Below are 49818 nucleotides of genomic sequence, written 5' to 3'. Positions count from 1 at the left end.
CCGACGACCTCCACCTGCTGGAGGTGTCGGTAGCCGACGGCCACGCCGCCCTGATGTTTGGCGTGTTCCCGACCGGTGTCGAGGACGGCCCGCCGTCCGTTCGGGCGTCGTCGCCGACGTGGACGAGGTCGGCAAGCGCCACGTCGAGTGCGTCGGCGGTCGACTGGAAAATGGTCGGATGCGGCTTCCGCCAGCCGCAGTCGACGCTGGTGACGACGGCGTCGAACGCGTGGCCGCTCTGATTCTCGATGGCCGCTCGCTCCAGCGTTCGCTCGACCAATCCAGGGACACTGCAGTTCGAACAGACAGCGACCGGGCCACGCTGTGCTGCGGCGTCCAGCGCTTCGATGGCTCCCTCGCGGACCGTCACCGGGCTGTCGAAGGCATCGAGGACGACCTCGGTCGCCGTCTCCTCGGCAACCTCGACTCCGCGGCTGGCAAGCGCCAGTCGAACGTGTTCGTCCAGCGGCGCTTCCCGGCCGCGGTCGTACTCGCGGTGGGCCGAGCGATAGGCGTCCTCCCAGTCGTCCGGCACCCGAACCGACCGGGCCGAAAGCGTCTCCGCAATGGCGTCCCACGGCTCTGACGGCCGGTCTGCCGCTACGAGCGTCCCGAACAGGTCGAACGAGAGTGCCACATCTGTGTGGTTAGTGCAAGCTCACTTGAACTGTGGGGGTAGACGTGGGAACTGCTGTGGGAGTCGGGCTGCTGTCGAGGAGTTCCGGGCGCTGGAGGACTCGTTTCTTCGGACGAGCCCAGCGATGGACCTGGCCTGCGGCATTCCAAACCGTTTATACCCAAACAGGGGTAATCCGGCGGTATGGCAAGAGAGCAGACCGAAGTTCGAGAGCTCGACGAGGGAAGCTACGTCATGATCGAAGACACGCCGTGTAAGATTAACTCCTACAGCACGGCCAAGCCGGGCAAGCACGGCAGCGCCAAGGCCCGAATCGACGCCAAGGGCGTTTTCGACGGCAAGAAGCGCTCGCTGTCCCAGCCCGTCGACGCGAAGGTCTGGGTCCCGATTGTCAACCGAAAGCAGGGGCAGGTCGTTTCCACGGACGGCAACGACGCACAGGTGATGGACCTCGACACCTACGACACGTTCACGATGCGGGTCCCCGAGGACATCGACCTCCAGCCTGACGACGAAATCGAGTACCTCCAGTACGAGGAACAGCGCAAGATCACACGCTCGTAACGATGTTGCCCGGTGCGGGGGCCGACCGCGGGGCGGCCGACTACGCGCTCGTGGGCGCACCACTCGACGCGTCGACGTCGTTTCGCCCCGGGACACGGTTCGGCCCACGCCGCATCCGCCAGTTCGGCCAGCAGTTCGACGATTACGACCACCGCACCGACCAGCACTTCACTGACTGTTCCGTCTACGACCACGGCGATATCGGCCCCACGGCCGACGTTGCCGAGTACCTCACTTTCCTCCAGGGCACTCTCTCGGATTTCGAGAGCGAGGGGGCCGTCCCGCTCGTCGTCGGCGGCGAACACACCGTCTCTGTGGCCGGCGTGCGTGCGCTCGATCCAGACGTGTTCGTCTGTCTGGACGCGCATCTCGACCTGCGCGAATCCTACGCCGGCGACGAGTACTCCCACGCGACGGTGACCCACCACGCGCTCTCGGTGGCTGACGAAGCGATTGTGCTGGGCGCACGCACTGGCTCGGAAGCCGAATGGGACCGCGCGAACGAACCCGACGTGACCGTCGTCCCGCCCGAGGACGTGGCCGACTGGTCGCCTGCGTTCGACGACGAGCGGGTGTACCTCTCAGTCGACATCGACGCCGCCGACCCCGGGTTCGCGCCGGGCACCGGGACGCCGGAACCGTTCGGCCTCGACCCGCGGGAGATGCACACCGTGGTCCGAGCCGTCGCACCGCAGACCGTCGGCTTCGACGTAGTCGAGGTCAACGACCGCGACGACGGTCAGACGGCGACGCTAGCCGCGAAACTCCTCCGGGCGTTCGTGTTCGCCCACGCGGACCAGCGCTAATCCGAGATGTATCGGGGAATATTCTCGCCGTCGGCTTCAGCAGACAACTCGGTGGATGTCCATCGGCGACGCTCGCCGGACAACCGCGTCGACTGGGTCGGCGACAGCCGAGAGGTTGTCTGAGTCGCCGTCGAGGACCAGTAGCGCGGCCCGGCGGCCGGGTTCGATGACACCGCAGTCGAGGCCGACCGCTTCGGCCCCAGCGGTCGTGGCCATCCGAAGCACCGTCCGCGAGGGGAGGTCGAACGTCTTCGCGGTGTACTCCATCTCACGGAACATGGATGGTGCATTGAGCATCACATTATCAGTCCCGAGTGCCACGTCAGTGTACTCCAGAAGCGTCTCGATCGGCGGTCGGCCGACCTCAAGGACGCGGTTCGCACGGGGACAGACCGCGATAGGGACGTCCTGATCGGCCACCCGTTCGAGGTGTTCTGCTTCGGCATGGACCATGTGGACCAGCAACTCCGGCTCCAGATCCAGCGCCGGGTGTATGTCAGTGGCGTCCGGTTCGCCGGCGTGGATAGCGAACGGGGCCCCGCGCTCCTCGGTGGCGGTCCGCCGGGCGGTGAAATCGTCGTCGTTCGCGCCGCTGGCACCGAACCCGTCGGCCACGTCCAGCACCGCAGTGTCATCGCTCCCGAAGATGAAGGCCTCGATATCGAGTCCCTCGGCGGCCTCGCGTAGTGCCCGTGCCCCGTCGACGCCGAACTCCCGGAAGTCGAGAAACGCCGCGGTGCCGGTTCGCTGCATGAATCGAAGTGTGCGGTGCATCGCGGCAATCAGCGTCTCGTCATCGGCCGCTGCGATCTGCTGGTGTTTCAGGCTGTCCGGTGGCACCACTGCCTCCTCCAAGCCAAGACCGACAGCGGCCTCCTTGGCGACTGAGTCGCCGACGTGCGTGTGGGCGTTCACGAACGCCGGCAAGACAATGCGGTCGTGGTCGCTCTCGCGCTCGGACGTCTCTTCGATGGCCGTTATGTAGCCGTCCTCGACGACAACGCTGCCGTGGACCGGCTCGAACGACCGCCCGGCAAGGACGGTTCCTTCGATAGCCTCCATGTGGGTGCGAGGAAGCGGAGCTATATGTGTCTCATGGAGGCGCAATCTTGCCATGTAGCACTGGCCGCGGTAGACTGATGCGGACGGCGCCGGACAGTTCGGGTATGAGTGGTAGTACCACAGTTTCCGAGGACCGCGCGCTGTCGCCAGACGACTGGTCCCATCCGGCCGAGCGCCGATACGCGGACGCACAGGCCCGTCTTGTGGACCACTACGACCACTCCGTCGAGTCCAGAGTGACCGAGACGGACGCCGCGGGTCGCGTTCACTATCTGGTCGGTGGGAATCAGGACGGCGACCCCGTACTTCTGCTCCACGGTGTCGGAACGCCAGCAGCGACGTGGCTCCCGCTGTTCCCGGCGCTCACCGACGAGTACCGTGTGTACGCTCCCGACCGGCCCGGCCTCGGCCTCTCAGCCGCGCCGAGCTACCGGGACCGGGACCTCCGTTCGTTTCTGGTCGCATACTTGCTGGAACTGCTCGACGACCTCGCTATCGACCGTCCACACGTCGCCGGGAACTCCCACGGCGGCCTGCAGTCGCTTCTGCTCGCAATCGACCACGACTGTGTGGACCGACTGCAACTGATCGGCGCGCCGGGCGGCGTCTCGCGGGACCTCCCGCTCCTGTTTCGCCTGCTGACGGTTCGCGGCCTCAACCGCGTGCTGCTGTGGCTGCTCAGCCGTGGTGACCCAGTCGAGAACGCGAGGCAGTCGATGCAGCGGGTCAACGTCGTTGACGCCGCAGCGATACCGGACGTGTTCTACGAACTGCTCGCCGCCGGCCAGGATCTGCCCGGCCGGCCGGAAAGCCAGCGGTCGCTAGCGACCGCACAGGGCTCGTACGGCCGTGTCCACCCGTTGTTCGACATCAGGGACGAAATCGTTGGAATCGACTGCCCGACGCAGTTCGTCTGGGGGACGGAGGACGCCTTCTATCCGCCTGACGTCGGTCGCCCCGTCGCCGAGAAGATGCCCGACGCCGAGTTCCACGAACTCCCGGGACACGGTCATACGCCGTGGCTGGAACCGGGTGATGAAGTCGCTGGACTGGTCCGTGGATTCTTCGATAGGTGAGAGTTTTCAATATAATACATCGTAAACAACGACTCAGCGTCAGTGCTGTTCGGACCGCCGTGTCCGTCACCACTTGCTCGGCATCCGACACAGCAAGTAGTCTTTTAGTAAACAGGCCATCTCGGTTGGGAGCATGGACCAGCTATCGTCGTGTTACTTCTGTGGCGGCGTGCTCGACGTCTCGCTCTCCGAATATCCGATTATCCCGAAATCGCTGGACCCGGAAGCCGAGAAGCAGGGGACGGTCGTTCTCTGCTCGACCTGCCGAGAGAAGCTCGCAACCATCGTCGAACCGGCCGTCGAGGCGGCGAAGGCGGACGCCCGCGAGACAGCGGAAACGACTGGCGACGCCGGGACCACGGAGCCGCCGGGGCTACTGGATGATTCTGGAACGACGGCAGGCGACGCACAGGCGACCACCGACAGCGTGGTCGAGCCGGCTGATGACGGCTCGCTGCTGGGCGACGACGGCGCGAGCGCGGCGGGACAGGAACAGTCGGCGCAGTCAGCGGCGACGACGGAGGCGACTGCGGAGCCAGATGCGACGAACCCGGCGGCATCGGACACCACGGACGGACAAGCGGCGGAGCCGACCGAGTCGAATGACTCGGCGGCGAACACTGGGAGCGAGGACACCGAACGCGGTACGGACAGCGACGACAGCGCTGACGGCCCCTCGCTGACGAAACTGGAGTACAACAAGGTGATGCGCCTCCTCCAGAACCGCGAGATGCCCGTCGACCGTGCGGAGATACGCGAGGTCGCGGTCAACGCCTACGACATCGACGGGGAGCAGTTCGACGCCATCATCGACGCCGCGGTGGACCGGGACCTCATCGGTCAGGAAAACGGCCAGCTGGTCGAATCGGATGGGTAGCCCGTCGCCGGTAGAGAAAAACATACCACCGGTCATCTCGAAGTCCGCGCCATGAACGCAGGCGACATCGCGACGCGTCTCGACGACAGACTCGACATCGAGGCCTACGCCGACATCGACGCCAGTCCGAACGGTCTGCAGGTCGGGCCGGCGAGCCAGCCGGTCGAGCACGTCGCTTTCGCAGTAGATGCGGCCGTCGAGACCATCGACCGCGCCGCCGACGCGGGCGCTGACCTGCTCGTGACCCACCACGGCATCGTCTGGGGCGAGATGGAGCGCGTGACGGAAACCAACTACCGCCGGGTCGCACCGCTGATCGACAACGACCTCGCGCTGTACGTCGCGCATCTCCCGCTAGACGGCCATCAATCGCTTGGCAACGCCGCCGGCATCGCGGACCTGCTGGACCTCGACAACCGTGCGCCGTTCGGATCGATGGGCGGCGAGCACATCGGCCAGCGTGGCTCCCTCCAAGAACCACAGACGGTCTCCGAACTCGCCGAAACCCTCGAAGGAAATCTGGATACTGGCGGACAGCCAATTCAAGTGCTTGATTTCGGCCCGTCGACTGTCGAGGACGTCGCCATCGTGACCGGTAGCGGCGTCGACTGGCTGCAAGAGGCGGTCGAGACGGACGCCGACGTGCTCATCACCGGCGAGGGGAAACAGCAGGCCTTCCACGAGGCGCGCGAGCAGGGACTCCACGTCATTCTCGCCGGCCACTACGCGACGGAGACGTTCGGCGTTCAGTCGCTCCAGACCGTCGTCGAGGACTGGGGGCTGGAGACGACCTACATCGACTGCCCGACCGGCCTCTAAGGCGATGGCAGATGTCGTTTCGTTCGAGGGCGTTAGCTCGGATGCGGACCTCATCGCTTGGTCGCAACAGTACTGTCGCGGGGTCCGCCGCGAGCAGGGCGTCTCGGTTCGGTTCGACCTCGTCGACTGGGCAGTGTCCCACCGAGCCAAGCGTCGGGCCGCCGCAGTCAAGCGGCCGAAACTGGACGACGCCACCGTCGGCGAGCGGTACGACTGGGACAGCGTCGACGGGAGCGACGGCCGCCCGCTTCGATGTACGGTGTCGCTGACCTGGGACGCCTTTTCGGCCTTCGAGCGGGACGCCTGGGAGGCAACACTGCGCCACGAACTCATTCACGTCGAGCAATATCAGCGCGACGGGACGACCGACCACGGCCGAGCTTTCCGGCAGCGGGCCGACCAGCTTGATACCGACGTCCACTGTCCGGCCTTCTCCGAGCCCAAGCACGTCCTCACCTGCGGGGCGTGTGGCGACCTCGTTGCCCGCCGCTATCAGGACTGCAAGCTCGTCGACCGACGCGAGCAGTACCGGTCTGACTGCTGTGGGGCCTCACTGGAACTGGGCTGACTACAGCAGGAACCTGATGGCCCAGAGGACGCCCATCCCGGTCACCATCGTCGCGAACACGTCTTCAGTCCGCCAGGCGACGCCTGCCGCGAGCGCTCCGGCGACGAACTTGTCCGCGGCGAAACTACTGGCGTCGAGTGTCATGAACGAGGGGAGGACAAGCGCGGCGAGGACGGCGGCGGGGACGAACCGCAACACCCGCTCGACGACCGGCGGAATTTCGTCCAGCCGACCGAACAGCGCGATGAACGAGAGGCGACAGGCGTAGGTCAACACGCCGATGACAGCGACGACACCGGCTATCTCAACCGGGCCGTAATTAGTCGCCATCGGTCCCTCCCGTGGCGGATTCCGTGAGAACGCCAGCCGTGATGCCAACCCCGGCCGCGACGAGCAGTCCGAGATTGAGCGGGAGGCCAGCGCCGACGACGGCGACGGTTCCACCGACGACAGCGGCGATGCCGGTCGCTGCGTCCTCGATTGCAGGGACCAGAATCGCGAGGAAGACCAGCGGGATAGCGAATTCGAGACCCCAGGCGTCCGGGACGCCGGTCCCGAGTAGCGCCCCCGCGATAGTCGTGACCTGCCACACCGCCCAGAGCGTCACGGCGACGCCGAGGTAGTACCACTTCCGGTCCGTCTCACGGTCGGACCGGTAGCTGGCGACCGACAGCGCGTACGCCTGGTCGGTCAACACGTAGGCGAGCACCGCCTTCCACCGACCAGTGAATTCCCGAAAGTACGGGGCAATCGACGCCGAGTACATCAGAAGCCGGAGGTTGATGACGACGGCTGTCGCGACAACGACCGTCAGCGGAGCGTTCTGTCCCAGCAGTTCCAGCGCCGCGAGCTGTGATGCGCCGGCGAAGACGACCACCGACAGCCCGACTGCGGTCGGCAGCCCCAGTCCGGCGTTGACGGTCGCGATGCCGGCAACGAGGCCAAACGGAATAATTCCTAGCAACAGCGGCGCAACATCCCGAACGCCGCGCCTGAACGCAGCAGTATCCATAGCTCCCAATCCAACGCAGGGGCGTCTAAGCCCTCCGTTTCAGCCGCGGTGTGTGACGGCACGTCGATGCATGGGCCGTCCGCGGTGTGTGACGGCACGTCGATGCATGGCCGTCCGCGGGGTGTGACGGCACGTCGACAACGGCCTCTACCCGTCACGGCGAACCACGACGTTGAAACCCGACGCCATTCGACTGCATTGTAATGAGCGACCACACCGACGAGCGGGAGACGTTCCATCACGATCCGATCGGGCACGCGGAAGCCCGGGCCGGAATGACGGTCGGCGAACTGGCTGACAGCTACGGCGAGGCCGGCATCGGCGCGAACGACATCCACGAGGCCGTCGATATCTACAGCGAGATGCTCGATGACGACGTGACGACCTTCTTCGGACTCGCCGGTGCGATGGTCCCGACCGGGATGCGGGCTATCGTCAGCGAACTCATCCGCGACGGCCACATCGATGTGCTCGTCACGACGGGGGCGAACTGCACCCACGACAGCATCGAGGCCATCGGCGGCAAGCACCACCACGGCGAGGTGACACCTGAAGGGCAAACGGAGCGCGAACACGACGAGACGCTTCGTGACGAGGGCGTCGACCGTATCTACAACGTCTATCTCCCCCAGGAGCATTTCGCCCTGTTCGAGAACCATCTCCGGGACGAAGTCTTCTCCACGCTGGAAGACGAGGGCGCGGTTTCGATCCAGCGTATGACGGAGGAACTCGGTCGGGCCAACAGCGAAGTCAACGAGCGTGAGGACGTGCCTGAGGACGCCGGCGTGCTGGCGGCGGCCTACGAGAACGACGTGCCGGTGTACTGCCCGGCCTTCCAGGACTCCGTGCTGGGCCTGCAGGCGTGGATGTACTCTCAGACCAGCGAGTTCACGATCGACGCGCTGGCGGATATGACACAGATCACGGACATCGCGTACGAGGCTGACAGCGCCGGTGCGATGGTTGTCGGCGGCGGCGTCCCGAAGAACTACGTCCTCCAGACGATGCTCGTCTCGCCCGACGCCTACGACTACGCCGTCCAGTTGACGATGGACCCCTCGAACACCGGCGGTCTCTCCGGCGCGACGCTTGATGAGGCCCGCTCGTGGGGGAAACTTGAAAAGGACGCCCGGAATGTCTCGGTGTATGCCGACGCGACGATTACACTCCCACTGGTCGTGGCCGCGGCCCGCGAGCGCCACAGTACGGAAGCGTAATCACTTCGACGGAGGCGGCTACAGACCCGGCCGTTGTGGGACACATCTACTGAGAGACATATATTCCACATATAAACGGTCTTTCACGACCGCTCGGCAGCCGTATATAGCATGTCAGAGTACATCGGTCGACGGACATTTGTCGAAGGGACGGCGGCGACGCTGGCGAGTTCCGGGATTGCGGGGAGCACAGCAGCACAGGAATCCAATGGTGGTGAGTCAGGCACCGATGACGCCACCGACACGGAGGGCGAGGGGATGACCGACGACACGACGCTCATCGCTCACCGCGGGTTTGCCGGCGTCTACCCGGAGAACACGGAACTGGCCGTCGAGGCCGCTTCGTTCGGCGGACCGGGAACGCAGACGGCCCACCGGCGCGCCGACATGGTCGAAGTCGATGTCGTACCGACCGCCGATGGCACGCTCGTCACCTTCCACGACAACGGGCTGGCCGAACGCGACGGCGGCGAGCGCGGGCTGACAGACACCGAGGGCCTCGTTTTCGAGACCGACACGGATACTGTGACCAACGCGACTGTCTTGGGGACCGAAGAAACGGTCCCGACGCTTGAGATCGTCATGGACGCGATTCCACCGAGCGTCGCTGTCAATCTAGAGTTCAAGAACCCCGGGAGCGACGACCTCGCGTTCGCCGAGTCGCTGTCGGACCAGACACTGTCGACGCAGCGAGAACTGTGGCGACCCTACACCGAACGCGCGCTCGACCTCGTCAGCGAGTACGACAACGATATTCTCGTCTCGTCGTTCTACGAAGCTGCGCTTGCGACTGTCCGTGATTACGACGACTCGGTCCCCGTCGCCTTCCTTTTCTGGGATAGCATCGAGGAGGGGCTGGAGGTCACCCGCCGCTACGACTGCGACGCGATGAACGTCCCCCGGCATATGGTTCAGGGAACGCCCTTCTTCAACGACAGCGAGTACATCGACTCCGACCTGAGCGACATCGACCTCGTCGACATCGCTGCCGACGAGGACCGAGCCCTGAACACCTGGACCGTCGGCACGTGGTATCAGGCCCGGGAACTGGTCCAGGCTGGCGTCGACGGACTCATTTCCGACTATCCCACTGTGCTCTCGATTCAGGACTGATGAACGCCGATGCCGAATGTTGAAGGGCCGACCGGCCGACACCAATAGTATGGAAGCACCGACCGGGGACGCAGGAATCTACGCCCGTGAGTCGTCGTATCTCGACCGGTACGTCCAGCTTGGAGAAGCCGGCGACCGGATCATCTCGTTGTCGTTTCCGTCCCAGCCAGAGGCCGACGCTGGCGAGGACCACGCGCTGCTTGACCGCATCGACGAGTATCTTCAGGGGGTCGAAGACGACTTCGCTGATGTGACGGTCGGCCTCACGGTCCCGACGGACCAGCGAATAGTGCTGGAAGCTGTCCAAGAGATTCCGTACGGCGAAGATGCATCCGTCGCGCAGGTCGCGCGGATGACGCCGGACCTGAATGATGACGAAGAGGACGACCTCGCACAGGTCCGGGAGGCACTGGCCGCAAACCCCGTGCCGCTGTTGATTCCGGACCATCGGGTTCGAGACGGGCCAAGCGCCGCGCCGCCGCCTGTCGAGCAAAAGCTCCGGGCTATCGAGGGTCTCTAGGCCCAGAGCCGGTCGACGCCAAGCCCCTCGTGGACAAGTAGTTCGAGGGCGTTGACGAGGTAGTGGGCGACGACGACGGCGAGTAAGCTGTTTGTCGCGATGAACAGGCCAGCGAGCGCCAACCCCAGCGTGCCGGTGACGACGATACCCACCCGGCCCTGTGCGCCGTGGCCCAGCGCGAAGGCGACAGAGGCGACGATAGCCATCGCCCACGCCGGCGCGTTGAGGCCGGCCACGGGGACGCCGATAGCCGCTGCCCGGAAGAGCAGTTCCTCGACGATAGCGATGACCGGCAAGACACCGCCCAGCAGGATGACCCAGCCGCCGGGCGAGTCCGGGGCGAGCAGTTCCCGTAGCGACTCATCGAAGGTGACGCCGAAGCCGTCTGCCAGCGCAGCGGCGCCCTCGTTCCCGACCCAGAAGCCGATTCCAGCGCCGATACCGATTGCCACTGCCGGCAACCCTGTCGAAAGTGCGTCACTGGTGACTCCAAACGCACTGGCGGGGATTTCGAAATAAAACGCGCCGGCGACTAGCAGCACGCCGAACAGCCCCTGTGTGAACGCGACGTTGGCAAGCAACGCCCCTGTCGAGACATCGCTCGGGGCGAGCGTGTCGCGCATCTGTTGTCGCTGGGCCGCCGCCCGTTGCGTTTCGAACCGTGGGATGGTCGGGTCCCTGTCGGCCATTGAGACGCCGTCGACTGTGGATGAGACGCCGCCGTCGGACCGTACGGCTCCCTGCGAGAGCCGTGCGAGACCGAGAAGCGCGGTTAAAAGAAACCCCGTCAGGCCGACGAATGCGGCCCACTCGGGCATTTATTGGGGACTTGGACTGCCGCCCTGCCGGCCGACCTCGTGGTCGAGTGCCTTGCCTGTGATGGACTTGAGGCGGTCGACCAGCGAGTCCTTCTCGGCTTCGCCGGCGAGTGCGACCTCGAGGACCTCTGAGATGTGCGAGACGGGAATGATCTCGATCATGTCCTCGTACTCGTCCTCGATCATCACGTCCTGCGTGTTCGCCTCGGGGATGATGACCGTATCGAGGCCGGACTTGGCGGCCGCCTCGATCTTGTGCGTGACACCGCCGACCGGGAGTACGTCACCCCGGACCGACAGTGAGCCGGTCATGGCGAGGTTCTGCTTGATCGGAACGTCTTCTATCGCGGAGATAACCGCGGTAGCGACTGTGATAGAGGCGGAGTCGCCGTCGACGCCACCTTCACCGGCCTGGACGAACTGGATGTGAACGTCCTTCTCGGAGATGTCCTCGTCAGAGAACTTCTTGATGATCGCCGAGACGTTCTGGACAGCCTCTTCGGCCATCTCCTTGAGCTGTCCCGTGGCGATGACCTGACCGGGGCCCTGTGACGGGCTGACCTCGGCCATCACGGGGAGGACGATACCGCTGTCCTCGCCCATGACGGCGAGCCCGTTGACGCGGCCGACCACGTCGCCCTGGTTGACGGTGAGCTCGTAGTCCTTGCGGCGCTCGATGTAGTTGTCCGCGAGCTGTTGCTCGATGGACCGGGAGCGGCGTTTGGCCTGTAGCACGTCCGCTCGCTCGGTGCGGTCGCGGTCCTCGGCGCGGGCGATGTCGCCGGCGACGCGGACCAGCCCACCGAGGTCACGGAACTTCAGGCTGAGGTGGCCTTTGCGGCCGGCGCGACGCCGGGCCTCCAGGATGAGTTCCTGGACGGCCTCCTCGGTGAAGTGCGGGAGCCGCCCGTCGTTTTCGACCTCTTGCGCGATGAACCGGGCGTACTTCCGGCGCATCTCGGGGTCGTCCTCGATGGTGTCGTCCATGTACACCTCGTACCCGTACCCCTTGATACGGGAGCGCAGCGCGGGGTGCATGTTCTCCATCGCGTCGAGGTTCCCCGCCGCGATCATGATGAAGTCACAGGGAACGGGCTCGGTCTGGACCATCGCGCCCGAGGAGCGCTCGGACTGGCCTGTGATGGAGAACTCGCCCTCCTGGATGGCCGTCATCAGCTTCTGCTGGCTGCGGATGTCGAGCGTGTTGATCTCGTCGACGAACAGCACGCCCTTGTTGGCCTGGTGGATGGCACCGGGTTCGACGCGGTCGTGGCTCGGCGTCTCCATCCCGCCTGACTGGAACGGGTCGTGGCGAACGTCGCCCAGCAGTGCGCCGGCGTGAGCGCCCGTCGCGTCCTCGAACGGCGCAGTCTTCTGGTTGGCGTTGTTGACCAGCAGGTTCGGGATCATCGCGTCGCTACCGCGCGAACCGTAGCGGAACGCGAGATAGATGACACCGGCCGCGAGAATCCCCAGCAGGACTTGCTGGACGAGGATGAGGGCGTAGCCGATGACGATGGCGATGATGATCCACATGAGGAAGGTCCGCATCTGGTTTCGCTTGCGGGCCTCCTCCTTGTGGGCCTCGACGATCTGTTCCCCTTTGCCGCCGGGGACGGTGCGAACTTTCGGCTCGTTGCCGTCGTCGGGATTGTGATAGACGAGAACGTCCTGCAGCTCCTCCCGCGGAAGCAGTTGGGACATCGCTTTCGCCAGCATCGACTTCCCCGTCCCGGGGGAGCCGATCATCATGACGTGGCGGCGCTGTTTGGCCGCCTTCTTGATCACGTCACGGGCGTGGTCCTGCCCGATGACCTGGTCGACGAGTCGGTCTGGCACTTCGATGTCGGCGGTCGACTCGATTTCGAGACCGCCGAGGAGATTCTCCTCGTCTCCGTCCAGTTCGGACTCGCCGTCAACTTGGACATCGCTTCCGAGTGTCGTTTCGGACGTTTCTCCCTCGCCGCCCCATCGCTCCTCGGACGGGTCGGATGGCTCGTCGGCCGAGGGCTCAGAGGCGGGTTCGTCGGGGTCCTGTTTGGCCCCGTTGGTCGACGCCTCTTCCTCCCCAGCGTCGGATGCCTCCCGGTCAGGGTCGGGAGTCGCGTCGGTGTCGGTGTTGTCGCTCATACAAACGTTGCTAACATACTCACGGAAGGCCTGTCGACTGATATACTTTCTCCCCGTGTCGGTTGTTGCAACACCCCGGAAACCGCAGTACAGCGCCCGAATTGGGTGTGCTTGTATTCCGGCGGTACCGCGTCGTCGGGTTTATCAAACCACCACACCCACTGGGGAATATGCGTGGGTTCTACATCGGTCGCTTCCAGCCCTACCACAACGGCCATCACTCGATGGTCGAACGTATCGCCGATGAGGTGGACGAACTCGTCCTGGGCATCGGAAGCGCCGACGATTCACACACCACTCACGACCCCTTCACGGCCGGCGAGCGAATCATGATGATCACGAAGGCCGTCGCGGAGTACGACCTGACGACTTATGTCGTCCCCCTTGAGGACATCAACCGCAACGCCGTCTGGGTGAGCCACGTCGAGAGTATGTGCCCGGACTTCGACGTGGCGTACTCGAACAATCCGCTTGTCGTCCGCTTGTTCGAGGAGGCCGGTATCGAGGTCCGCCAGTCGCCGATGTTCGACCGCGACCGACTGGAGGGCAGCGAGATCCGCCAGCGGATGATCGACGACGAGTCCTGGCGTGACCGGGTCCCGGCATCTGTTGTGGAAGTCATTGAGGAGATCCACGGCATCAAGCGACTCCAGCACGTCTCAGACAGTGACTCGCTCGAACGATACACCGCCAGCGGCGAGTCCGTCACCGAATCCATCGATGACCTCGACGACTGATGATTACGCTCAGCTCTGATTTCGGATCACCGTATCCGGCGGCGATGAAGGGCGTCATCTGTCGGGCGACGGACGCGCGTATCGAGGATATCGCCCACGACTTTCCGCGGCAGGACGTTCGGGCGGCGGCGTTCTGGCTCACGCAGACGCTCCCGTACTTCCCGCCGGCAGTCCACTGTGTCGTCGTCGACCCGGGCGTTGGGACCGACAGAGATGCGCTTGTGATTCGCGCGGGCGAGCACGCACTCGTGGGCCCGGACAACGGCGTTCTCTTACCGGTCGCTCGCGAACTGGCTGAAAACGAGAACGACGCAGCGGACACGTTCGAAGTGTTCACCTGGGCGTACGACGACCCCGCGAGCACGACCTTCCACGGGCGGGACGTGTTCGCGCCCGCCGCAGCGGCCGTCCACGACACCGGCGTCGATACCATTGAAACACGGCCCGAAATTGAGCCGACCGACGACTACGTCGACCTTCGGTTCCCGGCAGCCGCAGTCGAAGGTGACGGAGCGACCGGCGAGGTACTCGTCGTCGATGACTTCGGGAACGCCGTGACGAACATACCCGGTGCGGTACTTGCGGAGCGGTTCGGCGGGGTGGTCTCGGTCGACGGCGTTGAGGCTCCAGTCCGACGGGCCTACGCCGCCGTCGACCAGGGCCAGCGACTCGTCACTGTTGGCAGCCATGGGAACGTCGAACTCGCCGTCAACCGCGGCCGCGGCGACGAAGCGTTCGGTGTCAGTACCGGCGACACAGTTTCCGTATCACTGTGATGACGTGTAACTACGAAGGGTTTTAGGCTCGCCGAAAAATCGGTGCTGTTAAGTCTTTTAGGCCTGCCTAATCGACTGTATGCCACAGAGACGCGACTTGCTGAAGACGGTGGGGATCGCTGCGACGGGACTCCTTGCTGGCTGTCCAAGCCAGGGGTCGTCCGAACCGAACACGGCGTCAGCTGATACCGAAGCAGCGACAGAACAGGTAACGGGTGCGGAAACCGACGAGGGGGACGAAAGCGGCGTCTCGGTCGGGCCGATGACCGCTGTCGCGACTGAGTGGAACGTCTACCGGGCGCGGCTGTACGACGCCGTCGCGCTGGGCCGGGCCGGCGCACCCGGTGCCGGGGCGACTGTCGCCCAGAGCGTTTTCGCCCGCTTCGAGGGGGCGTCGGGCGAGTACGGAGCCCACGAACAGCTAGAAGCCACGTCCGAGTCGGCATACGAGGGGTTCGAGGACGCGCTCGGGTCCGTCCAGTCGTCGCTGTCCGAGGGCGACGTGTCCGGAGCCGCCTCGGCCGCAGACAAAGCGTCGGGCCACCTCCAGACAGCGCAGCAGGCCGCTGCCGGACAGCAGGCCACCAGAGTGCTGGACCTGCTCGTGCTGGGTAGTCGGGCGAGCAATGCCGCCATGGCCGGGACGCTGGGCGCTTTCGAAGCGGCCGCTACCATCGCGGAGGAGACGATGACCGCGTTCGAGGACGCGCTGGTGTACAGCAAAATAGAGACTGCGGACGCGGAGTCCTACGAAGCCTTCGAGAACGCACTGGCTGGCATCGGTTCCGCCGCGGGCAGTGAAGACGCGAGCGGTGTCACCGAACAGGCCCGCGCCGCGCTCGATGCGACTGTCACAGGTGCGTATGCGCTGGTCCAGCAAGAGGCGGTCGCTGGTGCAGGTCACCTCGCGACGATGCAGGCCCGCGGCTGGGACGCGGCCGCACTCGCGTCCGCCGGCGGTCCCGGGCAGGCGTACGCGCACACGGTCACGCTGAACAGCTACCGTGCCCGGATTGCCGATGCGGACTGGCTCGCCGCCAACGACGCGGCCGATGCAGCGTCGACGGCCGTCGAGAACGTCTTCGCTCACTTCGAGGGAGCGAACGCGCACGACGCGCTGGAGGAGGCCGACGGCGAGGCCTACGAAGCCTTCGAGGGCGGACTGGAGGACCTTTCCAGTGCCATCGAGAACGGGAGCGCGGACGGCATCGACAGCGCCGTCGAAACGGTCGATACGAACCTCGTGACTGGTATCGAAGCGCTGGTCGGCGGCGAGGACGCCCGGGCGGCGCTGGAGTCCGCCTTCTTCCGTGCGCGCATTGCGGACGCTCGCGAACTGTATCGCCTCGGCGACGCCGACAGCGCGGCGACTATCGTCTCAGACGTGTTCGCCCGCTTCGAGGAGAACGAACTCGGCTTCCACGAGACGATGGAGCACGAGAGCGAGGACCTCTACCATCGCTTCGAAGAGGAACACCTCGTGGCACTCCAGTCGGCCTACGAGAACGACGACAGCGAAGCCGTGGCGACCCATCACGACGGGGTCCAGCAGGCCTTGCTTGACTTCGAAGCGGCCCTGTCGACGGCTGTCGCCAGCGGAGCGGAGGCGGACTACATGATCGGGCGGGCCTTCGACGCGGCCGGCCTCGCGGCGCTGTCGGAAACCGACCGCGCGGCGACCGTCATCCAGGATACCTTCGCCCACTTCGAGAGCGGCGCGGCGGGCTTCCACGAGGCGCTGGAAGAAGCCGACGAGGAAATCTACGAGAGCTTCGAATCGACGCTTTCCGACGTTCGTGCCGCCGCTCAGGACGGTGGGGATGTCACCAGCGCGGCGACAGCGTTCAACGACGAGGCCATCGCGGCGGCGTATGCCATCGTCGGGAGCGCCGGCGGCAACGGGGAGGCCGCGACAGCCATCGTACAGGACGTCTTCGCGACCTTCGAGGAAGCACGGGTTCACGAGATGCTGGAGGAAGCGGACCACGACGCCTACGAGCACTTCGAGGCTGCGTTGAGCGACTACTCGCAAGGGCTGACGAACGGCGACGGCAACCCGACACGGATGGCGGATGCCACACGAACCGGGCAGTTCGCTGTCGTCGGCGCTGTCGACAGCGCCCCGAGCGGGTCCGGAGGCCACGGTAGCGAGGAGTCCGAGGAGACCGAGACGTCGCTGTCCGGCGGCCCGAACGTCGTCGAGGGCGTTCCCGACGACGCCGACCACGTCGTCGACATGGAAGCAGTGGCGTATGCGCCGGAAGAACTCACTGTCAGCGTCGGCGATAAAGTCGCCTGGGAACACGTCGGCGGCGAACCGCACTCCGTCACTGCTGTGGAGGACGAAATCCCGTCGGACGCGACCTACTGGGCCTCCGGCGGATTCGAGAGCGAGTCGGCCGCACGCGAGGGATGGGAGAACGGGGAAGGGGCAGTGCAGTCCGGCCAGAGTTACGTTCACACGTTCGAGACGGCTGGCGAGCACGGCTACGTCTGTATTCCGCACGAAGCCGCGGGGATGGTTGGCACCGTCATCGTCGAGGAGTAATCGACGCTCTACTTTTTGGCACGCCTAGAAACCGATGGCTTTTTGTATTTTAGGGTAGCCTAAACAATTGTATGCCGGACGAACAGGCCACATCGAGACGGGATATCTGTCGCCGTAGCGAGTCGGGTACTGCCGTCCCTGTCGTCCGCGCAAACGCCGCCCTACAGGAGGTGAGAGTCAGGACGTGACCGGGTATTGACCTGTCAGTCTCGACCATCTTTCGCGGCGACGACCACCGTGGGCATAGCCCGTCGCCGCGCGCCACGAGTTTTTCGTGTCTGTCCCGTGGGCGTCTCGCCCCAAGGACGCCCCATTTCAGGTCCTTTGCTGTGGACCACACCGGAACTATCGGTCCTCCCAGCGGATGGTGTCTGGAGAGTACGAGAACCCATCTCACATCGTCTGTATCAGCACTTTTGTGATGACGCTCAGCCCGGATAGGTCCCGCCGCCAATCACTCCCGTTCATCATACCATTGACGACGATAGCGACGGCGAAGAAGCGATGCCGCCGTCATGCGAACGGTTCGGGGTAGGCGTTTTGAGTCCGCCGGCCCTGGCACTGGATATGAGCGACGAGGAACCAGCGGAGAACATCAGCGGCGGGACCGCTGGCGGCGGCCAGTCAGCCACGTTCGACCCGGAAACGGCTGGGACGCGGGCCGAAGCTATCGTGGACCGCCTCGGCGAAATGTACTGGACGAAGACCTACGGCGGCCGGGACGCCTTCGAGTGCCTGGTCCGGACGATTCTCAGCCAGAACACCTCCGACAAGGCGAGCCAGCCGGCCCACGACGAATTGATGGCGCGGTACGGGAGCGGCGGCGGGGCTGCGAGCGGTGGCGGCACCGATGCTGACCTCGCCCGCGCGCTGGCCGACGCCGACCAGCCCGAACTCGCCGAGACCATCTCCTCAGCCGGGCTCTACAACCAGAAGTCCGAGCGCATCATCGCCCTCGCTCAGCGTATCTGCGAGGAGTACGGCGGTGAGGCCGGGTTCGACGAGTTCGTCCGCGACAGCGACCCCGAGAAGGTGCGGTCAACGCTGCTCGACATGAACGGCGTCGGCCCGAAGACCGCCGACTGCGTCCTGCTGTTCGCGGGCGGTCGCGGCGGTGTGTTCCCCGTCGATACACACGTCCACCGCATCGCCCGCCGGATGGGGCTGGCCCCACCCGATGCCGACCACGAGGCTGTCCGCGAGTATCTGGAACGCGACGTCCCTGGGGAGAAATGCGGCTTCGGACATACCGCGATGATCCAGTTCGGCCGGGAGTACTGTAGCGCCCGGAAGCCGGCCTGTTTGGACGACCCCGACGCCTGCCCGCTGGCGGGCCACTGCGACCAGGTCGGCGTGTATCCGGCCGCTGACGAGGTCACCGACCCATCGGAAACGGTCTAACGCTTCACAGTACCCTGCAATACTATCGTTGGGTGCTGATATCTGCACTCTCCTGTCAAAAATCGTACTGAATCACGTTTCAGGAAGTGCTTTAGTCCCCCGAAAGTGACAACGTCCGTATGTTCGGACCGGTATCCGACCGTGGGTTAGTGCGCCGGTACTACCTGTACCGTGCCACGATTTCGGTCGGATTCATAACTCCCATTTTCACCTTGTTTCTCCTGCGAACACTGACGTTCACACAGGTCGGTGTCCTCTCAGCGGTCTGTTCGGCGCTGTCAGTCGTCGGCGAGATACCAACAGGCTACGTCGGTGACAGGCTCGGGCGGCGTGCGAGCCTCCTTCTCAGCGTGCTGTTCACCGTTACCTCACTCGCAGGCTTCGTTCTCGCTTCGGGGTTTCTCTGGTACGGCTTCCTCTATGCACTGTGGGCGCTGGCGCTGACGTTACGCTCGGGGAGTATGGATGCGTGGCTGTACGATACACTCTCTGAACGACTCGATAGCGGGCAGTTCAGCCATATCCGCGGCCGGGGTGACGCGATGCAGAACTGGACTGCGGCAGTCTCAATGGTTGTCGGTGGCCTGCTGTACGGGCTGGACCCGATCTATCCGTTCGTTGCTGCGGTCGGTTTCAATAGCCTCGGGTCCGTCGCACTGCTTTCATTGCCGAAGAACCGGCAGTACGCAGACCGGGGTGGTGACTCTGACTCCGGCGACCGTCTCGATCCGCTGGAAACCGTCGCCGTCATCCGCACGCATCTGGCTCGACCGCCGCTCCGAGCACTGATACTGTACATCGGACTGTTCTATGCCGTGTTGAGCGTTTCTCACACCTACGTCCAGCCGATGGCGGTCGAGACGCTGGGGCCGTACGTCGCCACTCTCGGCGTAGAGGTCCCTGCTGGTGGTCCGATCGCGGCGGCGCGAGCAGGTGAGGCCGGCGCGGCGCTCGCGCTCGGACTGGGTGTGCTGTACGCCGCCCTGACAGCAGTCTCGTCCGCTGGCGGCTACTACGCCGGCGCAATTGAGGCCCGTCTCGGCGTCCGCAAAGCCGTGATCGTCGTGCCAGCCCTGACGGCTGTCGCGCTCGTGGTACCGCTGTGGATTGCGCTGGTGGCACTACCGACGTTCGCGACAGTCCGAACCGCGAAGCCGCTGGTCCAGCCCATCGCAAACGGGTATATTAACGACCATGTCGAGGCGGTCGGGCGGGCGACGTTGCTCTCAGCGGTCTCGATGTCGTATATGGCTCTCCGGACGCCGCTGGCACTTGCTGCTGGGGTGGCGGCGGATGCAACCACGGCGACCACAGCAGTTGCGGCGCTTGGCGGCCTGTTTCTCGTCGCTGGCGGCGCAGTCTGGCTGTTCGGGGCGATTGCGCCTGAGGCAGTGACTGCGTCCGGTGACAGGGCCAGCAAATCGGCATCATAGAGCCGTCGGCAGTCGGCCGGGCGTTCCGACCGGGTCAGGAGTATATCGCAGTCTCCTCCGAACGACAGCGGACTATCCCGACTACAACGCGGTTCGGTCAGTTTGTAGATTACGCCCGGTGGCCCCAGCGCTCGCCGTCCTCGGCGTAGCGGGCACTCACAATCCGGTTGAACTGGTCGTCGGACAGCGAGATGTCGGCCGCGCCGACGTTCTCGTCGAGCTGGTCGATGGTGCGGGCCCCGACGATGGGGACGCAGGTGATATCCGGCTGTTCGATGAGCCAGCGGAGCGCGACCTGGGCGGGGGTGGCGTCGAGTTCGTCCGCGACGGCGCGGAGTTCGTCGAGGACGTGCCAGCCGCGCTCCGAGAGGTAGAAGTCCTCGAAGCGGTCGGACAGCGAGCCGCGAGCGCCCGCCGGTCCCTCGAAGGCCGTCGGGTCGTCGTCGTCCGTGCGCTCGTACTTGCCCGTGAGGAAGCCGCCGGCCAGCGGCGAGTACGGACAGACAGCGATGTCCTGATCGGCACACACATCGAGGTAGTCTTTCACGTCATCGCGGTAGCCGGCGTGGAAGAGCGGCTGTGTCACCTCGAAGCGTTCGTAGTCCTCGACGTCGCTCTTCCAGAGGGCCTTGGTCAGTTGCCAGGCGGCCATCGTCGACGCGCCGAGGTGGTGGACCTTGCCCGCGCGGACGAGGTCGTCGAGCGTCGACAGCGTCTCCTCGATGTCGCTGTGCTCGTCCCAGCGGTGGATGTAGTAGAGGTCGAGATAGTCCGTGTCGAGGCGGTCCAGCGTCCCCTCGATCTGTGCGCGGATGTGCTTGCGGCCGAGACCAGAGTCGTTGGGGCCGGGCTCGCCGCGACCGTCGAAGGGGAAGTACACCTTCGAGGCGATGACAAAGTCCTCACGGTCGTAGTCGTCGAGCCACTCGCCGATGTATTCCTCGCTGGTCCCGTTGGGGTTGCCGTAGACGTTGGCGGTGTCGATGAAGTTGATGCCCCGCTCCCACGCCGCGTCCAGCAGTTCGTGGGCCTCCTCGCGGTCGGTTTCGACGACGCCGCCGGTCTCCCGGCCGAAGCGCCAGGTGCCGAAACACAGCTGTGAAACCGTCGTTCCGGTCGAACCGAGTCTGGTGTATTCCATACCGGAGCCACGCGGGGCTACCCGAAAAAGGGGTTTGGTCGCGGCGAAGGCTGACCGGTACTCTACGACCGCTTCACGGACGCCGCGACGACCAGCCCGGTCACTAGGAGAAACGCCGTCAGCGAGAGGTTCGGCACGGTCAGGCCGAACACCCGGTACTGTATCTGGGCACAGCTAACCGCCCCGAGACCGCAAGTGGTCTGGCTTACCTGCAGCCAGGAGTGGTAGGCCGCGATGGCGGCCCCCGGCACCGCCAGCGGCAGCGCCGTCCGGACGACACCGGGCCGGTTCTCGACGGCGGCGACGCCGAGGACGACCACCAGCGGATACATGAGGATTCGCTGATACCAGCAGAGCCGACAGGGGGTCAGCCCGAGGCCCAGCGAGAGATAGAGGCTGCCGGCCGTCGCAACGGTGGCGACGGTAGTCGCCGCGGCCAACAGGAACCGGGCTCGGTCGGAATCGGATCGAGAATCGCCCACAGGGAAGCCAGCGTTTGCTGGCGGAAAAAGCGTTCCGAGAGTCGCCCTCTTTCTCGGCTCCCGCTTGACCGGAGCGCCAGCGCTCGCTTTTTCAGGCCTGCCGCCGACAGCCAGCGTATGCCCGACGATTCGGACCCCGAGGCGAACCTCGAACAGTGGAAGTCCGCGATGCAGGAAGAGCACGCTGAGGCCATCGCAAACCCCGACCCCGACGAGTCCCACCAGATAGAGGGCGTGGCACAGGTCACATATCGGGTGACGTTCGACTACGACGCCGACGAGGACGTACTTGACCGGGCCAGCGCCGAGGAGGTCGACGACCTGACCGACCCCGAGCTGCTCTCCTGTGCCTGTGGCGTTCGTGGGATGACGCCCGAGGAAGCCCGGGAGCACATGGCCGCCGCTGTCGAGCAGATGTAAACAGGGACAGCAGGCCCTCTCAGTCGTGGATAGTCACGCCGTCCTGGTCGACCGAGATGTCGAGCAGGCTGGTCACTTCGTAGTCGGTGTCGTCGAGCGCCGACTCGCCCTGTTTGCGGAAGACGACGACGATGTCAGAGATATCTGCCCCGATGTCATCGAGCGCCTCGCAGATGGAGGCCATCGTGCCGCCGGTCGAGAGCAAGTCGTCGACGATGAGCAGGTCGTCGCCCGCCTCGATGTCGTTGATGAACATCTCCGATTCGGAGTAGCCGGTGGTCTTGTGCAGCGGGACCTCGTCGTCGAGGCCGTAGGAGCGCTTGCGGATGACAACAAGCGGAATGTCCGTCTGGAGCGAGAGCGCGGTCGCGATGTGGATACCCATCGCCTCCGGCGCGACTATCTTGTCCACGTCGAGGTCGGCCGCCCGCGTCACACCGACGACGACCTCGCGGAGGAGTTCCGGCTCCAGCATCGGAACGCCGTTGCTGAGTGGGTGGACCAGGTAGGAGTATCCATCCTTGTCGATTATCGGGGCCTCGTGCAGCGACTCGCGGAGCTTCTCCATGCCCCCGTTACCTGAAGCGGGACAATAAACCGTTCGAGGCTGGGCTGCGGTCTGTGCGTTACAGTATCATGTTGTGACTCGGACGGTCCACACAAACGACGAACCGAAAGCGACGGCGTCAGTCCGCCGTCGAGGCCGAACGGTCCTGTTTCGTCTCGAAGGGGCTGTCCTCAATGATGTCCCGGGCGGTGTGCTCGCCGCTGATAAGACACATCGGCATCCCGATACCGGGGGTCGTGTAGGCCCCGGTGTAGTAGAGCCCCTCGAGGCCGGCGCGGTGGCCGGGGCGAAGCGGCCCGGTCTGGAACAGCGTGTGGGCCAGCCCGAGCGCCGTCCCCTGGGGGTCGCCGAAGCGCTCGGCGAACTCGCTCACGCAGGCCGACTCCTCGACGACGATGCGGTCACGGAGGTCCACGCCGGTCTGTTCCGCGAGGTCGTCCAGCACGAACTCCCGGTACTCCTGTCGAATCTCGGGGCCGTCGTTGAGCCCCGGTGCGATGGGGACGAGGACGACGACGGCGTGGTGACCGTCAGGGGCGACCGTCTCGTCGGTCTTCGACGTGACCGAGAGATAGTAGGCGGGGTCGTCGGGCCACGCCGGACGGTCGAATATCTGCTCGAAGTGGTCGTCCCAGTCTGTCGGCAGCACCAGCGAGTGATGCGCCAGCGGACCCACGTCGCCCTCGATGCCGAGATACAGCATGAACGCGGATGGCGCGTAGGTCTGGTCGTCCCAGTGGTCCGGGTCGTGGTCGCGAACGGCGGGGTCGAGCAGATTCTGCTCGGTGTATGCGGGGTTGGCGTTGCTGACGACGATGTCGGAGCCGACGACGCCGTCCTTGGTGGTCAGTTCGAACGCCCCCGCCTCGCCGGCGATGTGCTGGACCTCGGTCCCGGTCTGGACGTCGACGCCGAGTTCGCGAGCCAGCGACCCGAGGCTGTCGACGACGCCGGCGATGCCGCCCTCCGGGTAGAACACGTTCATGTTCAGGTCGACGTGGCTCATGATGCTGTACAGCGCCGGGGTGTTGTGTGGCGCGCCGCCGAGAAACACCAGCGTGTATTCGAGCAGCTGCCGGAGCTTCGGGTGGTCGATGTAGCGGCCCACGTAGTCGTCCATCGAGCCGAACAGCCGCGCCCGCGGCGCGAGCGGGAGGAGGTCGGTGTCGACGTAGTCCCGCAACCGCTCGCGGCCCTCGTAGACGACCCGGTTCATCGCCAGTTCGTAGTTCTGTTCGGCCCGGTCGAGGTACTCGGCTAGCGCATCGCCGGCCCCCTCCTCGTAGGACTCGAACACCTCGCGGGCGTTCTCGCGGTTCGGCCGCATCGTCACGCGATCGCCGTCCTTCCAGAACACCCGGTACTGGGGGTCCAGTCGCTCCAGTTCGTAGTAGTCCGCGGGCTCGCGGTCGAAGTGGCCGAAGAAGCGCTCGAACACGTCGGGCATCAGATACCACGACGGACCGGTGTCGAACCGGAAGCCGTCGCGTTCGAGGACGCCCGCGTGCCCGCCGAGGCGGTCGTGGCGTTCGACCAGTCGCACGTCGGCCCCGGCGTCGGCCAGATAGCACGCGGCCGAGAGGCCGCCGAAGCCGCCGCCGACGACGGTCACCGTCCGGTCGCGAGGGAGGCCATCACGCATAGCAGCCGCTAGCGACTATGACTGAAAAAGGGTTGTCTGGATTCTCAAGACCTCACAACAGACACTGTCATAATTAATCCACTGGGCCGTTCCCAGTTCGCTGGAATCGCTTGTCTCGTTTATTGTGAGTATTTCCCTAGGGCCACGATATGCCCACGACCGGCCTGGGGTCCGTCTGGCAGCGGCATCGGGACACCGACCGCCATCCGTCGCTCTGGCTCTCGCGGGCGAGCCTGCTGGTGCTCGCCGCCACCTTCGGCCTCCTCGGCACCGTCGGCGTCAGGGTCCCGCTCCGGGCCCAGATGGTGGTGTATCTCGTCGGGATGGTCGCGCTCAATCTCCCCCACGGCGGGTACGAGCACTTCGAGAACCTCCGCCGCCGTCGCCCCTCGTTTCGCTGGCGGTACGTCGCGGTGTATCTGGCGGCCATCGGCGGATTCGTCGGCCTGTTCCTCGTGGCGCCAGTCGCCGGCCTCGCGCTGGCGCTGACCGTCGCCATGGCGAAGGGCGGGCTCGGCGGCCTGCAGGTGCTGGAAGCCACGAGCGGCACCGAGCACCTCAAGACCCGGTTCCAGCGCGGGCTGGCGGCGGCCGTCCGCGGCGGCGCGGTGATGCTCGTCCCCATCGTGTTCTGGCCGGAGACGTTCCACGCGTTCAGTGCGCTGATGGTCGGGCTCGTCGAACCTGGGGCGCTCTCGTCGTATGCAGGCTTGTTCGACACGACCCGGCTCGTCATCGGGTCGAGCTACGGGCTCGCACTGACGGCGCATATCCTGCTTGGCTACGTGCGCGGCGGCGGCCGCTCCTGGCTTGTCGATGCCGGAGAGTCGCTGCTGCTTGCGGTATACTTCGCGTTCGTTCCGGTCCTCGTCGCCGTCGGTCTGTACTTCCCGTTCTGGTACTCCGCCCGACAGGTGGCGCGGACGGCATCCGTGGAACAAGAGCCGGTCGGCGACGAGCGCTGGGACCTGCTCGGCGGCGCGGACGCCTCGACCGTCGCACTGCGCGCCTGGGTCGTCCTCGTCGTCGGGGCGCTGGCCACCTTCGGCGTCCTCGCCGCCGTCTACTGGGCGTTCCCGAACCCACTGGGGGCGAGCGACCTGCTCCCCGGCGCGGTGGCGTTTTGGAGCGTGTTCATCAGTATCGTCGCGCTCCCGCACATCATCGTCGGGTCGGTCCTCGACCGTGACCGGGGTATCTGGTACGTGCCGTGACGGCGCAGTATTCGGAGACAGCCACGGCGTCAGTCCACAGATGACTAGGTTTCTGTAGCTGGCGAACGCCTGCGTCGGTATGTCCGAGTTGCGCCCCGTCCCGACGACTGACCGCGAAGCCTGTCAGCGGATGCTCCAGTACGCGTTTGCGCCCGAAACGGGCCCGGTGACGCCGGACCCCGATAGCGACTGGCCGCCGTCGCTGTTCGATCAGCGAGGCCTCTACGACGGTGACGGCCTTCGTGCGGTCTGCAAGCTCTACTATCTCGATACAACCGTTCGCGGCGAAGCGGCGACGGTCGGCGGCCTCGGCGCGGTTGCGACACCGCCCGAACACCGCCGAAAAGGATACGCCGCCGACCTCTGCCGGCACGCCTTACACGAGTACCGCGAGGCCGATGTCGGGTTCGTCACCCTCTGGCCGTTCTCGACGCCGTTCTACCGCCGCCTGGGCTGGAGCACGGCGAACACATATCGCCGCTTCGACCTGCCGCCGTCGGCACTTCCAGACCACGACACCGCCGGACAAATGGTCCGCCTCGACGCCGACGACTGGGAGCGGCTCCGTCAGGTTGAGTCCGCTTCAGCCGCCGGGACGGCGCTCTCGCTCCGCCGCTCAGAAGCGTGGTGGCGCGAGCGGACGCTCGCCGACTGGGACGACGACGGCGTCCCGTACTGCTACGGTTACGAACGCAACGGTGACCTCCGTGGGTACGTCGTGTACACCGTCGCGGACGATGCCGACCGCACGCTCTCGGCCACACAGTTCGCGGCCGCCGACGAGGAGGCCCGCCGCGAGCTGTTCGCGTTCCTCGGGACCCACGGCGCACAGATAGAGCGCGTCACGCTCCAGTTGCCACCCGACGCCGACCTCCTCCATCGCGTCGACGACCCTGGCGCGGTCGACTGTACCGTCGAGCCCGGGCCGATGGTGCGGCTGACCGACATATCTCATCTTGAACGCCTCGACTGGCCCGATGGGGGCCTCGACTGCACGCTCTCGGTCAGCGACCCGCTGCTCGACCGCAATGACGGTCTGTTCGAACTGTCAGTGAGCGGCGGCACTGCGACAGTCGACCCGCGTCCAGCCAGCGATTCGGCGGCCGACGTGAGCATCGACATCGCGACCCTCTCTCAACTGGCCGTCGGGACCCATGGCGTCGACGCCGCCGAACGAGTGGCCGGCCTGGAGATACGCGACGACTCGGTTCGGGACCCGCTCGCTACCGTGTTCCAGTCCGAGCCGGTGTATCTGGGCGAGTTCTTCTGAGAGCGTTCCCCAAGACAGCTCCTCCCAGTCGACGCTCACTGGCGAGCTTGGGGGCGGAACCGCTAAGCGAACTCGCTGGGAAGGGGCCACTGAGTGTCACCACGATGCCACTAGACGAGATGCAGACAATCGGCGTCCTCGGCGGGATGAGTAGCGAGTCGACGCGGACCTACTATCGGCGTATCGACCACAGAATCAACGACGCACTCGGCGGGCACAGTGCAGGCGATATCGTCATCCGGAGCGTCAACTTCGCCGCCATCGAGCAGTGTATCCGTGACCAGGCCTGGGACAGCGTCGCGTCAATCCTCGTCGATGCGGCGCTGGACCTGGAGGCCGCCGGAGCCGACTTCGTAGTGATGGCGACGAACACGATGCACCGGGTCGCGCCCCAACTGGTCGAGGCACTCTCGGTGCCGTTCCTCCACATCGTCGACGTGGCGGCGGAGGCAATCCGTGCTGCGGGCATCGAGACCGTCGGCGTCCTGGGGACGGACGCCGTGATGTCGGGGGCGTTCTACCACGACCGGTTCGCGTCACACGGCATCGAGACGGTCGTCCCCGACCCGAGCGCCCGTGAGGATGTCGACCTGATTATTTTCGATGAGCTGACCGCCGGCGAGGTGCGCCCCGACTCACGAGCGCGGTATCTCGACGTCATCAACGGGCTGGTGGAGGCGGGGGCACAAGGGATTGTCCTCGGCTGTACCGAAATCGAACTCCTCGTCGAACAGTCGGACTGCCCCGACACGCCGCTGTTCGACACGACGGCGCTGCACGTCGAGCGAGCCGTTGACCGAAGCCTGGCGGCCGTCGTGGACTGATTCCCTTGTAGACGGGCGGCACTCCGTGACTGGCCCTGTTCTCGTCACCCGGGTCTGGGACCGGCTCAGTCGGTGGTCGGGGTGTCGCCGTCGTTCGCTCGAATCCGAACCGTCGAGATACGGGTGCCGTCGACGCTTGTCACCTCGAACGCGTGTCCGGCCGCTTCGGCGGTATCACCGACTTCCGGCGCGCGGTCGAGATGACTCAGTACCAGCCCGCCGACGGTTTCGACTGCGTCGCTGTCGAGGTCGACACCGAGCGCCTCGCTGACTGTCGACAGCGGGACGCCGCCGTCGGCGTCGTAGCTCCCGTCGCTTCGCTTGCGGATGGCGTGTTCGCGGCCGTCGACGTCGAACTCGTCGCGCAGGTCGCCGACGACGGCCTCGACCACGTCCTCGATGGTCGCGATGCCTTCGAGCGACCCCCATTCGTCGATGACCGCGGCCATCTGCCGGCGGTCTTGCCGGAACTGCAACAGGAGGTCGTTGATAGCGGTCGTCTCCGGGACGACCGGTATCTCGTGGGCGATATCGCCGGCAGTCGTGTTTTCGTTGCCTTCCTCGCCGGCCCGTAGCACGTCCTTGACGTCGATGAACCCGACGATCTGGTCGCTGTCGTCGGCATCGACCACCGGATAGCGGGTGTGTCCCTCGTCGAAAACGACTGCCCGGATATCCGACAGCGTGGCGTCGGCCGGCACGCTCACGACGTCGGGGCGCGGGACCATGACCTCCCGGACGACCGTATCGTCGAGGTCGAACACGCGCTCTATCATGTCGACCTCCGCCGCGTCGATGTTCCCCTCTTCGCCGGACCGAGCCAGCACCCGGCGTATCTCACGCTCGCCGAGCGTCTCGTCCGTTTCCGAGGCCGGCGGGACGCCGAGCAGTTGCGTAAAGGCGTTCGCCGAGCCGTTGAAGACGACGATACCAGGATAGAACAGGTAGTAAAACAGCTTCATCGGCGGTGCGAGCAACAGTGAGAGCCGCTCGGTCTGGGCAATCGCGAACGCTTCGGCGCGAGTTCGCCGAAGACGACGTGGAGGAACGTGATGATTGTAAACCCAATCGCGAACGCCACGAGGTGGAGGAGGGTCTCCGGCAGTATCGGTGCCAGAACGGGTTCCAGCAGCGCCGCCACGGCGGGCTCACCGACCCACCCCAGCCCCAGCGAGGCGAGCGTAATCCCGAGCTGGGTCACCGCGAGGTAGTTGTCCAAGTCCGCCATCACTGCCTGGAGCGAGCCCGCACCGGCTTTCCCCTCGTCAGCGAGCTGTTCGACAGAGGTGCCGCGAACGCGAACGAAGGCGAACTCCGCGGCGACGAAAAAGCCGTTCAGTCCCACGAGTACCAGCGCCAAGACGAGCTGTGCCGCCGAGAGCGCGAGGTTTACCATCGCAGCCTCCGGACGGCGAGCGGCGGTGTGTTCATACACACCCATCTCCGTCACCGTACTAAAGTGCTGGAATCTCCGCGCCCGTACCGCCGTCGACTCTCTCAGCGGTACGCGGCGCGGACAGTGTCCGCGATGACACCGGGCTCCCGGTAGTGTTTGGTCACCGGGGGGACTTCCCGGTCAAGGTCGAGCATCTCGTAGACGGCGGTCATCGCCGACCGGACCGAGTACTCGACGGTGAACACCACGTCCCGCGGCTGTTCGGCGTACTGTCCGAGGAACGCCAGGTTGTTCGACCCGTCAGGAACGACTTCGGGTCGGTCACCGGGCTCCCGTGGCTGGAAGTGCGCCGTGATGAACGGCATCATCGCCGGGATGCAGGTCACGTCGTCGAGTAGCTCCGGGAGCCGGTCCTCGCACTGCAGGTGGTAACACAGCTCTTGGAGGATCTCCCGGCCGGTACACTCGGACATCGGTTTCTCCACGTAGTTCCCCTCGCGGTCCGGGAACAGCGCGTAGCCCCAGAACACCTTCACGTCGTCCGGCTGGTTCGCGAAGTGGGGCTGTGCGGCGACGACTGTCGACAACAGCCAGTTCGACCCGAGGTAGGTGACGAGCCCGTTGCCCGGTTCCTCGTTCGTGAAGTCGACGATGTGGTCGAACAAGTCGGTGTTGTGCAGGGTGACGGTGAACGACTCCCATTTCGTCTCCGTGACGTTGTCCGCGAACACCGACGGGTTGCCGAACTGTGGGTTGTCCTCGGCGATGGACTTCCACAGCTCCCACGACGCCCCGGTTTCGTTCAGTTCGGGGGCCTCGTCCATCCCGCCGATGGACGAGCCGTCGGTCATCGACCCGTTCGTCACGAACACGAGGTCGGACGGCTCAACTGGGACCGACTCGGTGCCGCTGTCGGTTTCACAGTAGAGCCGCTCGACGGTGCGCCCTGTCCGCGACGGGACGATATCCATATCCGTCACCTCGTGGCCATACTCGAAGGAGACGCCCCTGTCTTCGAGCCAGCGTCGGAGCGGGAGGATCATCGAGTCGTACTGGTTGTACTTCGTCCGGTCGATACCTTCCATGGTGTGCAGGCGCGGGAACTCGTGCAGGAACCGGTACATGTACCGCCGGACTTCGGCGACGCTGTGCCACGGCTGGAACGCGAAGATCGTCGCCCAGACGTACCAGAAGTTCGTCTCTAGGAACGACTCGTCGAACCACTCTTCGATGCGCGTGTCACCGAGTCGCGGTTCGGGCGTGAGGAGCAACCGAGCTATCGACTGTCGATGCTGGCTCGTCAGTCCGTACTCGCCCGCGTCGATCCGTTCGCCCTCGTGCATCAGCCGCGTTTTCGCGTACGAGGGGTGCGCTTCGTTGAACTCGTCCATCACGTCTTTGACCGACCGCGAGTCGTCTTCGAGCGACGGGATGGACTCGAAGAGGTCCCACGTACATTCGTACGCCGGATAGTTGAACATCCTGCCGCCCCGGATCAGGTAGGCCTCGTCCGGGTCGCCAGCGCCGTCCATCGCGCCACCGACGACGTCCAGCTTTTCGTAGACATGGATGTTTTCGCCGGGCATATTGCCGTCCCGTACGAGGAACGCCGCCCCAGCGAGGGAGGCAATACCGCCGCCGACGAAGTGTGCGTCGCGGTCAGTGACGTGTGGGTGCTGGTGGATGGTCATTTTGGGTCACCGTCATGTAGTACTACGCAACTCCCAGCCCTAACCGTTGCCAACATATGTACAGCAGTTTATAAGAGGGGACATCTCGCCGACATAGCCGCGCTCCGGGTAGCCCGCTGTCACTGTTCGGAGCTGGCAATCGTGTGGTCGATCAGCTGGTCCGTTCCACGTCGGAGACGCTCCGAGATCGCGGACGTGGTCGCGTCGAGTTCTGCCGAGAGTTCCGTCAGGTCTGCTCCGCGAGGGACGGCGAAATAGCCCAGTCGGTGGGCTGCCAGCAGCGCCTCTCGTTGCGGGGCGGTGAGTCCGTAGTCATCGCCGCCGTGTTCCGTCTCGCAGAGCCGATGCGGGCGGAACGTGACGCTGCTGGACTGACAGGCGTCCCGGAACGCTTCGAGGTCCGCTCTGTCGGCGAACTGCGTACTCACCTTCCACCCGTGTTCGGTCACGAGCGCACCCATCGGATACGTCTGCCGGTCGACGAGCTGGGTGTACATCTCGACGTAGTCCGTGTCGAGGACGACCCGATAGCGGGACTCGACGATAGCCGAGTCCATGGCGACAAACTCCACGACGGACTCGTCGCCGAGCAACGCCGATTCGAGGGCATCCGGTTCGACGCCTGTCGCGGAGAATACGAGTGCCGGCTCCGCGGTCGTTCCGGAGACGACGGTGTCGACGATCAGCCGGGTGTCCAGTTCGGCAGCGACCGCACACAGCGGCATATCCGCGGACTGCAACTCGAACTCACAGATGACGCTCATATGTGTTGCTCGCCCGACCAAAATAAAGGCGTACTGGGGATTCCCACGCGCCGAAACCGACCGGCGAGGTCGGAGCCGCTCGACGAACATCCACAGGCGGAGCAGGCCGAGGCGGTTCACGCTGTCCCTGCAACGCGGATTGCGACTCCATCACTGCTCGTACTGGGACGCGTTGCGCGTTGTGGTGGATACACGCGGCGAAACGGTACAGGAAAACGCGTGTGCCGAACCGCTCCGAGCGTCAGTCTGTGTTCACGCTGTTGTCGATCAGCGGTGTCGGGATTGCTCGGTTTCGTCGGCAGCGACGTCAAACTCCGACAGGAGCGCCTTGAGCTGCTCGGCCTGCCCGCTCAGCGATTTGATGCTGTCGTTGATCTCCGACATCGAGGCCGCCTGCTCCTCTGCGGCGGCGGACACGCTCTGTACCTCATCGGCAGTGGATTCACTGAGGTCGGCGACTTCCTCGGTCATCGATACCGCTTCTTCAGTACTGGCGGCCTGATCGTCAGTGGTGTCGCTGATCCCCTGGACGCCGGCGTCCGTTTTGTCGGCGTACTCCGACACTTCTGTGAACGCTTCCATGACCTCTTCGACCGCACTGATGCCTGCTTCCATCGACTCCTCAGCGACTCTGGCCTCGTCGACAGTCGTCTCCGTCTGGGACTGGACATCGGTAATGAGTTGCTCTATTTCGGTCGCCGATGCCTGCGTTTCCCCGGCGAGTTCCTTGACTTCGTCGGCCACGACGGCGAACCCTTCGCCGTCTTTGTCGGCACGAGCAGCTTCGATGTTCGCGTTCAGCGCGAGCATATTCGTCTGCTCGGCGATGTCGGCGATCAGCTCGACGATGGTGCTGATTTCCGCCATCTGCTCGTCTAACTGTTCGACGTTCTCGACAGTCGTGTCGATTGCCTCCTGTACTCTGCGTGAACTTTCGAGCGCGTCTCTGGCCGTGTCTTCGCCCTTTCGGGCGACGTCAGCGGTCTGATTCGAGTGCTCCGCAACCGAGTCAGCGGACGCAGCTACCTCTTCGATAGCTGCCGAAAGGTCAGTCATCTCTCCCGAGACTGTGTCCAGCATATCGCGTTGCTCGTCGGCGGCAGCCGCGATCTCCTGAACCGATTCGCTGACCTCGCCGCTCGCACGCTCGGCGTCAGTCGCCCCGACTTCGGCCTCCTCGCTGGCGGCTGTGACAGTCTCCGCGAACTCCTGAATGTCGACGATAGTGCGTTCCCACTGTGCGAGCATATCGTTGAACGACGACGCGATAGCCGCCATCGCCTCGTTGTCGGTCTCGCTTTCGGGGAGACGCCGGGTCAGGTCACCGTCCGCGCACGCTTCCATCACGTCACTGTATACCTCTGCTTGCTGTTCGAGTTCCGCCGCGAGCGTCTCAGCCTCTTCCTTTGCCTGCTCGGCGCGGGCTCGCTCTTCTTCCGCCTCCTCCTGGGCGTCTGTTGCTTGTTCACGGGCAGCCTCGGCTTCGTCGATTTTCGAGACGAGTGCGTCGCGCATACTCCCGATAGACGTGAACAACTGACCGATTTCGTCCCGGCGAGAGCTCGAAACGTCGACATTGTACTCTCCCTGCTCGATGGCAGTAGCGGCCGCAGAGAGCTGTTGCACGGATGTCGCCGTGTTCCGTCCAATCGTTCCACCCACGACGACAACGCCACCGAGCGCGAGCAGGATGAACGCCAGGATATCGGTCCGAATCTGCTCGCTCAGCGCGAACGCGTTCGCCGCAGGCGTGTGCTTGATGACGACCCAGTTTGTGCCGGGGATGGTCGCGTACGCGGCGACGTGGTCGGTGTCAAGCACTGCGTCCTTCGCTGGCGTGTCGGTAAAGGTGCCCTGTTCGGTAGCCGTGCTGATCTCCGGGATGTCGGACTGTGACTGGTTCGGGATGTACGGCTGTCCGACGGCATCGGTGCCGGCGTCGGAGAACAACACCTCAGTCGAACTCGATGTCGGGCGGACCACCTGTGTGAACGTCCCGTCGATACCAGTGCTGAACTGCTTGCTCAGGTCGCTGGCGTCGTACTCGACCACGAGTACGTGTGTGAAGTCGGCGGCGACACTCATCGAACTGACCACTCGCTTGCCGTTCGCGTTCGTGTACGGGTTCGATGAAACCACTGTGTCGCGGCCGATAGACCGAGTCCGGTCGACCCACGGATGTGCGTCCGATGTGACACGCGTTCCGCGGAGCGTTTCGTCAGTACTTGCCACAATCCTTGCCTCCCCCGCTGTGCCGACAGTGGGGTCTGCAAGGTGGACGGCAGCGACGCGGTCGGACTGGAGCTCATCCGCGGCGAGCCGTTCCGTGTAGGCCTGCTGGTCTTCGCGCGTCGCGTTGAAACCGAGCAGCGGATTGTTTGACGCGACGAGCACCGGCCGTTCGTTGCGCTCAATCCACTCGTTCAACAGGCCGGACTCGGCGTTGACCTCCTGTACGAGCTGTTGTGCCGTGTCGTCTTCGAGTGTGGCAGTTGCGTTCCCCTGCACCCAGAACCCGCCGGCCGCGATGAGTACCACGATCACGAGCAACGCAACAGCGAACTTGACGAGGTACGACCGGACTGGCAGCAGCGCAACGGCTTTCGCTCGCTCCAGCGCTGTCGTGTCCGAGGCCGCTGACGCTGTCGCGTCTGCTGATTCGTCGTCACCGTCGCCTGAATGTGCTGTAGATTCTTCCATACTGATTCAGATGAAGCCGTTGGCCGTGAGGTGGTCAACAACCGCCTGCTGGCTGCCGACCTCGGTTGCGTGACTGTTCAGCTCTTGCATCGTTTTCGCGTCCGGAATGGCGTCCGGCATCTTGTTCAGCGCCGACACCACGGCGTCCGTCGCGACGTCCTCGTGAACGACGCCGACCGGGTGGAAAAACGGCCAGAAGTTCCGGTCGTCATCGAGGTACACGATGTCTTCAACGGTTGTGAGCCACGCGCTGGTGCTGTACCCGAAGCTGAGATCGGCGTAGCCTTCGTCGACGGCCGTGCCAGCCGCCTGCGCCGACGCCGCCTCGATGAACTCCTGTTCTGCCTCCCAGCGCTCCACATGCTCGCCCTCAAACCCGTAGTATTCAAGCAAAGCATCGAAGCCGTCGCTACGAGTCCTGAATCCGTCGCCAAACGCCGGTCTAATGTCGTAGTTCCCGTCGTTGACGTAACCGGCGAGGTCACTGATTGTCTCGATACTGGTCCCTTCGATAGCGTCCTCGCGGATGAACACGGCCCATGTGTTCTGCCAGTCCGCGCGGTCGAGAATCCGTATCGGGTGTTCCGACTCCATCTCGGACTTCAGCGCTTCGTACTGCTCGTCAGGTGTCTCGAAGTCGGCTTCGTCGTGCTTGGGCGGGTGCGCAGCCCACAGTGACCCCATGTAATCGTAGTACGCGTGGATGTCGCCGGCCTGATACGCTTCGGCGTGTGCAGCGTTCCCGCCGAAGCCGGTTTCGTCCACAAGACTCACACCCGTGTTGTTGGCGAGCAATTCGTAGGCGATGTACCCGAGGTTCAACTGCTCTGTGTAGCCTTTCGAACTGACAACGACTGACAGCGAGCCGTCGGTCGACCCGGCGGCTTCGCCCCCGCTTTCGGCTGTACTTGATTCCGTCTCTCCGCCAGTCGAACAGCCGACCAGCGTCGCGGTTCCGCCAGTTGCGAGCATCCCGAGTAACCGTCGCCGGCTCCCAGTCCATGGCTCTCCTCTCTCATCTATCATTGCTCAACCTGAGCTAATGATAGTCAAAAAACCGTTGCCGAGAATATCAACATTGATAGCAAAACAATAAAATCGTGTACAATTTAGTCCCTAACTGTTGGGGATCTCCACAGAGGGACTCTCTACAGGAGAGTCATCGCAGTCGCTGTCGTCCCAGATCCAGATCATGTCAGTTGCAACCGAACCGCAGAAATACCCGTGGCAAACGGTCGTCAGCTACAGCTACCAGTTGGGGTAAGAGCCTCGGCACTCAAGACTCACAATCTATCCATAGTGAATGTGTTTACAGCGTCTATAGAGTCCACTCATCCCGTTACTGTTCGTCCAGCATCTGGATGCCGCGCTCCACAACCGCCTCGGTCACGAAAAGACTCGTCTCACGCTGGAGTGCTCGCATACGGGATGCCGCTTCGTCTCTGTCGAGCAATCCGCGACCATACCCGAGCGCGATAACGCCGATAGAACCGCGTACTTCGACGCCCGCGTCGGATGCTGTCTCTCGGGCGGCGAGATCGTCGGTTAGAAGAACAACGCCCCGCTCTATTGCGACCGCAATCGCGGCGCATTCTCCGGCGTCCAGTTCCTCAGTTCCGACTCGGCTTTCGTCGGCTTCGACGAGTTCGTACGAGAGGTCGACCACCCCGTCCGGAACACCACCGGCGTCGACCTCCTCGTAAACCGTCTCCGGGACAAGGAGCGTGTCAAACGTCGAGAGCAGTTCGAGTGAACCGCTTTCGGCGAGGTGAATGAGCGGTCCTGCGTCCGAAACGGCCGCAGGCGTCACGCGTTCAAGCCCCAGTCAACGTCTTCCTCGACGACCTCACGCTCTCGCTCCGCCCGCTCGACTTTCGTCCGCCCGACGTGCTCGATGGCTTCCTCGCGGTCGAGTTCCCCATCGAGGTACTGTGCGAGCACGAGGTCCTCCCACAGGTCTTCGAGCCCGCGTTCGAGTGCCCGCTCGAACACTTCGGACTCCGGAAGGCCGCGGGCCTCCGCGATTTCTCGAACACGGTCGGAAATTTCGGCGGCCATACTATACGTTTGCTCGGCACCGTTCATAAATCCGCGTCTGCCAGTCCGGCGCAGCCCTGACCGGGGCCTATGTCTACTGTGGCCACAACCAGACTGCCCCAGAGACAACTTCTACCGTCAAAAATAGCGGCCTCGGCACTCATAGGGCTCGTCACCACCGGGGAGTCACCCCGGTTCGGCCCCGTGAGTCGTCGTCATCGGCCGGCAGATGCTACCGCCGCTGGCGACAAGACGGTTACTCATCGTGGCCACATAGTGGAACAAACGCTAAACCAACGCGGGCCAACCAGTCGTATATGAACAGACGACGCTTTCTAGCACTTTCCGGGGTGGGTGTCGTCGGCGCAGTCGCTGGGTGCAGTAGCGAGGCGGACAGCGTCGAATCCGTCGACAGCCACCCGGCGGCCGCCGACCTCGACGCCCAGCCCCGCCGCGGCGAACTGGGCGGCCACGTCATCCTGGCGTTCGAAGACCCCTCCTGTCCTACGTGTCGCCGCTTCCACGAGAACACGCTGCCGGACATTCGGGAGAACATCGTGGACGCGGGCAAAGGCGCGTACGTCGTCCGGACCTACCCCGTGATCTATCCCTGGGGTGAGCCAGCGACGCAGGCGCTGGAATCGACGTTCGCCCGCGACAGCGAGGCGTACTGGTCGCTGTTCGATCACTACTTCGCCGAGCAGTCGTCGTTCGACCCGGACAACGTTCTGGCGCGGACGGCGACGTTTCTCACCGAGGAGACCGAGGTAGACGGCGAGGCGGTCGCAAGCGACGCCCGAAACCGTGCCCACGATGACGCCGTTCAGGCCGATATCCAGGCGGCCGAGGACGCCGGATTGGGTGAGACGACGCCGATTATCCTGCTGTTCGAGGACGGCGAGTTCGTGACGAAGGTCAACGGGAGCGTCAGCTACGAACTCATCGCGGAGGCGCTGGGAGAGCACGACGGATGAGCACCGCAGAGGGGCTCCGCCTGCCGACGACGCGCGGGGACTGGCGGCTCATGGGCCGGACGGTCAGGCTCGTGCTCACGCTGCCAGTCTACGCGGCAGTCGCCGTGATCGCCGCAATCGTCTCGCTGACGCTGTTCGTCGTCTCGCTGAACGTCCCGCTGGTGCTGGACCTCGTGGTCGGTGGGTCGCTCCCGCTCGCCAGCCGATTGCGCGTGCTCGGGGAGCTGTACCCGTTCGTCGGCACGTCGTTCAACCCCGCACAGGGCGTCCTGCTGGTCGTCGTCGCCGTCCTCACAGGCGTCGACATCGGGCTGGTGACCTACCACTTCCGCGAACATGGCCTCGACCTCCAGCAGGGCGGCGCGGGCGTCGCGGGTGTCGTCCTCGGAACGCTCGGCGCGGGCTGTGCGGCCTGTGGGTCGGCGGTCCTGCTGGGCCTGCTGTCACTACTCGGCGTCTCGACCTCGCTGCTGTTTCTGCCACTGGATGGGCTGGAATTCGCGCTGCTGGCGCTCGCGGTATTGACCCTCTCTATCTACTGGCTCGCCGAAGGGATGCGCGGCGGCGAGATAAACGGGTGTCCGGTGGATATCTGACTGTCTCGTTGGCAGGTCCTCGTTTCGCCCCGGTTACGGAGTTCCAACCGTTCAAGCGGGAGAAAACGTATAGTGTCGTCAGCCGAACACTCGTGTCGAGAAGGTATGCCCGAGACGGAGTCCCAGGTGACGGCCTCGATGGAGTCCCCCACCGAGTACGAGCACCTCCAGAAAAAGCGGAAAGAGACGGCCGGCACGGTCGAACTGGCCGAAATCGTCGACGTGTGGGTCGGCGAGAGCGAACTCGTCTGTCGGTTCCAGTTCGACTGGGCGACCGACCCGATACAGCGGCGGTACGACCTGAACAGCGACCGCGACATCGCCAAGGTCGAGCGCCTCTGTGAAGCCAACGGCCTGCAGTTCGAGCAGGCAAGTCATCTGGAGGGGTCGCTGGTCGAACTCGAATACACGGGGTCGCAGTGGCTGCCCCGGCCGGAAGCCGCCTACACTGACGGCGAGGGGTCGGCGGTCGAGACGTTCCGCGCGGAGGTACGGCTGCTGGTGCGTGAACTCGCCCAGTCGCCCGCGTTCCTCCGGCGGGGCATCGAGCGCGTCCGGGCGCTCTCGACGACGCAACTGATTATCGGTGTTATTCTCGTCAAGAAAGTTGCCATCATTGCCTTGCTGGCGCACCTCCTGCTGTAGAGTTCCAAACCGTTGGACGGCAGTGTTGGCTGGCGCGACTGGGATACGGGTACCCAATTCGTCTCAGTCACCCGTAGCGGAGCCGGGGCCGGCGGGCGTGTCCACGACGTCGGTCTCGGCGGTCTCGAACTGTGAGAGTTCGTCGTGGAGCGTGTCGGCGTCGTCGGCGAACCGCTCCACCGAGTCGACCATCCCGGCAACGGTCTGGCCCTGCTGATCGACCGTGGTGGCCATCTCACGGGCGTCAGTTGCGGTGTCACCGGCGATATCGTTGATGTCGTCGATTATCCGCACGACTTCCTGCGCGCTGGTCGCCTGCTGGTCGGTCGCCCGGTCGATCTCCTGAATGCCGCCGTTGACATCGACAGTGGCGTCGACCACGTCTTCAAGCGTCGTAATCGTCTCGGAGATAGTGTTGCTTCCGCGGTCGACAGCGTCTTCCATCGTCTCCATGGCGTCGACGGACGTCCCGACCTGGGACCGCAGCGATCCGATGAGGTCCTCCACGTCGGCGGTGGCGGCCTGTGTCTCGGTCGCAAGCTGTTTGATTTCGTCCGCGACGACGGCAAAGCCCGAGCCTGCCTGGCCGGCACGGGCGGCTTCGATGGAGGCGTTCAGCGCGAGCATGTTCGTCTCCTCGGCGATGCCGTCGATGACTTCGACGATCTCGGCCATGTCTTCGGCGATGTCGTCGAGTTGCTGGACCTCGCTCGCGGCGCTCGTCGAGTGGTGTCGGATCTCGTCGACGGCGCTCTGGGCTTCCGACGAGGACTGCTGTGCATCTCGGCCGAGGTCTGCGGCAGTGTTGCTCTGGTCGGCGATCTCGGCCACGGAGGAGGCCATTTCCTCAACGGTTGCCGAGAGGTCGCTGAGTTCGCTCGCCGCGTCGTCTAGCTGCTGGCGCTGGGTTTCTGCTCCGTCCGCGATGTCGGACGCGGTGTCGGCCACGGACTGCGTTTCGTCACGGACCTGCTGACCGTCAGTCAACACGGTTTCGCTCTCGGTTGCGATGTGTGTCGAGGTCGACTGGCCGCTGCCGATGGCAGTCTCGAGGGCAGCCAGCGTCTCGTTGATCGCGGTCCCGACGGCCGCCATGGCGTCACTGATGCTGTCGGTGTCGACGCGTGCGGTCAGGTCGCCGTCGGCCGCCTCGTCGAGCGTCGTCCGGTACTGGGTCGCTTTCAGTTCGAGGTGACTGCTCAGCGCCTCCATCTCACTGCGCTCGGACTCCGCGGTTTCACGGGCCGCTTCGGCTGCTTCGCGCGCTTCCTCGGCGCGTTCCTGGGCTTCGTTTGCCTCCTCGATGTTCCGGCCGAGCGAGGCCGCGGCCCGTTCGAGTTTCGTGTATGCGTCTCCGACCTCGTCGATCCGGTCGACACCGAAGTCGATGTCGTACTGGCCGTTGTCGACTGCCGTCGCCTTTCGGTTGATCTCGATTATCGCGCGGTACATCTCACAGTAGCCCAGAAACCCGGTCACGGCGACGACAAACCCGATGAACACCGCGGCGGCTGTCACGGAGGAAAACAGGACGATAGCCAGCGCCGGTGCGCCCACGATCGACATTGCTGCCAGCAGGAACACACGGACGCTGAACGTCCGACGGAGCGGCGTCGGCAGGTACGGCTCGATTGCCATCGGCACAGTACCGACCGCAAGCATGAGTCGGCCGAGCGGGCCCGTCGCATCATCTGCCGTCGTCATCGAAACCGCCTCGACATCGATTCCAAACAGACTACGGAACTGGACCTTTCGGGGTGCATGTGACACGTTCACTCCCGCCCCATGAAAAATCGCACCCCCGGAGTATCAGCGGTGAGTTTTTCAGTGTCAGTTCGTTGTCGTAATTTCGACCACGTCGCGGTGGTCGAGTTCGGTGTCAGCACCGATCTGTCGCTCGGTGCGCACGTCGTGCGCGTGGAGGAACCCTTCGCCGATGTCGGTGTGCAGGAAGTACGCGAAGTCCTCGGCGGTCGACCCGTCGGGGAGGACGAAACAGTCCTGCAGGAAGGTGCCGTCCTCCTGTGGCTTGCGAGCGCCGGGGAACACCGCGATTGCGCCCAGTTCCTCGAACAGCGCGGTTTCCAGCGCCTGCTGGACGCCAGTGCCGCCGAACTCGGTAACGAACTCCCGGATCTGTTCCAGCCCCGCGGCCTTCTCCTCGGGCAGGTCCGCCGTCACGGTGAAATCTTCGTCGCCGGGCCGGTAGTCGAGTACGCCCTGCTCGTTGCCGTTTTTCAGCGCCTTCTCCGCGTGGGCCGAGACGGGGACGAACGTGAGGTGCTCGTACTCCGGGTCCTCGGTGATCGGTTCCCAGTTCGCCTGAGCCTCCGGGGTGTCCATCTTGTTCGCCGCGATGAGCATCGGCTTGGTCCGGATGCGGATCTCCCGAGCGAGTGCCTCTCTGTCCTCGTCGTCCCAGGTGTCGGGGTCGAGTTCCAGGCCCAGTGCGAGTACGACCTGTTTAATCTCGTCGGCGTTGATCTTGAACGCCGACATCTGCTCGGCGAGGTCGTCTTCGATGGCCTTGTCCTCGCCGTGATAGCCCGAGCGGTAGCGCTCGATACCCTTCTCTAAGATGTCGAGATACCACATATCCAGCTCGTCTTCGAGGAAGTCGATGTCCTCGCGCGGGTCGTGGTCCTCGGTGGGTTCACCCTCCAGATCAGTCTCACCGGTGAAGTCGACGACGTGGACGAGCACATCGGCCTCGTTGAGGTCCGTGAGGAACTGGTTTCCGAGCCCTTTCCCCTCGTGTGCGCCGGGGACGAGGCCGGCCACGTCGACGAGTTTCGTCGGGACGAACCGGACGCCCTCGGTACAGTAGCCGTGATTCGGGGTGCAGGTGTGATCGAATTCCGGGGCCGCGCAGTCGACGCGGACGTACGCCTCGCCCATCGACGGGTCGATTGTCGTGAACGGGTACGCGCCCTCGGGCACGTCGTTCATCGTCGCCGCATTGAAAAACGTGGACTTGCCGACAGAGGGCTTGCCGACGAGTCCGATCTTGTAGCTCATTGCACCGATGAAGCGGTTTCAGCGGCTTAAACGCTGTTACACGAGCTACGAGAGCGTGTGGGTCACACACGTACTGCGGGCTGCGAATGTGAGCCGGCGTTTACAATCGCCGCTCGTACACGTTGACGGGGTGTTCCTGTCCGCCGACCTCGGTCGTCCGCTCGCCGACCTTCTCGAAGTGTGCGCGGTAGAACGCGTTCCCGACCTCGTTCTCGGCCAGCACCTCGTCGCGGATTTTCCGCACGGAGAGCTCGTGCAAGTGCTGTTCCCCGCGATGCAGCAGCTTCGTCCCGATACCTTCCCCCCAGTAGTCCGGGTGGACGTACAGATCAAGGTCGCCGAAGCCGGTCGCGTCCGTCATCCCACAGCTCATGTACGCCACCACGTCGTCGTCGGCCGTCGAGACGAACAGGCCGACCTCTTCGAGTTCGATCATCTGCTCCAATAGCGGCGGCGCATACCCCTCTTTGAGGTGCTCTTCCACGGTTTCTGCTCCGAGGATGTCGTCGTACACGGTATGCCATGTGGTCCTGGCGATCCGCCGTATATCCGCGATGTCCACCGATTCGGCCGGCCGGATGGCTGTCTGGAACGACATATGTGAACATGCACCGCGGAACAATATAGAACTATGGCCTGTTTGACACATCGTGTTCAGATAAGCTGATTCCATGCGAAGCTGAACGATCTGAGCCAATCATCGGCTGTTTCCGCTTCGGCGTTGCTGAAACAGTTTGAGAAACAGACAGTACGTCGTTTTATTTCTCTGAAGACACGTTCAACAGCATTCCGATTTCCATGTTTTTCGTATCTGAAATCGAAGCCATGTCGTTGACACCCAGCTTGTAACGATCTGGAGCCATCGACGAGAAACACGGCGTCGTCGACGTCGTGTTTCTCAGAGAGTTCGGTGAGAAATGCATGGGCGAGAACCTTCGTTGTAGTTGGTCTAAGCTTCGTATGGAGTAATTTGTTCGTTTGTGGATCGACAGCGGCGTACAGCCAATATCTCTCACCGTTGAGTTGGATCACAGTTTCGTCAACCGCAACGTGATCCGGTGACTGTCCATCTTTGGGCTGTAAATCTGCTTTGTGAACCCAATTATAGACAGTTGATCGAGCGCGTTGGACACCGAATACCTCAAGAACTGAGACAGTATTCGAAAGTGATAGTCCAGCCAAATGCAATTGAATACTCAGCTTCATCAGCAGTCGCGGTGTCGCTTCTCGCTCCACAAAATCTAAGTCGATTTGGTCGATACTACCGCCGAGGCCGGCGTTTTTGGGCATAGACACTTCAAAACCGCCGTGCCTCACTCTTCAATCCTTATCTGAACACTACGGGAAGTACTAGGGAATATTTTAAAAATAGATATATTGGAACTGCCAGTAAAAAGAGACTTCCAACTGCCATCCATGGAGTCCAAAGTCCGAATTCGTTTAATGTATTATTTCTTTTAATCCAACTCATAATGAGTGTCAGCGCTATTGAACCACCAACCAAAGCCAGTACAAACTGAGTTCTGGTTGAGAGACCGTGATCAATCATGAATAGCATCTGTTTTATCATAAGCTGTGTTACGTGGGCGTGTTTCGTTGATTTTTAATAGACAATTCCACCAAACCATCATGAGTATCCTATTTTTATCTAGGATATTGATTATACTCCAGTCTGTTTCGTATCCTCAGCTATTCCAGTCCAAGAGGGGCTCACCTCCGCTGAATTGAATCACCAGAACTCATTATTTCTCAAAATGTCTATGAAGTAGCGTAGGATTCAAAGTTAATCGAATCTTCTCGGAAATTCTGGTAAGTGCTCTTCCCCCACGTAATAGATTCGGGATTCTCCGAAATGACCAATCCTCGAATTGTACCGATCTCGTCATGGATGACGATAACCACTTTCTTACTCGGTTCTAAGATGGTGATAAGCCCAATCGGAGGAGTCTCTTGACTGACCCGTATCGAGAAATTATCACTGTTCTGGAGTGTCTCTAACTTCCGATTAAAATTAGATTGGAGATACTCAATGGCGCTAAGTGGCAAAATGAATTCAGCCGCCAATTCGTCGGCAGTCGTCTTCTCAAGATGCAGGTCAATTTGGTTAGGAAAGATCGTTGGCGCGACTCCATAGAGATGTGAGGCTTCAGAGATGGACGACTGCAACTTCTCATATATCTCCTCCACCATGTGATTATTTGTTGATAGAATTTTCGCTCCTTGGAAGAGAGATGGGTGAAGAACTGTGTTGATCGGCTGTGTTGTATCGAATACCTCTCTATTCTGGAGTAAGGATTTTATCGTCTCTGAAAACCGTCGATATTCGTCGAAAATCAGCACTCCAAATGGTGTTAATTGATACTTATCATCTCGTTTCTCTATTAAACCGTACTCCTCCATTGAGTTGAGTCCGCGGTAAATTGTAGACTGTGACCTGTCTAACTCTCGGTTAAGCTCCTTCTGGCTAGCAGATGAGTTTGATAGGAACTCAAAGAAATCAACCCGTTGGTGGACCTCAGGAATGAACTCCTCAATAGAGGGGGATGGAGGGGCCATATTGGGAAGTGATATCCGACTACATTAATTTTATCTTAAAATATATTACATAATTATTTATATTAAAACTCATCTGAGCTGATCACACTCTCAAAAATCACCGTCCATTTGTCAAGCTCATTGGTTAGTTCCCCGTGTGTTGAGGTTCCAACTCCATGACCTGCATTTTCTGTAGTCCTAAGGAGAACTGGACTATCACCTTGGGCCTTTGACTGCATCCTTGCAGCCATTTTCCAAGCGTGACATGGAAGGACACGCGTGTCACCAATTGCAGTACGAAATAGCATTGTAGGATGTTCAGCTTCGTTAATATTATGATACGGCGAATATGATTTCAGGTTCCGATACGCGTCTTTTTCATTCGGATTACCATATTCTGAGACCCATGTTTCTCCGAGCCCAATCTGGTTAAATCGAATCATATCCAACAGGGGAACTTCACAGATAGCGGCACTGAATAGATCCGGCCGCTGCATTACAGTCGCGCCAACAGTAAGCCCGCCATTGCTCTCCCCAGTTATTGCCAACTTCTCAGAGTTTGTATAGTTATTCTCGATAAGATATTCAGCAAAATTGATTGTGTCGTCGAAAGTACGCTGTTTTTGTTCCTGCATTCCTTGCCGGTGCCATGACTCTCCGAATACACCACCGCCGCGAATATTGGGTTGTAGATAGATGCCACCGTTACGAAGGAAGGGAAATATAAAGCGATCAAAGCTCGGTGTCATAGTCACACCGAATCCACCATACACATTAATGAGGGCAGGGTTAGGGGTCTTGAGTTCAATATCCTCTTTATATACGATAAAGAATGGGATCTCAGCGCCGTCATCGGCTGAAAACCAACACTGTTCTACCTCAAACTCTGATTGATAATCCAGCGCCGGCTCGTTTATAACTGTTTTAGAGAGATAGTTGTCGGAGTTAGACTCGGCAGCGGTTTGATTAACCTGAATTTCTATTGTGGATGGTGAGGTCACAAAAGATGTGAGATTGAAGACGAATGCGTTCGGACTCGCTGCTAAGCTATTTGCCATTAGAGTGCAATAGTCTGGTAATTCCACTGGCTGAGCAAAACGCCCTGAGCGGTTGTAAACGGTAAGCCGCGAATTAGCGTTCTTTTGATAGTGTCCGACAACGTGATCGTCTAACACCGAGACATCGCGGAGAATCCGATCACTTTGGAGTATATGTTTACTGCTGGCCTGGAGAGAGGCTTTATCAGGATATGTTTCGGAAGCGGAGAGAGAAAGAAGCTCATAAGTAGACGACTGGACATCTGTAAGTACATAGAATTCGCCCAGATCCGTGTACTTCACCGGTCTAAAGTGGCTTTCACTCTCAACGTAGATCGGATCGAACCCGGATTGGGAAAGATGATATAATTCAGTTCGATTCGTGCCGTCATGTAGTGCAACGATCGCGTTATCAGTTCCTTTTTGCGGGACGATTTGTGGCCATAACCGTTGCGCTATACCATCTACGACGGTGGTAGATTCGTCAGTACTTAGATCGTAGTAATCAATACTCTTTTTCATGAGACCCTCTTCACAGGATTCAGTTTGAAGATAGTAGAATCCGTTTTCTCCCCACGCAAACCCACCAGCGTTTGTCCGGCCACAGTCTGGTTCTACTAGTATAGTCCGCTGTCCGCTATGAACGACGTGAATATCATACTGCTCGCGGCCACCTTGTGATACGCCAAACGCGACGTATTCACCTTGTGGAGAAGGAACAAACCAATCAATCGCACTCAGATCACTATTCAAGTCTTCTGTGGGATCGCAGATCGTAGTCGGTGAGTCAGTGAGGACCTGTCGAAACGTTAAATTTGAGTGGTCTTTACCCTCCCCACGTCGTAGTTGGTAGTATCCGTTTTTGTCGGAGTTATCGTCCCTGGATCCGGAATGTTAGTGGAGAACTCGGGCTGCTCCTTGAGAAACTCGCGAGTATCGGTCGAAAGAACACTATCAGTATAGGAATTTTGTTTCTTCACCCAGTGATGGACTTCTTCGTCCTCGTTTTCGAGCCATTGGTATGGATCAGGGACGACTTCACCATGAAAAACATCGCTCGTGTTAGACCGTTTTGTCTCGGGCGGATTGTCCATAGGTAAATAACGACAGTTTATTTAATTATCCCTGACAGTTATCTCTTCTAGGTGGTCTTCTGACCGAACTTCTTGTAACAGCTCCTCATTTTGGAGGTCACGTTCATTGATCGGAGGCAGGTGCAGGATGTAATAGCCTTTGTCCAGTATTGGGGCCATCTGTTCAAGGTTTGATATTTCGAACTCATGTCGTTGTGATTCGGCAATTGGATAAGTGGCTGTTTGGAGTAAATACCCGGTATGATCTTCCGGATAGAAATTCTGGAGATATTCTTTGAAACGGGTGAATCGACTTTCCTTACTTCGCTTTTCGGTATGGCGATCAGTCTCTACCACGCTGACCTGCCAAATCATTGCTGGAACTTCTGGATTGAGTTCCCACTCTCGAAGCAATAAATCGGTAGCTTCGAACATTTGAACACCGTTTGCCGCAGGGTCAAAAGCAATATCTGAGTATACACAATCGATGGCGGAGATTCCTGGCTGAACTTCAACGTTCAATCCTTGTTCCCGCCCTTGTCGAATGACGCTCCGGCTTGGATTGACGAATATCATCGGATGGCCGTAGAGAGCAAATGTGATCGGTCCATCGACCTCTGTAGCACCCTTAAGTACCTCTTCTGACATCCGGTCATATGTAGCGACTCGATCTTCGCCTTCATTGTACTCACGGTTGAGCATAACTACGTCTTCGGTATAGGTCTCTTTGATATGATTCTCCACCATCGGTTGACCGTCAAGTAGATACACCCGCTCAGAAGCTTGGAGTGCGTTTTCAGCTTCACGAGTTAGTTGAGTGTAGCCCACCATTCCGGTCCCAATGATGTATATATCAATCGGGTTATCCTGTGTGCTTGTAGTCATTGGTAAAAAAATATGAGGCTACTTTCTCAAGCCTCAGACGATGGGAGGACGATACCTGCGATCTGGATACCGTTCGCCCGCTTCTCGACGATCTGATTCAGCTTGTTCTGATTCCCTGACTTCAGTGCTTCAGTCTCCTCTGTAGTCAGATCGTCATACTCCTGGAGGACGCTTTCCGGATCTGATTTGAAACGATGCGCGAAGGTTAGGTCACTCATCGACCGCTCGATGATGTCGACCACTGTTTGGTGCGACATTGCAGATTGACCTGTAACTGGATTGAAGTTATAACTGCCGGAAAATTTCATCCCAGTTGATAGGGGGTCTTTCACTTGATGGTAGTATTTGTAATCTGTGGAAATTATTTCATCCGCTGGTAACGTTCGGTCGAAGTGAGATGTAAAGAGCCACCGCTCTTGCGTAGAGCAACGGATAGACCTGTAGTTACACTGAGCCAGCGATAAGCTGAGAGTGGGCGTTTATTCAACTGGTATTCGGCAGAATGTTCCAAGAGTTAGTTGAGTTGGGCTGCGTCAAGATCGACACGGAATCACTTGCTACCCGCATCGAGTGCTGACTCAAGGAATTTTGGGAGTCTACGTCCCGTCCATAGCGTGGGCATACTTTCACTCACGTTGACGGGGCCGCCACTGAGATGGGTCCGGACTGATGGCCTCCAAGCCTACAGAGAGATGGAGCGTGACCTTCGAACAATCATACACAAGAGAATGCCCATCGCCCGACGGCGTCCGCATATACAAGCAAAAGTGCCTCTTTTCGCTTGTTTCACCGTGGCTACGGAAATTCCAAAGCCTATCCAAGCAGGGCTTGGAACAGGCTGTTCACACCTTTGGCACCGTTCGGTCACTCACTCTGGCTTGCGAATCCGTCGAGTCAACCATTGAATGTCCCGATATTAGGGCCTTCCGTAGCATTATATAAGAGCCTGTCATTCTAAGTATTCTTAAGACCGTCCACCGAATAGGGAACCGCAAACGATGTGCCCCCGCCCAACTGATCCTCCAGAACATGAGCCTGTAGTTTCGGTCACAGGCCTTACAAAACGCTATACAGGAGAATCGGGACGCGTCACAGCCGTTGATAACATTTCCTTCGATATTCAGCCCGGACAAATCGTCGGACTCCTCGGCCCAAACGGTGCTGGCAAAACAACAACCGTCAAAACGGTTCTCGGGCTCATCACCCCCACACATGGCGATATTTCTATTCACGGCATCCCTGTTCATCAGGCCCGTTCACGCACATACAACTATGTGAGTGCTGTCCTTGAAGGCGCACGCAACGTCTATTGGCGATTGAGCGTTCGTGAAAATCTCGCGTTTTTCGCTGGCCTCAACGGCATCGATCCACAGGCATGTGTCGACAGACACGAGGCGATTATCGACACGCTTGGACTTACTGGAAAGGCGGACGAACCGGCGAAAAACCTCTCGCGTGGTATGAAGCAGAAAGTCGCCCTTGGCTGTGCACTCGTCCGCGAAACGCCCGTTCTCTTCCTTGACGAACCGATGCTTGGGCTCGACGTAGAAACGACCCGTGACCTCCAAACCGAATTACAACGCCTCGCCCAAGAGGAGGACAAAACTATCGTGATTACGAGTCACGATATGGACATCATCGAAGCCGTCTGCGACCGCGTGATCGTTCTCAGTGACGGCGACATCGTCGCTGATGATTCTGTCGACAACTTACTTGACGTCTTCCAATCCCAATCATATCGCGTCCAACTGACCGAAAACCCACCAGCACACCTCCGAGAGAAACTCGATACCCGCTTCCGGCTACTCGACTGGCGGACCGACACTGACTCCGTGGAGTTCGAGATCGCGCTCGCAGGCAGTGAAGAGTTCTACGAGTGTGTCGACGTACTGCAGACGGCAGAAGCGACTGTCCGGTCGTTCACTGAAATCGAGCCCAACCTAGAAGATGTCTTCGTTGAACTGACGACAGCTGAATCATTGCCACCAGAGGGGGGAGAATCATGAACCGGCACCTCACCTTGTTTCGAGCAATTGCGAGTAAATCAGTGACGCTCTCGCGTCGATATCTCCTGAATACAGTGGTGGGATTCGGAACGCTGTACGTGTTTTTCGCACTCATTTTTTTCGGCGGGCAGTTTGTGGCAGAAGATTTGATTTCACGGTCAGTAGGACTGCTCGTTGTCGGGTATTTTCTATTCACAATGGCAGTGTCGGCATATGCCGATCTCACACACGACTTGACTGACGAGGCGCAGTGGGGGACGCTGGAGCAGTTGTCGATGTCTCCGTTCGGCTTCACAGAGGTTGTCGCGGTAAAGACCGTAGTTAACCTCTTGGGTACGTTTGCTACCGGCATCGTCCTTCTAGTACTGATGATGGTAACAACAGGGACGTGGCTTTCTGTTGCACCGCTTTCGCTCGTCGTGCTCGGTGTCTTGACGCTGCTTCCCGTGGTCGGCCTCGGGTTCGTCTTCGGTGGGGCGGCGCTCGTCTACAAGCAAATCGAGAAGATGTTCCCGCTGATCCAACTCTCGTTTGCAGCCCTGATTGCCCTGCCAGTCCAAGAGTATGCACTGTTGAAGTTCCTTCCAATGTCGCTAGGGAGTCACTTGTTGCAACGAGTGATGACGGATGGACTCCAATGTGTGGGAACGTTCCGGTATTCGACCTAAGGGGTATTGGTCGGGCAAGGCGGTTGCCTACCTAGCGGTTGGATTATTTGTCTTCCGGGTTGGGACAGCTAAAGCACGCCAAACGGGGTGTTCGTCGGGCACTATTAATCGATGAGAA

The 49818-nt window shown here is 62.0% G+C and carries 47 protein-coding genes and 4 pseudogenes; 24 read left to right on the top strand and 27 right to left on the bottom strand.

What is annotated here, in order from left to right:
* Together GJ630_RS20610 and GJ630_RS11785 are read right to left on the bottom strand one after the other, a co-directional pair.
* A pseudogene (locus tag GJ630_RS20610) lies at positions 1-89 on the bottom strand (DNA-directed RNA polymerase subunit D); the annotation flags it as partial.
* Positions 89-637 (bottom strand): annotated as a pseudogene (locus GJ630_RS11785) (HAD family hydrolase); the annotation flags it as partial. The pseudogenes GJ630_RS20610 and GJ630_RS11785, both read right to left, overlap by 1 nt.
* A 183-nt stretch (positions 638-820) precedes the next feature.
* Here GJ630_RS11785 and GJ630_RS11780 point away from each other — a divergent pair.
* Complete coding sequence (locus GJ630_RS11780; RefSeq protein WP_004515075.1) at positions 821-1201, top strand: translation initiation factor IF-5A; 381 nt, start codon at positions 821-823, stop codon at positions 1199-1201.
* A gap of 2 nt (positions 1202-1203) precedes the next feature.
* Positions 1204-2007: an agmatinase gene (gene speB, locus GJ630_RS11775; RefSeq protein WP_146416985.1), complete on the top strand. Its 804-nt coding sequence runs from the start codon at positions 1204-1206 to the stop codon at positions 2005-2007.
* 36 nt (positions 2008-2043) lie between these two features.
* Here the strand turns inward: speB and GJ630_RS11770 are convergent, their stop codons facing one another.
* On the bottom strand, positions 2044-3069 hold the full coding sequence (locus GJ630_RS11770) for an amidohydrolase family protein (protein ID WP_014041127.1): 1026 nt from the start codon (positions 3067-3069) through the stop codon (positions 2044-2046).
* Positions 3070-3173: 104 nt separating this feature from the next.
* Between GJ630_RS11770 and GJ630_RS11765 the strand changes: the two genes are divergently transcribed.
* From GJ630_RS11765 to GJ630_RS11750, 4 genes are all read left to right on the top strand, one after another.
* Positions 3174-4145, top strand: a complete 972-nt coding sequence (locus GJ630_RS11765) for an alpha/beta fold hydrolase (protein WP_191449939.1) — start codon at positions 3174-3176, stop codon at positions 4143-4145.
* A gap of 133 nt (positions 4146-4278) precedes the next feature.
* Positions 4279-5022 carry a hypothetical protein gene (locus tag GJ630_RS11760; protein ID WP_191449938.1) on the top strand — a complete coding sequence of 248 codons (744 nt, stop codon included), beginning with the start codon at positions 4279-4281 and terminating at the stop codon, positions 5020-5022.
* Between the two features lie 51 nt (positions 5023-5073).
* The gene (locus tag GJ630_RS11755) at positions 5074-5841 is read left to right on the top strand and encodes a Nif3-like dinuclear metal center hexameric protein (RefSeq protein ID WP_146416987.1); all 768 of its coding nucleotides are present in this window, start codon (positions 5074-5076) and stop codon (positions 5839-5841) included.
* Positions 5842-5845: 4 nt separating this feature from the next.
* On the top strand, positions 5846-6409 hold the full coding sequence (locus tag GJ630_RS11750; RefSeq protein WP_191449937.1) for a SprT-like domain-containing protein: 564 nt from the start codon (positions 5846-5848) through the stop codon (positions 6407-6409).
* Here the strand turns inward: GJ630_RS11750 and GJ630_RS11745 are convergent, their stop codons facing one another.
* Both GJ630_RS11745 and GJ630_RS11740 read right to left on the bottom strand, forming a co-directional pair.
* A complete protein-coding gene (locus GJ630_RS11745; protein WP_146416989.1) occupies positions 6410-6739 on the bottom strand; it encodes an AzlD domain-containing protein in 330 nt (109 codons plus the stop codon). It abuts the gene before it with no gap.
* Entirely contained in the window at positions 6729-7421 is a 693-nt protein-coding gene (locus GJ630_RS11740) for an AzlC family ABC transporter permease (RefSeq protein WP_050036967.1), read from the bottom strand. Before GJ630_RS11740 ends, GJ630_RS11745 begins: the two co-directional genes overlap by 11 nt.
* 203 nt (positions 7422-7624) lie before the next feature.
* Between GJ630_RS11740 and GJ630_RS11735 the strand changes: the two genes are divergently transcribed.
* The 3 genes from GJ630_RS11735 to GJ630_RS11725 all read left to right on the top strand — a co-directional run bounded on the left by GJ630_RS11735 (position 7625) and on the right by GJ630_RS11725 (position 10271).
* Entirely contained in the window at positions 7625-8638 is a 1014-nt protein-coding gene (locus GJ630_RS11735) for a deoxyhypusine synthase (protein ID WP_191449936.1), read from the top strand.
* Between the two features lie 111 nt (positions 8639-8749).
* On the top strand, positions 8750-9751 hold the full coding sequence (locus tag GJ630_RS11730) for a glycerophosphodiester phosphodiesterase (RefSeq protein ID WP_165895702.1): 1002 nt from the start codon (positions 8750-8752) through the stop codon (positions 9749-9751).
* Positions 9752-9767: 16 nt separating this feature from the next.
* Positions 9768-10271 carry an MGMT family protein gene (locus tag GJ630_RS11725; protein ID WP_007188756.1) on the top strand — a complete coding sequence of 168 codons (504 nt, stop codon included), beginning with the start codon at positions 9768-9770 and terminating at the stop codon, positions 10269-10271.
* On the opposite strand, the gene GJ630_RS11720 is transcribed toward GJ630_RS11725, so the two are convergent.
* Together GJ630_RS11720 and lonB are read right to left on the bottom strand one after the other, a co-directional pair.
* A complete protein-coding gene (locus GJ630_RS11720; protein ID WP_007188757.1) occupies positions 10268-11089 on the bottom strand; it encodes a CPBP family intramembrane glutamic endopeptidase in 822 nt (273 codons plus the stop codon). The genes GJ630_RS11725 and GJ630_RS11720 overlap by 4 nt on opposite strands.
* Positions 11090-13219 carry an ATP-dependent protease LonB gene (gene lonB, locus GJ630_RS11715; RefSeq protein ID WP_064288828.1) on the bottom strand — a complete coding sequence of 710 codons (2130 nt, stop codon included), beginning with the start codon at positions 13217-13219 and terminating at the stop codon, positions 11090-11092.
* Between the two features lie 170 nt (positions 13220-13389).
* Here lonB and GJ630_RS11710 point away from each other — a divergent pair, with 170 nt between their 5' ends.
* The 5 genes from GJ630_RS11710 to GJ630_RS11690 all read left to right on the top strand — a co-directional run bounded on the left by GJ630_RS11710 (position 13390) and on the right by GJ630_RS11690 (position 20114).
* On the top strand, positions 13390-13956 hold the full coding sequence (locus GJ630_RS11710; protein WP_014041115.1) for a nicotinamide-nucleotide adenylyltransferase: 567 nt from the start codon (positions 13390-13392) through the stop codon (positions 13954-13956).
* Entirely contained in the window at positions 13956-14732 is a 777-nt protein-coding gene (locus tag GJ630_RS11705; protein ID WP_191449935.1) for an S-adenosyl-l-methionine hydroxide adenosyltransferase family protein, read from the top strand. The genes GJ630_RS11710 and GJ630_RS11705 overlap by 1 nt, the downstream gene beginning before the upstream one ends.
* A gap of 79 nt (positions 14733-14811) precedes the next feature.
* Positions 14812-17280 carry a DUF5059 domain-containing protein gene (locus GJ630_RS11700; protein WP_191449934.1) on the top strand — a complete coding sequence of 823 codons (2469 nt, stop codon included), beginning with the start codon at positions 14812-14814 and terminating at the stop codon, positions 17278-17280.
* Positions 17281-17847: 567 nt separating this feature from the next.
* Complete coding sequence (gene nth / locus GJ630_RS11695) at positions 17848-18681, top strand: endonuclease III (protein ID WP_191449933.1); 834 nt, start codon at positions 17848-17850, stop codon at positions 18679-18681.
* Positions 18682-18800: 119 nt separating this feature from the next.
* On the top strand, positions 18801-20114 hold the full coding sequence (locus tag GJ630_RS11690) for an MFS transporter (RefSeq protein WP_064288832.1): 1314 nt from the start codon (positions 18801-18803) through the stop codon (positions 20112-20114).
* Positions 20115-20223: 109 nt separating this feature from the next.
* Here the strand turns inward: GJ630_RS11690 and GJ630_RS11685 are convergent, their stop codons facing one another.
* Complete coding sequence (locus GJ630_RS11685) at positions 20224-21255, bottom strand: aldo/keto reductase (protein ID WP_064288833.1); 1032 nt, start codon at positions 21253-21255, stop codon at positions 20224-20226.
* Positions 21256-21317: 62 nt separating this feature from the next.
* Positions 21318-21737: a disulfide bond formation protein B gene (locus tag GJ630_RS11680; protein ID WP_014041109.1), complete on the bottom strand. Its 420-nt coding sequence runs from the start codon at positions 21735-21737 to the stop codon at positions 21318-21320.
* 117 nt (positions 21738-21854) lie between these two features.
* On the opposite strand from GJ630_RS11680, the gene GJ630_RS11675 reads away from it, so the two are divergent.
* Positions 21855-22157, top strand: coding sequence for a hypothetical protein (locus tag GJ630_RS11675; RefSeq protein ID WP_191449932.1), 303 nt, complete (start codon positions 21855-21857; stop codon positions 22155-22157).
* A 19-nt stretch (positions 22158-22176) separates the two neighbouring features.
* On the opposite strand, the gene hpt is transcribed toward GJ630_RS11675, so the two are convergent.
* Positions 22177-22725, bottom strand: coding sequence for a hypoxanthine/guanine phosphoribosyltransferase (gene hpt / locus GJ630_RS11670; RefSeq protein ID WP_064288836.1), 549 nt, complete (start codon positions 22723-22725; stop codon positions 22177-22179).
* Between the two features lie 118 nt (positions 22726-22843).
* Positions 22844-24367, bottom strand: a complete 1524-nt coding sequence (locus GJ630_RS11665; RefSeq protein ID WP_191449931.1) for an NAD(P)/FAD-dependent oxidoreductase — start codon at positions 24365-24367, stop codon at positions 22844-22846.
* A 149-nt stretch (positions 24368-24516) separates the two neighbouring features.
* Between GJ630_RS11665 and GJ630_RS11660 the strand changes: the two genes are divergently transcribed.
* The 3 genes from GJ630_RS11660 (at position 24517) to GJ630_RS11650 (ending at position 27675) form a co-directional block, all read left to right on the top strand.
* Positions 24517-25581: a Brp/Blh family beta-carotene 15,15'-dioxygenase gene (locus tag GJ630_RS11660; RefSeq protein ID WP_191449930.1), complete on the top strand. Its 1065-nt coding sequence runs from the start codon at positions 24517-24519 to the stop codon at positions 25579-25581.
* A gap of 79 nt (positions 25582-25660) precedes the next feature.
* Positions 25661-26851 carry an enhanced intracellular survival protein Eis gene (gene eis / locus GJ630_RS11655; RefSeq protein WP_191449929.1) on the top strand — a complete coding sequence of 397 codons (1191 nt, stop codon included), beginning with the start codon at positions 25661-25663 and terminating at the stop codon, positions 26849-26851.
* A 104-nt stretch (positions 26852-26955) separates the two neighbouring features.
* Positions 26956-27675, top strand: a complete 720-nt coding sequence (locus GJ630_RS11650; RefSeq protein WP_252718795.1) for an aspartate/glutamate racemase family protein — start codon at positions 26956-26958, stop codon at positions 27673-27675.
* A gap of 65 nt (positions 27676-27740) precedes the next feature.
* Here GJ630_RS11650 and GJ630_RS11645 read toward each other — a convergent pair.
* From GJ630_RS11645 to GJ630_RS11615, 7 genes and pseudogenes are all read right to left on the bottom strand, one after another.
* Positions 27741-29116 (bottom strand): annotated as a pseudogene (locus tag GJ630_RS11645) (hemolysin family protein).
* 56 nt (positions 29117-29172) lie between these two features.
* Positions 29173-30762, bottom strand: coding sequence for an oleate hydratase (locus GJ630_RS11640; RefSeq protein ID WP_146416998.1), 1590 nt, complete (start codon positions 30760-30762; stop codon positions 29173-29175).
* A gap of 119 nt (positions 30763-30881) precedes the next feature.
* On the bottom strand, positions 30882-31526 hold the full coding sequence (locus GJ630_RS11635) for a helix-turn-helix domain-containing protein (RefSeq protein WP_050036956.1): 645 nt from the start codon (positions 31524-31526) through the stop codon (positions 30882-30884).
* Between the two features lie 267 nt (positions 31527-31793).
* Complete coding sequence (locus GJ630_RS11630; protein ID WP_252718794.1) at positions 31794-34226, bottom strand: methyl-accepting chemotaxis protein; 2433 nt, start codon at positions 34224-34226, stop codon at positions 31794-31796.
* Between the two features lie 6 nt (positions 34227-34232).
* Positions 34233-35252, bottom strand: coding sequence for a glycine betaine ABC transporter substrate-binding protein (locus tag GJ630_RS11625; RefSeq protein ID WP_044951992.1), 1020 nt, complete (start codon positions 35250-35252; stop codon positions 34233-34235).
* Positions 35253-35565: 313 nt separating this feature from the next.
* Complete coding sequence (locus GJ630_RS11620; RefSeq protein ID WP_014041098.1) at positions 35566-36036, bottom strand: hypothetical protein; 471 nt, start codon at positions 36034-36036, stop codon at positions 35566-35568.
* A complete protein-coding gene (locus GJ630_RS11615; protein WP_049937275.1) occupies positions 36033-36284 on the bottom strand; it encodes a hypothetical protein in 252 nt (83 codons plus the stop codon). Before GJ630_RS11615 ends, GJ630_RS11620 begins: the two co-directional genes overlap by 4 nt.
* A 296-nt stretch (positions 36285-36580) precedes the next feature.
* Here GJ630_RS11615 and GJ630_RS11610 point away from each other — a divergent pair, with 296 nt between their 5' ends.
* The 3 genes from GJ630_RS11610 to GJ630_RS11600 all read left to right on the top strand — a co-directional run bounded on the left by GJ630_RS11610 (position 36581) and on the right by GJ630_RS11600 (position 38478).
* Positions 36581-37237: a thioredoxin domain-containing protein gene (locus GJ630_RS11610; RefSeq protein WP_014041096.1), complete on the top strand. Its 657-nt coding sequence runs from the start codon at positions 36581-36583 to the stop codon at positions 37235-37237.
* Complete coding sequence (locus GJ630_RS11605; RefSeq protein WP_151103700.1) at positions 37234-37833, top strand: hypothetical protein; 600 nt, start codon at positions 37234-37236, stop codon at positions 37831-37833. The genes GJ630_RS11610 and GJ630_RS11605 overlap by 4 nt, the downstream gene beginning before the upstream one ends.
* A gap of 105 nt (positions 37834-37938) precedes the next feature.
* Positions 37939-38478, top strand: a complete 540-nt coding sequence (locus GJ630_RS11600; protein WP_050036954.1) for a hypothetical protein — start codon at positions 37939-37941, stop codon at positions 38476-38478.
* A gap of 63 nt (positions 38479-38541) precedes the next feature.
* Here the strand turns inward: GJ630_RS11600 and GJ630_RS11595 are convergent, their stop codons facing one another.
* The 9 genes from GJ630_RS11595 to GJ630_RS11555 all read right to left on the bottom strand — a co-directional run bounded on the left by GJ630_RS11595 (position 38542) and on the right by GJ630_RS11555 (position 47283).
* The gene (locus GJ630_RS11595; protein ID WP_064288934.1) at positions 38542-40182 is read right to left on the bottom strand and encodes a methyl-accepting chemotaxis protein; all 1641 of its coding nucleotides are present in this window, start codon (positions 40180-40182) and stop codon (positions 38542-38544) included.
* A gap of 126 nt (positions 40183-40308) precedes the next feature.
* On the bottom strand, positions 40309-41496 hold the full coding sequence (locus tag GJ630_RS11590) for a redox-regulated ATPase YchF (protein WP_014041092.1): 1188 nt from the start codon (positions 41494-41496) through the stop codon (positions 40309-40311).
* A 100-nt stretch (positions 41497-41596) separates the two neighbouring features.
* Positions 41597-42094, bottom strand: coding sequence for a GNAT family N-acetyltransferase (locus GJ630_RS11585; protein WP_044951990.1), 498 nt, complete (start codon positions 42092-42094; stop codon positions 41597-41599).
* 56 nt (positions 42095-42150) lie between these two features.
* Positions 42151-42786: an IS6-like element ISH15 family transposase gene (locus GJ630_RS11580; protein ID WP_191449927.1), complete on the bottom strand. Its 636-nt coding sequence runs from the start codon at positions 42784-42786 to the stop codon at positions 42151-42153.
* A gap of 468 nt (positions 42787-43254) precedes the next feature.
* Positions 43255-44052, bottom strand: coding sequence for a winged helix-turn-helix domain-containing protein (locus GJ630_RS11575; protein ID WP_146418209.1), 798 nt, complete (start codon positions 44050-44052; stop codon positions 43255-43257).
* Positions 44053-44114: 62 nt separating this feature from the next.
* Positions 44115-45821 (bottom strand): prolyl oligopeptidase family serine peptidase, encoded by a 1707-nt coding sequence (locus GJ630_RS11570; RefSeq protein WP_191449926.1) that lies wholly within the window; start codon positions 45819-45821, stop codon positions 44115-44117.
* Between the two features lie 56 nt (positions 45822-45877).
* Positions 45878-46162: a hypothetical protein gene (locus tag GJ630_RS11565; RefSeq protein ID WP_191449925.1), complete on the bottom strand. Its 285-nt coding sequence runs from the start codon at positions 46160-46162 to the stop codon at positions 45878-45880.
* A 21-nt stretch (positions 46163-46183) separates the two neighbouring features.
* A complete protein-coding gene (locus tag GJ630_RS11560) occupies positions 46184-47026 on the bottom strand; it encodes an SAM-dependent methyltransferase (protein ID WP_146418211.1) in 843 nt (280 codons plus the stop codon).
* A gap of 26 nt (positions 47027-47052) precedes the next feature.
* On the bottom strand, positions 47053-47283 hold the full coding sequence (locus tag GJ630_RS11555) for a hypothetical protein (RefSeq protein WP_064287859.1): 231 nt from the start codon (positions 47281-47283) through the stop codon (positions 47053-47055).
* 402 nt (positions 47284-47685) lie between these two features.
* On the opposite strand from GJ630_RS11555, the pseudogene GJ630_RS11550 reads away from it, so the two are divergent.
* The 3 genes and pseudogenes from GJ630_RS11550 to GJ630_RS11540 all read left to right on the top strand — a co-directional run.
* A pseudogene (locus GJ630_RS11550) lies at positions 47686-47968 on the top strand (IS1595 family transposase); the annotation flags it as partial.
* A 56-nt stretch (positions 47969-48024) separates the two neighbouring features.
* Positions 48025-49032 (top strand): ABC transporter ATP-binding protein, encoded by a 1008-nt coding sequence (locus GJ630_RS11545; protein WP_146418212.1) that lies wholly within the window; start codon positions 48025-48027, stop codon positions 49030-49032.
* A 41-nt stretch (positions 49033-49073) separates the two neighbouring features.
* Positions 49074-49700, top strand: coding sequence for an ABC transporter permease (locus GJ630_RS11540; protein ID WP_197427648.1), 627 nt, complete (start codon positions 49074-49076; stop codon positions 49698-49700).
* Positions 49701-49818: the final 118 nt, after the last annotated feature.

It is taken from the genome of Haloarcula sp. CBA1122, from assembly GCF_009741785.1.
Lineage (GTDB): Archaea > Halobacteriota > Halobacteria > Halobacteriales > Haloarculaceae > Haloarcula > Haloarcula hispanica.
Note: the sequence above shows the minus strand (reverse complement) of the source record. Positions and strands in the feature narration are given on the sequence as shown.

Bases quoted from the DNA above. Each gene is read 5' to 3' on its own strand.
- GJ630_RS11750 (WP_191449937.1), top strand. From the start codon at position 5,846: ATGGCAGATGTCGTTTCGTTCGAGGGCGTTAGCTCGGATGCGGACCTC.
- lonB (WP_064288828.1), bottom strand. From the start codon at position 13,219: ATGAGCGACAACACCGACACCGACGCGACTCCCGACCCTGACCGGGAG.
- GJ630_RS11635 (WP_050036956.1), bottom strand. From the start codon at position 31,526: ATGAGCGTCATCTGTGAGTTCGAGTTGCAGTCCGCGGATATGCCGCTG.
- speB (WP_146416985.1), top strand. From the start codon at position 1,204: ATGTTGCCCGGTGCGGGGGCCGACCGCGGGGCGGCCGACTACGCGCTC.
- GJ630_RS11740 (WP_050036967.1), bottom strand. From the start codon at position 7,421: ATGGATACTGCTGCGTTCAGGCGCGGCGTTCGGGATGTTGCGCCGCTG.
- GJ630_RS11690 (WP_064288832.1), top strand. From the start codon at position 18,801: ATGTTCGGACCGGTATCCGACCGTGGGTTAGTGCGCCGGTACTACCTG.
- GJ630_RS11720 (WP_007188757.1), bottom strand. From the start codon at position 11,089: ATGCCCGAGTGGGCCGCATTCGTCGGCCTGACGGGGTTTCTTTTAACC.
- GJ630_RS11755 (WP_146416987.1), top strand. From the start codon at position 5,074: ATGAACGCAGGCGACATCGCGACGCGTCTCGACGACAGACTCGACATC.
- GJ630_RS11610 (WP_014041096.1), top strand. From the start codon at position 36,581: ATGAACAGACGACGCTTTCTAGCACTTTCCGGGGTGGGTGTCGTCGGC.
- GJ630_RS11765 (WP_191449939.1), top strand. From the start codon at position 3,174: ATGAGTGGTAGTACCACAGTTTCCGAGGACCGCGCGCTGTCGCCAGAC.
- GJ630_RS11685 (WP_064288833.1), bottom strand. From the start codon at position 21,255: ATGGAATACACCAGACTCGGTTCGACCGGAACGACGGTTTCACAGCTG.
- GJ630_RS11625 (WP_044951992.1), bottom strand. From the start codon at position 35,252: ATGATAGATGAGAGAGGAGAGCCATGGACTGGGAGCCGGCGACGGTTA.
- GJ630_RS11650 (WP_252718795.1), top strand. From the start codon at position 26,956: ATGCCACTAGACGAGATGCAGACAATCGGCGTCCTCGGCGGGATGAGT.
- GJ630_RS11760 (WP_191449938.1), top strand. From the start codon at position 4,279: ATGGACCAGCTATCGTCGTGTTACTTCTGTGGCGGCGTGCTCGACGTC.
- GJ630_RS11595 (WP_064288934.1), bottom strand. From the start codon at position 40,182: ATGACGACGGCAGATGATGCGACGGGCCCGCTCGGCCGACTCATGCTT.
- nth (WP_191449933.1), top strand. From the start codon at position 17,848: ATGAGCGACGAGGAACCAGCGGAGAACATCAGCGGCGGGACCGCTGGC.
- GJ630_RS11580 (WP_191449927.1), bottom strand. From the start codon at position 42,786: ATGCCCAAAAACGCCGGCCTCGGCGGTAGTATCGACCAAATCGACTTA.
- GJ630_RS11660 (WP_191449930.1), top strand. From the start codon at position 24,517: ATGCCCACGACCGGCCTGGGGTCCGTCTGGCAGCGGCATCGGGACACC.
- GJ630_RS11640 (WP_146416998.1), bottom strand. From the start codon at position 30,762: ATGACCATCCACCAGCACCCACACGTCACTGACCGCGACGCACACTTC.
- GJ630_RS11730 (WP_165895702.1), top strand. From the start codon at position 8,750: ATGTCAGAGTACATCGGTCGACGGACATTTGTCGAAGGGACGGCGGCG.
- hpt (WP_064288836.1), bottom strand. From the start codon at position 22,725: ATGGAGAAGCTCCGCGAGTCGCTGCACGAGGCCCCGATAATCGACAAG.
- GJ630_RS11735 (WP_191449936.1), top strand. From the start codon at position 7,625: ATGAGCGACCACACCGACGAGCGGGAGACGTTCCATCACGATCCGATC.
- GJ630_RS11630 (WP_252718794.1), bottom strand. From the start codon at position 34,226: ATGGAAGAATCTACAGCACATTCAGGCGACGGTGACGACGAATCAGCA.
- GJ630_RS11560 (WP_146418211.1), bottom strand. From the start codon at position 47,026: ATGACTACAAGCACACAGGATAACCCGATTGATATATACATCATTGGG.
- GJ630_RS11675 (WP_191449932.1), top strand. From the start codon at position 21,855: ATGCCCGACGATTCGGACCCCGAGGCGAACCTCGAACAGTGGAAGTCC.
- GJ630_RS11555 (WP_064287859.1), bottom strand. From the start codon at position 47,283: ATGTCGCACCAAACAGTGGTCGACATCATCGAGCGGTCGATGAGTGAC.
- GJ630_RS11725 (WP_007188756.1), top strand. From the start codon at position 9,768: ATGTTGAAGGGCCGACCGGCCGACACCAATAGTATGGAAGCACCGACC.
- GJ630_RS11710 (WP_014041115.1), top strand. From the start codon at position 13,390: ATGCGTGGGTTCTACATCGGTCGCTTCCAGCCCTACCACAACGGCCAT.
- GJ630_RS11565 (WP_191449925.1), bottom strand. From the start codon at position 46,162: ATGGACAATCCGCCCGAGACAAAACGGTCTAACACGAGCGATGTTTTT.
- GJ630_RS11745 (WP_146416989.1), bottom strand. From the start codon at position 6,739: ATGGCGACTAATTACGGCCCGGTTGAGATAGCCGGTGTCGTCGCTGTC.
- GJ630_RS11665 (WP_191449931.1), bottom strand. From the start codon at position 24,367: ATGCGTGATGGCCTCCCTCGCGACCGGACGGTGACCGTCGTCGGCGGC.
- GJ630_RS11770 (WP_014041127.1), bottom strand. From the start codon at position 3,069: ATGGAGGCTATCGAAGGAACCGTCCTTGCCGGGCGGTCGTTCGAGCCG.
- GJ630_RS11575 (WP_146418209.1), bottom strand. From the start codon at position 44,052: ATGGCCCCTCCATCCCCCTCTATTGAGGAGTTCATTCCTGAGGTCCAC.
- GJ630_RS11700 (WP_191449934.1), top strand. From the start codon at position 14,812: ATGCCACAGAGACGCGACTTGCTGAAGACGGTGGGGATCGCTGCGACG.
- GJ630_RS11585 (WP_044951990.1), bottom strand. From the start codon at position 42,094: ATGTCGTTCCAGACAGCCATCCGGCCGGCCGAATCGGTGGACATCGCG.
- GJ630_RS11615 (WP_049937275.1), bottom strand. From the start codon at position 36,284: ATGGCCGCCGAAATTTCCGACCGTGTTCGAGAAATCGCGGAGGCCCGC.
- GJ630_RS11705 (WP_191449935.1), top strand. From the start codon at position 13,956: ATGATTACGCTCAGCTCTGATTTCGGATCACCGTATCCGGCGGCGATG.
- eis (WP_191449929.1), top strand. From the start codon at position 25,661: ATGTCCGAGTTGCGCCCCGTCCCGACGACTGACCGCGAAGCCTGTCAG.
- GJ630_RS11545 (WP_146418212.1), top strand. From the start codon at position 48,025: ATGTGCCCCCGCCCAACTGATCCTCCAGAACATGAGCCTGTAGTTTCG.
- GJ630_RS11600 (WP_050036954.1), top strand. From the start codon at position 37,939: ATGCCCGAGACGGAGTCCCAGGTGACGGCCTCGATGGAGTCCCCCACC.
- GJ630_RS11780 (WP_004515075.1), top strand. From the start codon at position 821: ATGGCAAGAGAGCAGACCGAAGTTCGAGAGCTCGACGAGGGAAGCTAC.
- GJ630_RS11605 (WP_151103700.1), top strand. From the start codon at position 37,234: ATGAGCACCGCAGAGGGGCTCCGCCTGCCGACGACGCGCGGGGACTGG.
- GJ630_RS11590 (WP_014041092.1), bottom strand. From the start codon at position 41,496: ATGAGCTACAAGATCGGACTCGTCGGCAAGCCCTCTGTCGGCAAGTCC.